Genomic DNA, 57,671 nt, shown 5'->3' with positions numbered 1-57,671 from the left:
ACAATTATTAGGATACACTTTCTCTATTGGTAATACGATTCATTTTAGTATTCGTTAATTGACAGCTCACCTGTCCATTCACTTTTGATCATGTTTCTTGCTTCGTCTTCTGATGTAACAATCGGAAATACTTTATCACATTGCGATATCGCAAATAAGTTGCGAATGAAATCATCAACAACGATAATGACAATTTTCTTCCCTTGCACTGATACTTTTTTCGCGAAATTGACAATCATCCCAAAGCCTGTACTATCAATATTTATCACCTTTTGCAAATCGATGACATAACCTAACCCTGTATGTAAAGGCAGGTTTTGTAGCTCTGCTTTTACGTCTTCAAGAATGCCATATTCTAAGCTTCCTGTTAAAGCAATGACATTATATTCTTTTTTTTCAGTAATGTTAACTGCAACCTTGTTTCGCTCCATTAAACTATACCTCACTTATTTTATCTTTTAGCGATCAATTATTTAAAATTGAAACTTATTCACCTCATTGCGCAGTTTATCAGCCACGTCTGCTAGTTCATCCGCATTTGATGTGATTTCTGCAACCGTCGCATATTGCTCCTCTGATGTCGCAGCAACCTCCTCTGTTGCAGCAGCTGATTCTTCAATAATGCTCGAAATTTCATGAATTGCATGTTGGACATTTTGTGAATTGGTATGCACATGTGAAAATGAATCTTTCATCTGCTCGACGCCTTCTTCCGTCACCATTACCTTTTCAACGATTTCCTCAAGTGCCTCGCCGCCTTTATTAATAATCATAACTTGCTCATTAACGGCCAGTAAGTTACTTTCCATCGTTCGAACAGTTACCGAAGTCTCTGCTTGAATATCGCTAATTAAGTTTGTAATCTGTCCAGATGCTAACTTGGATTGCTCAGCTAATTTACGTACCTCTGATGCTACAACCGCAAACCCTTTTCCTTGTTCCCCTGCACGCGCTGCCTCGATCGCTGCATTTAATGCAAGTAAATTCGTTTGTTCTGCAATCTCGCTAATTACTGTAATAATGCCACCAATCTCTTCTGAGCGCTTCCCGAGCTTTTGAATAGAATCCGTTGCGTATGATACGGTTTGCGTCACCGCGCCTAAATGTCTAATTGCCTCGTTAATTGCTTCCTCGCCTTTTTTCGCAATGTGCGTTGATGTAATGGCGTTGTGCAACGTTTCTTCTGCTCGCTCTATACTTCGTGCGACCTCTTCAATTGTTTGTTGCATCATGACGACGATGCGCTCAGACTGCTCGGCTTGCGTCGTTGTTCCTACAGCAAGATCATTCATCGTGAGGGCCACTTGATTCGCCGCCTCACTCGTTTGATGAGAGGAATCTGACAATTGATGCGAGGAAGTAGCAATTTGATTGGCACTACCTGCTACAATACCGATTGTCTCCTTCAATTGGTTTCTCATATCATTAAAGGAATTCGCTAAATCGGCAATCTCATCTTTTCCTTTTGGATTTAACAATTTAACATTTAAATTTAAGTTTGCTAGTTCCTTTGCATTTCCACTTAAAATATTGATTGGTGTAATTACTTGGCGCTTCATAAATACTGTAATACCTAAAATAATCAACAATGAAATAATGGATGAAATCAAAATATTTTTTTCAGCTGCGCTATTCGCTATCTCTAAATAAGGGGCAATCGGTAAGGCTGTAGCCCAAATGCCAATGACCTCTCCAGCGCTATTTAAAATCGGGTCATATGCTGCCTGATGTGGTTCTCCTAATACATCCGCCGAACCTAAATAGCGTTCATGTTGCTCTAAAACAGCCGCTTTTACTGGTTCTGAAACTTTTGTATGAATCGCACGATCACCATTCTCTATAATGTTCGTATTAATGCGCGTATCATATTGGAAAATCGAAAAGGCATTTCCATGAGTTAATTCCCCTACTTCGTCAATGATTTCGTAGTTTTCAACCATATTGACATCGCCTTTATAAAGCTCTCCATCAACAATTTGCCACTCACCTGGGATTTTTGCATCAATATAATTATATGAGACTTGAATGTCTGAAAATAACTTCGAATTTGCACTTTCTAACATACTTTCCTTTGTAATAAAGTAATTCGCTACCGCTAAAATGGCAATTAATAAAAAAATACAACTTAAAATAAGAACATTCATTTTTCTTCGAATTGACCACTTCATCAAAAAGCCCCCCTAAACTATGACTTGCTATACATTTATTTTTTTCTTTATGCCGACTAAAAATCGATTGTCAGACAGATGTTCAAACCAAATCTCATCTACCATATTTTTAATGAATAGAAAACCTCTTCCTCTATCCGAAAAATCGACGTCCTCAAAATTAGTAGCTAAAATGCGCTCGCACTTGTCCTTCGGTATTCCCCCAGATTTATCGGTAACGGTTACCTTCACTAAATCTTCGTCTTTTGTTACATGAATTTCTATTTTTTTTACGTTGGTAAATTGCACTTGTTGCATTGCCTCAACGGCATTAATGACCAGTTCATGTACGACAAAGCAAAGCTCCCTTTTAATTGGAACTCCATACATGTCAGCGAATGTGGTTATTTTTTGATCCACAAACTGGATTGCTTCCTGATTTGGTTCTACACTAAGCAAAAGTTCCATTCCGAGTCACCCACCTTCAAGCGTTATAGTAATGGATACCATTGAAATATCGTCTTTGTACGTATTTTCATATAAATTGTATTGCTCAGCAAATTTGTTAAGTGTATACGTATTATGCTGAGATGCATAGGAATGGAAAAATTCCGTGTCTAGCTTTTCATTTTGCTGCGTTAAAAGAAGACCATCCGTATATAAAATAATCCGACTCCAATCTGCTAAATAAATTTTCTTTTTATTTATTTTCATGTTCGGAAACAATCCTAAAATGGGTGCATTCGCTGTTAACTCCATCGTCTGTTTGTATTTTCCGATTTTTATACCTGCTGGATGAGCAGCATTCACATATTCGACCGTTTTATTTTTCGTATCAATGAGTAAGTAAATCGCCGTAACTAAAAAATGATCGATATCGCTAGCGCTATCAGTAAACATCGTATATATTTGACGATTCATTTCCTTCATAACGGTAACCGGATCAACTAAGCGTGTGATGAGCCCTCGTGTTAGCGAGCGAATAGACATCGTCACAAGTGAAGCCGCTATCCCGTGCCCCATCACATCATAAAGTAAAACAGCCGTTAAATGCTCGTCTATTTTAAACCAGCAGTACATATCTCCCCCTAGTATATTCGATGTCAAGTACAGTCCATCACACTCGACATGCTTGCGCACCAGACGGGGAGACAATGCGTTTTTCTGCACCTTTTTCGCAAATGTTAAATCATTGTACCGCTGCTCTTCTCGCCTTTTCCGCTGCTTGGATTCTTTGATAAACTTCAATGCAACGAGAATACGGGATTTAAAATGCAGAAAATTAAACGGCTTTAATATGAAATCAAAAATCCCTGCCTCAAATACTCGATCGATTGTTTCCTCCTTCTCATACGTTGTTGAAAGTAAAATAGGAACGTCAATCCATTTATACAGTAACTCTATTTTTTGACAAATTTCCTCACAGTTCTTCAGCGTCATTTTAACGTCTAAAATGACTAGCTCCACCGTTTCCTTTGTAGCATAGGGCATACATTCAATAGCTGACTCTACCGTTTGAAAGCTGTGTATTTCCGTTATATTCATTCGTTTAAAGTAAAGTTGTAGCTGCCATAAATCATTGCCCACTTCTCCAACAATTACTACTGACATCTCCTATTCTCACACCACCTTTACACCACAATGAAAAATAAAATTAAACGAATGCAATTACTTGTATTTAAAATAAAAAATATAAGCATGTTGATTTCCATAGGCATGACTTCACCTCATTACTTTCGGCTAATGCCAAAAGTAATGAACTGTCAGTTCATGCTTTTCATGCTAGAGTCAAGTTGCTTTCGTTCCATTCAACGAGCAAGCCAGTTGATTAATCATTCCACTTGTCATCTACTAATATTTAGATCATCAACATATTTAATATACTCTCTCTATTATACAAGATAATTATAAATTATTATATTTTTTTACAATTATTTCTTTGTGAATTTTTAATTTATTACTCCATATGGCTCTTCACAAAAATATGTACTTGACCGCACATGCAATAACGAATAGCCGCTTTTGAGGTATGACTTGAACCTTCATGTGTCCCGTCACTACATATGCTGTTCCTTTTAAAATAATTTATGTTTTAACTTATAATGAGTAAATTCACAAACATATATTACCATTTGCGTAACCGTTGCTTTCCGCTCCGGCACTCGCTTTCCACGGGCGAGATCAAGCCTCCTCGTCGCTCATCCTTCGCTCCTGCGGGGTCTTGATTGTCTCGCTTTTCCCGTAGGAGTCTCGTGCCTCCACTACAAGCAACTAGTGTTCAATAAAAATTAATGAAATATCCTCATTGATTATAGTAGAAGGTAGGCGATTATACGTACAAATGGAAAGAAAATGATTCATGAATAGAAAAGATAAATGATTTTTCTAGAATATCGAGAAGCATTCACTTTTTTTGCCGTAGCGCGCCATAGCCACAGGAGCCAAGATTTTCTTTGCGACGAAAGCGTAGCGTCAGGAGCAGGAACAGGAGATCCAAACAGGCCATGCCTGTTTTAGCTCCTGTGCAGGCTGTGGCAAAGCGCGGAGGCTACAATATCAATTTCTTTTAATATCTCTTACTATTTACTTGGTATTTTTAGGATGTATTTTTGCTCATTATGAATTTTAATTAATAGGTTTTAAAAAATATGGCCCACACATCTCTTCATGTGTATGCACATACGTCCAACTAAAACTATCATCGAAAATATATATATCCGATTGCGAATCGAAATCTTCTGAAGTGACATTCATCGCATTTTCGTAAACATATACAATCGGGAACCTTTCATACATCATATATAGATTGCCCTTTCGTTGTGCATCAAATGCTGTTCTTGCTTCTTCTTCTTTTAAACATGGGATCTTTTCGTAACTAAATAAATGCCACTTAAATTGCTCATAGTAAATTTTAGCCTTAACTTCCTCTTTTATTGATCCAGCAAAAGCCGCTTCCCAACGTTGAATTAACTTTTCTGAATCTGTATGGTATATATCTAAAGTTACACCTTTATTGATTAAATTTTGCTTATAATCATATTCCTGTTTAACACCTAGAACAGCCTGGTAGACATGTTCTAGCTCCTCCTCAGGTAGCTCATTTAAAATACAATCAATCTTTTTTCGAATCATCTTGTTCCCCCTGTATTTCATTTTATCGATTTAACTTACTACTTAGAATGAGCAAATCCTGAAACATATATTACCATTGTATTAACCGTTGATTTCCGCTCCATTCGGCTCGCTTTCCACGGGCATGGCCTCAGCCTCCTCGTCGCTCGTACCTCGCTGCTCCTGTCGCTGCGCTTTCGTCGCAAATAAATTTCCTGCGGGGTCTTTAGGCCAACATGAAGTTGGTCACGAAGGCGTTGTCACAGGACGTGACGGTTTTAGCCTTCGTTCCTTTATTGCGATTCCCGTAGGAGTCTCGCCGATTCCGCTTCAATCAACTGGTAAGTCATTTTTAATCACGTTTTGCTAAAAAACACGCTTCTATAAAGAAAATATTTTGTTAATCAACACACCTGGCTAAAAATAAAGAAAGATTCGCATTCATGACGGTAGAGGCTGGATAATTACACTTACAAATAGAAAGAAAATGATTTCTTTTAGATAAGAGAACTATTTTTCTAGCATATCGAGAAGCATTAACTTTTGCCGTAGCGCACCATAGCCACAGGAGCTATGATACAAACCTTTCACTATTTAAATGGTATTTTCAGGGTACATTTTTGCTCATTACGAGTTACTATATAAAATTTAATTAGGCTCTATCTAAAACACCCTAGCTACAAATAGCTAGGGTGCTTTTTATCTTATTCAAATACTAAACGTTTTTCTTCGTATGCTTTAATGTGATCTTCGTATTGGAATGTTAATGAAATCTCATCCCAACCGTTTAACAGCATTTTCTTATAATATGGATCGATATTGAATGTATACGTTTTACCGTAACTAGTCGTTACTGTTTGCGCTTCTAAATTTACTTCGATTTCTTGTGCTTGCTCTAAACCTTTTGCTAGTAACTCTTCACACTCAGCTTCTGTTAGCTTCACTGGTAAAATACCGTTTTTGAAACAGTTATTGTGGAAAATATCCGCAAATGATGGCGCAATGACTACGTTAAAGCCGTAGTCTAAAATAGCCCACGGTGCGTGTTCACGAGATGAACCACAGCCGAAGTTATCTTGTGCCACTAAAATTTGTGCACCTTTATAAGCTGGTTTGTTTAAGATGAAAGATGGAATTTCATTTCCTTCTGCATCAAAGCGCCAGTGATGGAATAAATACTGGCCAAAACCTGTACGCTCAATGCGCTTTAAAAACTCTTTAGAAATAATTTGGTCTGTATCGACATTTTTATGATCAAGTGGTGCATACACACTTTTTACGATATTAATTGGTTCCATGAATTTAACCTCCTGCTTATGCTTCTTGCTTAATTAGCGTACGAACATCGACGAAGCGACCGTGAATACCAGCTGCTGCTGCCATTGCTGGTGATACTAAATGCGTACGTGCACCTGCACCTTGACGTCCTTCGAAGTTACGGTTTGACGTTGATGCACAACGTTCGCCTGCTGGAATCACGTCCTCGTTCATACCTAAACAAGCAGAACAGCCTGACTCGCGCCATTCAAAGCCTGCATCTAAGAAGATTTGATCTAACCCTTCTTCTTCCGCTGCTTTTTTCGTAGACCAAGAGCCTGGTACGACAATGCCTTGCACACCTGGTGCTAGCTTATTGCCTTTTACAATATCCGCTGCTGCACGTAAATCTGATAAACGAGAGTTTGTACAAGAACCGATAAATACGTGTTGAATTTCGATATCTGTAATATTTTGCCCTTCTTGTAAATCCATATACTTTAATGCTTTGTCTAATGCATTGCGGTCGATGTCGTTATCGTAGTCCGCTTTTGTTGGGACTGTTTTCGTTACACCGATCCCCATAGATGGATTTGTACCCCATGTAACGATTGGTTCGATTTCAGATGCTTCAATCTCTAACACAACATCATATGTTGCATCTGCATCTGAAGCTAAACTCAGCCAGTAAGCAGCAGCTTCTTCAAACTGCTTTTGTGGTGCAAAACGACGACCACGTAAATATTCTACTGTTGTTTCATCAGGAGAAATAAGACCCGCTTTCGCTCCGGCTTCAATAGACATATTACAAATTGTCATACGTTCTTCCATTGAAAGGGCACGAATCGCTTCACCTGTGTACTCTACGATATGGCCCGTACCAATACCGATACCCCATTTTGCGATAATGGCTAAAATAATATCTTTTGCTGTACAACCAAATGGCAAATCACCATTTACGCGAATTTCCATTGTTGGTGGTTTTGTTTGCCATAACGTTTGTGTACTCATCACATGTTCTACTTCAGATGTACCAATACCAAATGCTAATGCACCAAATGCACCGTGTGTTGCTGTATGTGAGTCACCACATACGATTGTTTTACCTGGTTGCGTTAAACCAAGCTCTGGTCCGATTACGTGTACAATCCCTTGGTCAGGATGCCCGATATCTGCTAACTGTACACCAAACTCTTTTGCGTTGTCAGCAAGTGTTGTAATTTGCTTTTTCGCAATCGGATCATTAATTGTTGGTAAATTTTTTGTCGGTACGTTGTGATCCATTGTAGCGAAACAAAGATCTGTACGACGTACTTGACGACCCGCTAATCGTAGCCCCTCAAACGCTTGCGGACTTGTTACTTCATGAATTAAATGAAGATCAATATACAGTAAGTCTGGCTTGCCATCTTCACGATATACGACATGTTGCTCCCAAATTTTTTCGATAATGTTTTTTCCCATTGTCTTCACCAACCCTTAATTATATGAAATCATAATACTTTCAGAAACGAAGCTTGCATCAATCTCGTTTATGACTTTATCTGTCCATTCATCTGTCGTTAATACACGGTCTCCATCACGTGCTAAGTCTGCCGTGAAGTAGCCATCCTCAAATACCGCATTTACTGCGCGTTCGATTTCTGCTGCTTCTTCTTTTAAACCAAATGAGTATTGTAGCATCATCGCAACAGAAAGAATTGTCGCTGCTGGGTTTGCTACACCTTGACCTGCTAAATCTGGCGCTGAACCATGTACCGGCTCATAAAGGCCAAATTGATCGCCACGGATTGACGCAGATGGTAATACACCAAGTGAACCCGTAATAACAGATGCTTCATCCGATAAAATATCACCAAACATATTTTCCGTTACGACTACGTCATAATGACCTGGGTTTGTAATTAATTTCATCGCAACAGAGTCTACTAAATTATGTTCTACTTCTACATCTGGGTATTGTGCTTTTTTCTCTTCTACAATTTCACGCCATAAACGAGATGTATCTAATACATTTGCTTTATCAACAGAGCAAAGCTTCCCACCACGTAAGCGAGCTAGCTCAAATGCATTATCGATAATACGCTCAATTTCAGCACGAGAGTACACACATGTATCCACTGCCCCTTCATTCGTTTTCAAACGAGGTTCTCCGAAGTAAATACCGCCTGTTAATTCACGAACAATCATTAAATCCACGTTTTCTGCGACTTCACGCTTTAACGGAGAAGATGCGAGTAAGCTAGGAAACGCTTTTACAGGACGGAGGTTTGCGAATAAATCAAAATGCTTGCGGATTTTTAATAAGCCTTTTTCAGGACGCAACTCTGGCGGATTGTTATCCCATTTTGGACCACCAACTGCACCTAATAGAACAGCATCACTTTCTTCACACATAGCGATTGTTTCATCCGGTAATGGATTATTAAATTGATCAATTGCCGCGCCACCAATCGCTGCATAGCTAAGGTGGAATGTATGATTATATCGTTTACCAATCACTTGTAAAACTTTTACCGCTGAAGCAACTACTTCAGGTCCAATGCCGTCTCCAGGCAATACTGTAATTTTCTTTTCCATTAAAAACACCTTTCCTTCTATCGCAACTTACGCGAATGATTTATCCCGTATTAACGGGCCATAATGGATCTGTACCAAAAGTGAAATACCCGGTACGATTCTCATTTCCCCTACTTATTTAAAGTGTCACTTTATAGAAACGCCATCAAACTTACGCTTGATGGCGCTCGTATTAATGTATCGGCTGACGAGCACGAATACTTTCTTGGATTAACTGACGATTAATTGCGTTTAAATACGCTTTTGCAGAAGCTTCTAATACGTCCTGAGCTGCATCACGACCTGTTACTTGGAAGCCATTATAACTTAAGTTAATAACCGCTTCACCCAGTGCATCCTCACCCTTACCAACTGATTTTACGCGGTAGTCAAGAATGTTCACTTCGCCTGTTACAAGCTGTGCTAACGTATTAAAGATTGCTTCCACTGAACCAGAGCCTGTCGAAGCAAGTGTTTTCGTTTCGCCTTCTGGTGTAATGATCGAAGCCGTTGCAGTTGGAATATTTTCTGTTCCATACTGCACTTGCACGCTCTTTAATTCAAATAGTGGCACGTCTTCAACAGATACTTGTTGCTCTGTTAATAATGTCACTAAGTCTTCTTCTGTTACTTCTTTTTTGCGGTCAGCAAGCTTTTTGAACTCACCAAACGCTTTGTTTAATTTGTCATCTGATAAGTCAAAGCCCATTTTTTCTGCACGATCGCGGAATGCAGCACGCCCTGAATGTTTACCAAGCACTAATGGTACTTCCCCTTCACCAATTAAAGCTGGTGAAATAATTTCATATGTTTCAGGGTTTTTCAGTACGCCATCTTGGTGAATACCTGATTCATGCGCAAATGCGTTTTTACCAACAACCGCTTTATTTGGCTGAATGACAACACCTGTTAGGCGGCTCACTAATTGAGATGTACGCTTAATTTCTTTTAAGTTTAATCCCGTTTCGACGCCGTAATGATCTTTACGGATATGGAACGCGACACCGAGTTCTTCAAGCGCCGCATTCCCTGCACGCTCACCGATTCCGTTAATTGTACATTCCACTTGATCCGCACCATTTTGTACAGCGGCAATCGAGTTCGCTACCGCCATCCCAAGATCATCGTGGCAATGGGCAGAGAATTTGACGTTATCTGCACCTGTACAATTTTCACGTAAGAAACGGAATAACGCCCCGTATTCTTCAGGAGAAGCATACCCTACTGTATCCGGTACGTTGATTGTTGTTGCCCCTGCTTTAATCACTTCATTAATAATACGAACAAGGAAGTCCTGATCTGAACGGAAGCCGTCTTCACAAGAAAATTCAACTAATGAAAATTTGCTTTTTGCATATTTCACCGCTTCTACTGCTTGCTCAATGACTTGATCTGGTGTTTTTTTCAGCTTATATTCCATATGGATCGGGCTTGTGGCGATAAATGTATGTACATGTGGCTGTTCTGCGACTTTAATCGCTTCCCAAACCGCATCAATATCACCTTTTACCGCACGTGCCAGACCTGTTACAATCGAATTTTTTACTGTTTTTGCGATTAAGTTTACCGCTTCGAAGTCACCAGGACTTGAAGCAGGGAATCCTGCTTCAATAATGGTAACGCCTAGTCGTTCTAATTGTTTAGCAATTTCGATTTTTTCAGCTGTATTTAAGTTAATTCCCGCTGATTGCTCGCCATCGCGTAGTGTCGTATCAAAAATATCGATTTTACGCACTATTTCACCACTACCTTCTCTTTACCTTCATTAATGAATGGCATCATTGAACGAAGTTTGCGGCCCACTTCTTCGATTTGGTGGTTAGCGCCATCTTCTTTGTATTTTGTATAACGTGGACGACCTGTTTCATTTTCGTTGATCCAGTCTTTAGCGAATGTGCCGTCTTGAATGTCTTTTAATACTGCTTTCATGTTTGCTTTTACTTCATCTGTTACGATACGTGGACCTGTTACATAGTCGCCCCACTCAGCTGTATCTGATACTGAGTAACGCATTGTCTCCATACCGCCTTCGAACATTAAGTCAACGATTAATTTTAATTCGTGTAATGTTTCAAAGTATGCAAGCTCTGGTTGGTAACCTGCTTCTACTAATGTTTCGAAACCAGCTTTTACAAGTGCAGTTGCGCCACCGCAAAGTACTGCTTGCTCACCGAATAAGTCTGTCACTGTTTCTTCAGCAAATGTTGTTTCAAGTAAACCACCACGAGCTGAACCAATCCCTTTACCGTAAGCTAAAGCTAAGTCACGTGCTTGACCTGTTGCATCTTGGTGAATAGCGAATAAACCTGGTACGCCAGCACCTTCTTGGTATTGACGACGAACTAAGTGGCCAGGACCTTTTGGCGCTACTAAGAATACATCAACGTTTTCTGGTGGTGTAATTTGACCGAAGTGTACGTTGAAGCCGTGTGCGAACATTAACGCTTTTCCTTCAGTTAAATGTGGTAAAATTTCAGCCTCGTAAACTGCTTTTTGACGCTCGTCTGGAAGTAGAATTTGGATTACATCTGCTTCTGCTGCTGCTTCTGCTACTGATTTAACATCTACGCCATCTTCTTTTGCTTGGTCGAATGATTTACCTGGACGTACACCTACACGTACATCAAAGCCTGATTCTTTAAGGTTTAATGCATGCGCATGACCTTGTGAACCGTAACCGATAATTGCGATTTTTTTCCCTTTTAATACTTCATCATTGATTTGATTTTCATAATACATTTGTGCCATTTTAAAATGCCCCCTAAAATTTTTATATGCGTGGGGATGCGGTGTCACCGATCCCCAAGATTATATTGCAAACTATTCTGAAATTTTATTTTAGAATAGATAGCTGCGGTTGATCAGATTTTTGTGTTTCACGAACGGATGCTGTAGCACCTGTGCGTGTTAATTCTTTAATGCCATACGGACGAATTAGTTCAATAAATGCATCGATTTTCTCTGGATGTCCGACTACTTGATACGTCACAACATTTTTCGCTGTATCGATAATTTGTGGACGGAACGGCTCAACGATTGCATTCATCTCAAGTCGCAAGTTCGGCGGTGAAATCACTTTCACTAAAGCAAGCTCACGAATGACGATTGATTTATCCGTAATATCATTTACTTTTAGTACATCAATTTGTTTTGATAATTGCTTAATCAGCTGTTCAATTTTGCGCTCATCTTCAACATGAACAACGAATGTCATTTTTGAGAAGTTTGGCTGCTCTGTATGACCTACAGTAATTGATTCGATATTGAATTGACGCTTCATTAAAAGACCTGTTACGCGATTTAGTACACCGCTTTGATTGATTACAATAACAGTAATTACTCGTTTCACAGCTTTTTCACCCCGATCATTTCATGTAATCCTTTACCTGGTGCGACCATTGGGTAAACGCTTGACTGCTGTTTTACACGAAGGTCAATTAGCACTGGCTCATCAGAATTGATAGCTTCTATTAGTGTCGCTTCCATATCTTCTAATCTCTCAATTAAATATCCTTTAACGCCATATGCATCTGCTAATTTCACGAAATCAGGCTGAATTGGCATTAATGATTGAGAATAGCGCTCTTCATAGAACGTTTCTTGCCATTGGCGTACCATTCCTAAACAAGCATTATTTAAAATGACAATTTTCACTGGTAAGTTGAATTCTTTTAATAATGCAAGCTCTTGTGCCGTCATTTGGAATCCAGCGTCACCACAAATTGAAATAACTTTTTTCTCTGGCTTCGCAAACTGTGCTCCAATTGCTGCTGGGAAACCGAAGCCCATCGTACCAAGTCCACCAGACGTTACCCAGTCATGCGGGTTATTTAATTTATAGTACTGTGCTGCAAACATTTGATGTTGACCAACATCTGTTGTAACAATCGCATCACCGTTTGTAATTTTTTGAATGGCTTCCATCGCTTGTTGCGGCATAATTTCATTTGGATCTTCGTCATACCAAAGCGGGAACTCTTTGTCTTGTTCGTCAAGATATTGTAACCAAGCCGTTGTATTCGGTGCATCGAACTCTTTTTTCAGCAGCGCTTTTAAAGCTTCTTTTGCATCCGCTACAATCGGGATATCCGTTGGCACGTTTTTACCGATTTCCGCTGGATCGATATCGATATGAATAATCGTTGCATTTGGCGCAAATGTCGACAAGTTCCCCGTTAAACGGTCATCAAAACGAGCACCAATATTAATCAGTAAATCACATTGTGTAATCGCGTCGTTTGCTGTCACTGTTCCGTGCATACCTGCCATCCCGTAGAACAATTCATGCTGACCATGGATACTACCTAATCCTAACAGCGTATTAATAACTGGCAATTTGTACTTCTCTATAAATTCTGTCAATTCTTTACGTGCATCTGCGAATAACACGCCCGCCCCAGCAAGTACTAACGGTTTTTTCGCTAAGCTAATTGCTTGAATGGCTTTTTGAATTTGCAAGTAATTTGGTTTATATGTCGGTTGATAACCTGGTAAATAGATTTCCTCTGGTGTTTCTGGCATATCACCGTCTGTAAATAGCGTTTGCGATACGTTTTTCGGGAAGTCAATTAAAACCGGTCCTTTACGTCCTGTATTCGCAATATGGAAAGCCTCTTTGACGATGCGTGGGATATCACGCACATCCTGTACTTGGTAATTATGCTTTGTAATTGGTGTTGTAATGCCCATAATATCCGCTTCTTGGAATGCATCTGTACCAATCACAGATGTTGCTACTTGCCCAGTGAAAACTACTAGTGGAATCGAGTCAATCATTGCATCCGCAATACCCGTTACTAAGTTTGTTGCTCCTGGACCACTTGTCGCAATGACAACGCCTGGTTTATTTGTTACACGTGCATAACCTTCTGCTGCATGGATTGCACCTTGCTCATGACGTGTCAAAATATGACGAATTGGATTACGGTACATCGCATCATAAATTTGTAATACCGCTCCGCCTGGATAACCGAAAATTATATCAACGCCTTGATCATGTAATGCTTGCACTAAAATATCTGCACCATCACGCGGCTTTTTTACTTCTTCTGTCACTTCTTGCTTTTGCATTTCTTTTGCTGAAACATTAGACATTTCGTTTACTCCTCCCTACTCAAACTGATAAAGAAAAAGCCTTCTTCTCCGCACGCAAAAGAAAACCTTTGCGTAGGGATGAAAAAGACTTTTCATGGTACCACCCTTATTCACAACTTAATAAGCTGCCTCATAAATAGCTTGAACAGTCAATCTTCGCCGAATGTTAGAAAGTTTCAGATAATTCAGCGCACAACTAAGATTGACACACTATTCATTAATAACGAGCACTGTTCATGCCCGGAGCTATCTAATGGCAAAATCGCGTTTAATAGCTCACTCCGAGGGGATGTCGGATACAGTTGTATCGCCGGCTTCCAGCAACACCGGCTCTCTGGTAGATACAAGGCTCTGTAACCTTTAACCTCATCAACGTTTTCGTAAATATTATATTTTCATAATACCGCCTTGAGAAGCATTTGTCACTAGTTTTGAGTAACGTGCTAACCAACCGCGTTTAATTTTTGGCTCAAATGGTGTTAATTTTGTACGTCGTTCAGCTAAAACTTCATCTGAAACTTCTAGTTGAATCGTACGATTTGGTAGATCAATTATAATGACATCACCATTTTCAACTAAAGCGATTGGACCGCCTTCTGCTGCTTCCGGTGAAATATGCCCAATTGAAATACCACGAGATGCACCTGAGAATCGACCATCTGTGATTAAAGCTACTTTTGTCCCTAAACCACGCCCTTGGATGGCTGAAGTTGGTGCGAGCATTTCAGGCATCCCTGGTCCGCCTTTCGGACCTTCATAGCGGATGACAACGACATGTCCTTCACGTACGTCACCGTTATCAATAGCAGCCTGTGCCTCTTCTTGCGATTCAAACACAATCGCTTCGCCTGTAAATACTTGTATAGATGGGTCAACCGCACCAACCTTGATAACAGAACCTTCTGGTGCAATATTACCGAATAAAACTGATAAACCACCGACTGGCGAGTACGGATTATCTTTTGTACGAATTACTTCATCATTCGTAATCTGATAATCTTTCACCAGTTCACGCATTGTAACTCCCGCAATCGTCGGTCTATCTGGATGAATAGCTCCAGGAATTTTCGTTAACTCATTAATGATTGCTTGCACGCCACCTGCTTTTGCAATGTCATCCATCGAAATATCCGATGCCGGCATAATTTTTGCTAAATAAGGTACACGTTCAGCTACTTTATTAATATCTTCTATGTTGTACTCGATTTCTGCTTCATTTGCAATTGCCAATGTATGTAGAACGGTATTCGTTGATCCACCCATCGCCATATCTAACGCAAATGCATCATCGATTGCTTCTTTTGTAATAATATCGCGAGGTTTAATATCCTCTTTAATCATACGTACTAAATGTTTAGCTGCTTCTTTAATTAATTGGTGTCGCTCTTCACTTGTCGCAACAATTGTACCGTTACCTGGTAGAGCTACCCCTAACATTTCCATTAAGCAGTTCATTGAGTTCGCTGTGAACATCCCTGAGCATGAACCACATGTCGGACATGCATTGTTTTCAATATCTAATAACTCTTCAGCTGTCATTTTACCCGATTTATGAGCACCGACACCTTCAAATACGCTTGTTAATGAAAGTTGCTTCCCACTTGCAGAAGTACCTGCCTCCATCGGTCCACCTGATACAAAGACAGATGGTACGTTTGTGCGAACAGCTGCCATTAACATCCCTGGCGTAATTTTGTCACAGTTTGGAATGTAAAACACTCCATCAAACCAGTGTGCGTTAATTACTGTTTCTGCAGCATCTGCAATAATTTCACGCGATGGCAATGAATAACGCATCCCGATATGGCCCATTGCAATCCCATCATCAACACCGATTGTATTAAACTCGAATGGGATACCGCCTGCTTCAATAATCGCTTCTTTCACGACATCTGCAAACTGACGTAAATGCACATGCCCTGGAATAATATCGATATACGAGTTACACACACCGATAAAAGGCTTATCTAAGTCTCTCGCCTTTACTTTCCCCGTAGCGTATAAAAGACTACGGTGAGGAGCTCGGTCTACCCCCATTTTAATCATATCACTTCTCATTTAGAACGCCCCTCACGTCTACATATGTTAGTAGATGCTGAATTTTCAATCACCTATGTTTACATATCGATGTTCGCTTGAAACAACGAACGTATTAAATTGTTGCTATCATAGTACGAAAACCTTATGCTCGTCAACACTATTTTTGAATTTTTTAGACAATTAAAAACATTGAAAAATAAAGAAAGCGGTTTCTTTATGATTATTGCAATGTTTTTTCTCGTTTAACATTTTTTTTAATCTCTATGAAAATAAAAAAATATTTCGTCAAAACGTATCTTTCACCTTACATAGCTCACTCGTAATGAAGAAAACACAACTTTAAAATACCAAATAAAGGTAATATTTCAACCCGTTTATTTGGTATATGAACGATTACGCAGGATCAAATAACACAGATACTTCGAAAACAGTTATTTCTGTAAAATTACTATGCCTTGAACTGCCTTCATTAATTAAATTTTAATTAATAAAAAGTGTCGGATAATCTAATTCATTTCTGAATGGAATACGTTATTGACTACTTTTAGTAAGATGCCCTTTCACAATAAAAAAACCTAGCTTATACGCTAGGTGAGAAATAAAAATTCAACTGCGAGGTTTAGCCAAATCACCGTATGCAACGTTGCAAAAATAAAACCTTGTTTATCAAGCTTTTTCATTAATGCCTTATCCATGATGTTCACCTCTTAAACTAAGTTTATTTTTATTTTAATCAATTATTCTTATTTCCTTTAAACTTTTATAACGTTTAGACAACACTTTTCCCTTGATTACATGGCATAATAAAACATATATGTCAGAGGAGGAGAAAAAATTGAAAAAAGCTTTACTTGTGATTGACTATACGTATGATTTTGTAGCAGATGACGGAAAATTAACTTGTGGTAAACCGGGCCAAGCAATTGAACAAACAATTTCTTCTTTAATTGAAAAGTATGTAGCAGCTAATGAGCTTGTCATTTTTACAAATGATATTCATTACGAAAACGACGAATACCATCCAGAAACGAAACTGTTTCCACCACATAATCTTGCCGAAACAGCTGGCCGTGATTTATATGGAATGGTCAAAGACGCTTACGAAAAACATAAAAATGTCTGCATATCGTTAGATAAAACGAGATACTCTGCATTTGTAGGAACGAATTTACATCAACTATTACAAGAACGTGCCATCCGAGACATCGCCTTAGTTGGCGTTTGCACAGATATTTGTGTGCTCCACACGGCTGTGGATGCTTATAATTTGGGCTATCATGTTACGGTCTATAAAAATGGAGTGGCTAGCTTTAATAAGGCAGGTCATGATTGGGCATTGGAACATTTTACAAATACATTAGGCGCTGAAGTAATATAATTAAATTTTTATTAAATTTACGTCCAATTACGTTTAACTTGCTGTATCACAGGAAATAACTAAGTAGACGCTATCATAGATCACTAACAATTTTAAAGGAGTTGTACACAATTATGATTAGCTTTATTTGGTATTTAATCATCGGAGGTATTTTAGGATGGTTAGCAGGTGTTATCCTAGGTAAAGATGTCCCTGGTGGTGTGATTGGTAATATTGTTGCCGGTATTATCGGTTCTTGGATAGGAAGTATGTTACTTGGCAATTGGGGTTGGAGAGTGTCCGACTTTTACGTATTCCCGGCACTAATTGGCGCCGTCGTATTAATTTTCATCGTCAGCTTTATTTTAAGATCGATGCGTAAGGCCACTTAAAACATGTCATTTAAAAGGAATCGCTAGCTAGCGATTCCTTTTTTAGTTGCACTAGGAATTCACAGTAATTACTTCTGTTTCTAGACGTTCTTTATAAGTGTTATATAAATTGTAGTAATATAATATGTCTTCTACATACTCCTCACTGTGATTGTATTGAAAAATCGCTTTTTCTAAATTGCCATTTGCTGCACCAGCAATGGATAAAAAATTCGCTGCCGAGTAAATGGCATCTTCAATATGAAATGGATCTGCAATGCCATCACCGTCAGCATCTACCCCATAGCCACCATACAGCGCAATTATTTGTGGATCCAACTTCTCTTCATCTGTAATCTCCCCTTCACCAAGTCCAGAACATGTATTGTGTTTCCATCCAACCCAAGTGCATGGCATAAAGTAGAGTAAGAACCCAGCGCCTTGGCATATTTCTATGCTAGGTTTCCAAGAACTCCTCCCCGAACCGTACGTACACCTCTCAGCGTATACGGCTCTCCACCTATCAGTCTAATTTACCGTTGTGTAAATCTACGTGGCATTTTTTGCATAGTGCCATCGTTTTACGGTTTCTTTCAATCATACGCTTTTCCCATCGTTTTTTGCCTTGGAGGTCTTTTAACTTCTTGATATGATGAATTTCCAAGTCCACGTTTGTGGCATGACACCATTCACATTCCTTTGCCACAAGCCTTTCAATAAGACCTGTTCGGTTGTAAATAATGTTTCTCGTTTTAGAAATGACATCAACATCGGCATATGAAGATGGTAATAATTTCTTTTTGAACCCATCTTTGTAGAAGTATGCGATTTTACTGCCGTTGGCAGTTTCATATCTTACCGCAAAATCTCCGTTAATACTGTATTTTCTGTGGATTTTTCTTACACTGGATTTGTATTTGTTTGCGAAAGTTTTATACATGCTATATTCCATAATGAATTTAAATCCATCTAGTTTATAAACGTTGTTCGCTAACTTGTAATAATTATACAAACCTCTGATTTCTGCGTTGTAAATCATCAAAATTTCAAGGTCATCATTGTGCAATAAATGCGCTCGATGAGTCGATTTCCATTTTTGTGTTTTTTCGTCTATCTCTAACGCTTTGTATTCAATTAATTTGTTTCGCCATACTTCATGTGGTAAAAGAAGTTCACAACTCATTGTGCGTGTACGTTGTTTATGTCCACTGGCTGTGTATTTTGTCGTTTTATTATCATGACTAATTTTAATATCATATCCAAGAAATCTTGCCCTTTTACTAGAATGTGTAATGAGCGTTTTTTCTTGTGATAATTCAATTTTCAATTCTTCACTTAAATAAGTGCTGATATCATGTTTTATTTGCTGACAATCTTCTTTGCTACCGATAACACCAATTATGAAATCATCGGCATATCGCACATATTGTATCCGTTTGTAGTTTTCATCCATAGGGTCTTTATAAGGCAATTCCATCATGTGATTTTTCAACTCGTCCAAGTGTTGAAGTGCTCGTTCTTTTTCTTCCTCATTCATTTCTTCCCATTTTTCCTTATATCTTGCTTTCGCTCGATGTAATCTGGATTCTCTTGTACGATATTCCTTTAGGCGCTTTCTCCCTTTCCCTTTATCAAATTTTTCTTTGTAGGCTAATACAAAGTTATCTAATTCATTTAGATAAATATTTGAAAGGATAGGGCTGATGATTCCGCCTTGTGGTGTACCACTGTATGTTTTGTGATATTGCCAATCCTCTAGGAAGCCTGCTTTAAGAAATTTCCAAATTAAGTCGATGAATTTTTCATCGTTGATTCTTCTTTTTAAGATTTCTATTAGCTTGTGGTGATCAATGTTATCAAAGAACCCTTTAATATCACCTTCCACAAACCATTTAGCGCCAGTAAATCTGTCTTTTATTTGCATTAATGCGGTGTGACAGCTCTTTTCTGGTCTGAAACCATGGGAATGTATCGAGAAAGTTTTTTCGTACATGGCTTCAAGTAGCGTTCTTACTACTTCTTGAACTAATTTATCTTCGAAAGATGGTATACCTAGTGGTCTTTTACCACCATTCTTTTTTGGAATATAAACCCTTTTGGACGGTTTTGGTTGATAACTACAATCTTTTAGGCTTTCAATTAATTTTTCAATACGTTCTAGACTCATGCCATCTATGGTTTGCCCATCGACACCTTGTGTCATATTGCCTTCTTTCGCATAAATCTTTGCGTAAGCCATTAAGTAGAATTCCACGTTATACAGATTTCGATAGATTCGTTCGAATTTGTAATCTTCGCGTGTTGATTGTTTCACTAGACTGTCTAACACAGTGTTTGGACTTCTCATAGAGCCTCACGCTCCTTTCCAATTTTAGTTAGACTTGATAAGCTGTTCCCCTTCGCCATGTAGTGGGCTTTCCCCACCTCGGACTACTACGAGAACTCCGTTACCATATCAGATATTCAGATACATTTTATCATAGCTTTTTTTCAAAGCATTCTGACGTAGGTAATCACCATTTAGTACATATAAGAACTAGCACGATGTAATGTCGGATATGACGTTCGCCCTTTACTATTTATTATAGTTGGTCAGCGATAGACTACTCACTTTTGACACACAATTAATCAAAGTGTATTCAGAGAAGGCTTCCAATTAACCATTCTGTTTCGCTGTATGACGTATATAATCATCTTCCGTCATAGGTGGGCCAATAACCCCCTCGGACTGTCATTCAGGCAGTTTAGCTTTTATCCTCGTTTACATCTTTTCATTTTGCTATTCAGTCGTATCGTGATGATTCGATAACTTATAGCTTTCCCAACATGCTACACTCCCCGATATTTGGTTTCCCTCACGGATAAGTTGAGTAATGATAGGCTTTGTAGTCTTGCCTACTCCTTGCTAAAGGAGATTTCTTATATGACCTTATGGTCGCACTTGTAAATGCCCCTCTGCTCCGACTGGTGAGACAAGTGTTTGCATCGTAGAAAAGCGCGTCTCAATTCGATGATGTGCTGCAAGTAATGTCCACGGAATATTATATTTTTCCCCGGCCTCCATATAAATCGGGATGTACTCAACAGGGATTTCAAGATCGAAATTGGCTTGAATCTTTGCCATTTCACTAGGCTCCACAAATTCTCTAATAAACGGTAGACCTTTAAATTCCTCCCAAGCAAAATAAACCCCTACATAAATCGCTACCGTAACAGGTAGCATTAGAACAATTAAACATACTTTATATAGTGGAGAAAGCAACGGCTTTTTATTCTTTTTCTTCTTTTTATTTTTTGACATAATACCACCAAGCCTTTAAATAAATAGTTAAATCACATCACATTTATGTAACATACAAGGAATTAAAGTTGAGTTTTAATCGAAAAACTATTAGAATGAATATCTCTTAATTATACCAGTATACATCAAATGAAGGAGCGGTAATCCATATGTGGAAAGAATTTAAAGAGTTTATTATGCGGGGGAATGTACTAGATCTTGCGATTGCAGTTGTCATAGGTGCTGCTTTTAATGCCATTGTAACATCTTTAGTACAAAATATTATTACCCCACTCATCGGTATACTAGCTGGCGGAATCGATTTCACAGATGATTTTGTATGGAAAGTTGGCAAGGAATCCGTCATGTTCGGATCATTTATCCAATCTGTCATCGATTTCTTAATTATCGCCTTCTCCATTTTCATGGCTTTAAAATTTATCAATAAATACATTTTACGCAAGAAACAAGAAGTTACTGAAGAGCCTGCTCCACCTGTAGTTGATACAAAAGAAGAGCTATTAAAAGAAATCCGCGACTTACTCAAAAAACAGCAAGCTTAATCTCCAACAAGTCTATACACGATGCCTATAATTTTCAACGTCTATCCGAAAACATAGGCGTTTTTTTATTTCTTAGGTTGTCCAGTACCCTTTTACATGGTAAATTGGTGTAATAATCGATTCATTCGAAATGTTTCGCAAATTAATGTTAGTAGAGAGAGTGATTTGTATGACTGAACGTAAAATGGAAACGAAACTTGTACAACTTGGTAATTTAAGTGATGCAAAAACGGGTGCTATTAACCCCCCTATTTATTTATCAACAGCCTATAAACATGCAGGTATTGGTGAATCGACAGGGTATGACTACACACGTACTAAAAATCCGACTAGAACGATTTTAGAAGAAGGAATTGCCAACCTTGAAGGCGGTGACCAAGGTTTTGCCTGTAGCTCCGGTATGGCAGCAATCCAACTTATTTTATCTTTATTTGCCCCTGGCGATGAATTAATCGTTCCTGAAGATTTATACGGCGGGACATACCGTTTATTTAAAGTATACGGTGATACTTACAATATTAAGCCTGTTTATTCACCATTCACATCTATAGAGACTGTTGAAAGCTTAATTAATGACAATACAAAAGCTTTATTTATTGAAACACCAACGAATCCATTAATGCAAGAAATTGATTTAGTTGCTTATAACGAGTTAGCTAAGAAGCACAATTTATTATTAATCGTTGACAATACATTTTATACACCCTATTTCCAACGTCCAATTGAATTAGGGGCTGATATTGTTGTCCATAGTGCAACAAAATACATTGGCGGACATAATGACGTGTTAGCTGGTTTAGTCGTTGCCAAAGGTGTTGAACTTTGTGAACGTCTTGCCTATATCCACAACGGGGCAGGTGCTGTCCTTTCCCCAATGGATGCTTGGTTAGTTATTCGTGGTCTTAAAACGTTGCATTTACGCTTAAAACAACATGATGCGAATGCCAAACAAGTAGCTGAATATTTACAATCGGAAGAGCTTGTAACAGATGTGCTCTATACAGGAAAAGGTGGCATGCTATCATTCCGCTTAAAAGAGGCAAACATGGTAGATCCATTCTTACGCAATATGAAACTCATTACATTTGCGGAAAGTTTAGGTGGTGTAGAGAGCTTTATCACATACCCTGCAACACAAACACACGCAGATATGCCGTATGAAGAACGTGTAGCACGTGGTGTATGTGACCGTCTACTTCGCTTCTCTGTAGGTGTAGAAGAAGCAGAGGATCTTATTGCCGATTTAAAACAAGTATTTGATACGTTACGTAAAGGAGTGTAGAGGATGAGTCGAATCGAAACAGCTTTAGTGCATGGTGCCGTTCGTGAAGGCTATGCAGATAAAAAAGGGGCCGTCAATGTACCGATGTATTTATCTTCTACATTCCACCAAGAATCGATGGATGAATTTGGCGAATACGATTATGCCCGCTCAGGAAACCCAACTCGTGCTGCATTAGAGCGTGCCATTGCCGAGTTAGAAGGTGGCGATCGTGGCTTCGCCTTTGCAACAGGTATGGCCGCTGTATCGGCTTGCTTCATGCTACTATCTAAAGGCGACCATATCGTCATTACAGAGGATGTATACGGTGGAACGTATCGTTTTGTGACAAAAGTATTGCCGCGCTTTGGCATTACACATACATTTGTCGATTTTACAAATGTTGAAGCCGTTCGCGCTGCCATCACACCTGAAACAAAGCTACTGTATATTGAAACACCATCAAATCCTACTTTAGGAATTACGGATATCGCAAGTATTGTAGCAATCGCCCGCGAAGTTGGGGCACTCACATTTTTAGATAATACATTTATGACACCCATTCATCAGCGCCCACTTGATTTAGGCGTAGATGTTGTTATTCACTCAGCAACAAAGTTTTTATCAGGTCACTCAGATATCCTAGCAGGTCTTGTCGTAACGAAAGACCCTGCTGTAAGTGAGCAAGTGTATTTTATCCAAAACTCCTTCGGTTCATGTTTAGGGGTACAAGATGCCTACACACTCATTCAAAATATGAAAACAACAGCGGTTCGCTTTAACGAATCTACACGTGTTGCCGGTCTATTAGCTACATACTTAAATCAGCATCCACTTGTCGAAAAAGTATACTACCCTGGCTTAGCAAATCATCCAGGTGCAGCGATTCATGCTCGCCAATCAACATCAGCTGGGGCCGTATTATCATTTAGCCTCCCTTCGTATGAAGTGGCAAAAACGTTTGTAGAGGCGATGCAAATTCCGGTGTTCGCGGTTAGTTTAGGTGGCGTGGAGTCGATTTTATCGTACCCCGCTAAAATGAGCCATGCCGCGATGGAGCCGGAAGAACGAGCAAAACGCGGCATTACAGATGGATTACTTCGCTTCTCTGTAGGATTAGAAAATGAGCAAGATTTACTAGAAGACTTTGCACAAGCATTAGAAAAGGCTTCACTCGTGAAGTGTTAATCGTCGCGACCATCCTTTTGCGGGTGGTCGTTTTTTAATGCATATTGCACAACTTGTAATAGGGTATCTGCGAATTCTTGCTTTTGTCTATAAAAAAAAGCCGCCACCACAGTGACGACTTTCGCTTTATTGTTGTAAACGTTCTTCAATTAATGTTTCCATATCAATCGCGATTGTATCATATGATACGCCATCTTCTTGTTCAGAATAGCCTGTGTAGTTTTTTACGGCAATTCCCTTCTCATCTATTAAATAGAATGTATTCGCATGTAGTACTTGGTCCGAGTTCTCTGGCATTTTTACAAGCGATTTAAATGAATTAAGCGCAAATTGCTCGATAAACTTCTGATCATACCCCGTTACTAAATGCCATTTCGACTCATCTGGCACATCATAGCGGCTTAAATAATCGGCTAACACTTCCGGTGAATCCGTTGCCGGGTCCACTGAAAACGCCACAATATTATAATCCTCTACCCCACGTTCAATTAACTGATTTTGTATTTCTGTCATATTGTACGTCATTGGTGAACAAATCGTTGTACAGTTTGTAAAAATAAACATGGCTAGCCAAGGTTTGCCTTTGAAGCTTTCAAGGGATACTTCTTCCCCACGATGATTCGTTACAGTGAACGGTTGCACTTCATATTCTGTAGCAGCTTTAAACTTATAGTTGCTACATGCACTTATAAGAACTGAAACAATAAGCAACATGACTAATAGGGTATATTTCTTTTTCATCTATCTCTCTCCACTTCTTCCTACGTTGTTTTCATCTTAACGAATTGTAGGTAAGAATACAATAGTTCCATTCGTGAAGGCTTTTAGACAAATTCGTGAAACTATATTTCACAATTACTGCCTCATGCTAAGCAGTGCTGTATGAATTGCTTCAAGCTTCGTTTCAATTCTATACAGTAAATAAAACGATATAAAAATAGGAAAACTAATTTCTTGAATGAGTGCTAGCCACTGCTCCATCTCTTTCACCTACCTTTAAAAAGCCAGTGAGACGTCTCCCACCGGCTTTCATTTGTTAGTTAGTTCATTTCAAACTCTGTCACAGCACGTTCCACAATACGTGCAGACTTTTTCGCTACAATAGCTTGTCCATCACGTACAAATACATTGGTTGAAATAATCGATTGCATCGCATGATTGACGTCTACATCCGTTAAGCTTGATTTCGGGTTTTGCACCGAAATCGTTAGTGCCTTTCCATCTGCTAGTTCAAAAATTAATTCTAACACTTGTGTCATACACTCACCTCCTCACCGTTTTTTATCACCATTACATGACGTACTGCTTTTCTGTTTTTTCAACATCTACAAGCTCAAAATCGGTTAAGCTTGCAATCGCTGTAGCCACATTGTTTAACTGATCCGCTGTCACCGTTTCTACGATGTTACGATACGTTACTTTTTTGTACACTGACTCGCCTTCCTCATTGTGCCCTGTTAAAAACTTTAATGTGAATGTTGCATTTTGAAATTGAAACACTGCCATCTCTCATCCCCCCTTTCACTAACTAATATCGAAATTCGTCACATATAAAGGGACATACCTAATGAAAAAAATTGCAAAAACTTTTATAATAGCAATGTAGAGAGAGTAAAGAGGTGAAGACAGTGTTAAATGGCTGGTTTTTATGGTTTATTTTATTTTGGGTAGTCGTACTCATCACTTTAATGAGTATTGGCGGCTTCTTTATGTTTAGAAAGTTCTTAAAAGCGTTACCAAAAGCTGATGGTAAATCGGATTTAGATTGGCAAAATTATTACTTAGATAAAACAATCCACTTATGGAGTGAGGATTCTAAAGCATTATTAGCTGAGTTAACATCACCCGTCCCAGAACTTTTCCGCCAAGTAGCAAAAGAAAAAATTGCAGGGAAAATCGGTGAAATTGCTTTAGAAGAAAAATCCTCTACCATTACGCAAGATTTAATTATTCGGGGCTATATTCAAGCAACACCTAAACGAGACCATAAGTTTTTACGTAAAAAGTTAGACCAAATGCAAATTGACGTCTCCCCATACGAGCATTTATTTGAATAAAAAAATCCTTACGAGTACTAGCCTCGTAAGGATTTTTTTAACTTACTATTGTTTTTTTCAATTTTTTAAACTGCACTAACATAGCAAGGCGCCATGGAATAATCATCGCCCATGCTAAAATAAAGAACATACCACCTAGCTCCCCAACATCTAAGCTATTGGAGAATAGAAGCTTTAATATAATACGTAATACTAATAGCCCTACTAAAATTAAAACAAATGCCTTTGAACGTTTTAAATAAATAGCGCCATCACGCGCTTCAAACTTCGATGTAGCTATGAGTACCGTTGAAAATAAAATGCCAATCGCAGTCGCCTCTAAAATTTGAAGGGGCGCTACACGAAATTCTTCAAATAAAAACATCAATGCCCCAGTAGACATCGCAATCGGTGGTATAATAATTTTTTTCTCATTGACAGGATTTTTTTGCGACCGTAATCTTACAAACATCACAAAGATTGCCATCATTACGGCTCCTACAGATGTAATGAGAAATAAAAGTTGAGAAGGTATTGCATCAAACACACGAATCCCTCCCCTTGTCGCTTGACCTTCTTATGCTCCTAATACATTATGGATGACTAACTTTAACTTATCAGGTGTGAATGGCTTTGTAATAAAGTCTTTCGCACCATGTTCAATCGCTTCTACAATTAATCGCTGATGCCCTAACGCAGTAATCATAATAATTTTTGCTTTTGGAAATTCGGCGATAATCCTCTTTACCGCATCGATCCCTGACATGACAGGCATCGTTACATCCATTGTTACGATATCTGGCTGCAGCTTCCGATACTGTTCAACCGCTTGCTTACCATTTGCTGCCTCCCCGACAACTTCAAATCCCCATTCTTTTAACATATTGCTGATGGCGACACGCATAAACATCGCATCATCTACAATTAATACAGTTGACATTCTAAAACCCCTTCACAATAAATACCACTAAAATACATAGTTTGCTTCATTGTATCAAATTAGAACCCAGTAAATCCACCAAAAATCGGGGAAAGAATGCGAATTATATAATCTAAACCGTCAAAGAATAATAGTATTCCGACCGCAATCATAATCCAACCACCAACTTTGATGATTTTTTGACTGTTGCGACGAATCCATCCCATACGTGAAATAAAGAAGCTTAATACGAAAAATGGAATCGCAAAACCGAAATAATACGCCAGCATGTACCACAAACCTGCATCAGGATTTGTACCTGCAAGTGCGATAATTGACATTAAAATGGGTCCGGTACATGGCGTCCACCCTGCCGCAAATGCAAGTCCAATCAGCGTTGAACCAATATAACCGCTCGGACGATTTTTAAATTGAAATTTTCGGTCTTTCATCAAGAAGTCTACTTGTAGTAACCCAACAATCATTAGTCCAAATATAACGATTAAAATAGCCCCTACTTGACGCAGTAAATCCTGATATTGAATAAAGAAATCTTTCGCCAATGATGCACTAAATCCAATCGCAATAAAAATAATTGAAAACCCTAGAAGGAAAAATAGCGTATGTAAAATTGCTCGCTTTTGTAGCATCCCTTTTTCTGATTTTAGCTCATCTAATGTCATCCCTGTAATATAAGATAAAAACGCAGGGTATAACGGCAATGTACACGGTGAAATAAAGCTCAGGAAACCTGCACCGAACGCTAAAAATACATTAATATCCGTAGCCATAACATTTCGTTCCTTTCTTTGTAGTGCTTCCATCGTACCAAATTTTTGTGTAAAAATCGCTTATTTGGACTGTGAAAATTTCATGGCAGAGACGTGTGATAAATGTGAAATGCGGCAAGCGAGCAAAACTTCATATTAGCGAACTAAAATCAATGATTAACGCAAGAAATCAATGATAAGGAATAAGGAATAAATAATGCATAGATAGATAACTACAATCGAAAATGCCATTGCTTGAAAGCGAATTAACCATCCCATTACACTTTCTTCCGTTCGGCGATCACGCCATCTTTTCGCTGCAGTAAAGCTAATAAACCAACAATGAAATGTAACGATAATCGAAGGAAAGATACAAAGAAAAATAATGCATACAATTTTCAATGGGAGGGTTGGTTCATAATCACCGTAATTTACAATATAAAATGGCAATACAAACCAAAATACAGATGTCATTATAAGGAACATAGCGTAAATCACATGCAACCATAAATATTGGCGATGCACGTCCTTGTAAAAACGAAAGGCTTCTCTCATCATCACCCATCCTTTTTACAGTCTATTACCTTAAATAACACTTTTAAAACAAAAAACACACAAAACTTTAACGAAAATAAAATATTTCTAATGCATATCTAGGTTATTATAAAAATATGGACTTGACTTACCGGTCCCCATACAATTTATTTCATCACCTGCCAGCGATAAAAAAAGAATCCGCTTTCTTCTATAAAGAAGATGAGCGAATTCTTTTTCATTATTTAAAGGTTTTTACCAAAATATGCACTTTAGCTGTAGGTACGTTCAAGAACACATTTGGCATGGTACCTCTCCACCTAGATTGTTCGACAATTTGCTACGAACGCAAAAATCCGCTTACTTCCTTGCCCGCTCGTAAATTCCAAGTCGGTTCAAAGCGTCGGATAATCGCGTTTTTAAGTTGATTCATTTCTTTTGTATCTTTCATCGGACAAATAGAAAAGTGAATTTTCCCCTTGTCAAAAGCCTCTGTTAACCGGGCATTAATATGACAATGCGTAGCCGTCCCATCACGATAACAGCCTTTCGCTGAAATATTGCCAATATGCTGGTTAAACCGTTCTTTGAAAGCCCTTGCACATACACCTGAAAAAACGAGCTCATTATTTACAATAATATTGTAAACACCATTTTTTTGTAAAAGCTCGTCATTCCCTTTTACAACAAAGCGTGAAAAAGGCAAATCCCCATAATTATTTAAAAACTGCTTGTAATACGGATTCCCCATGAATTTTAGCTCAAGTAATGCTTCCCCAGCTGGTCGATCGAGTAACCAGTCACATTTTTTTCCTGCCTCGAGCTTTAAATGTTCATACTTCTTTTGCTCCAACAATTGCTTCAATGTCATTTTGTCGAACTTTGCGAATGTGTTTTCAATCCCCATCTCCAACACATCTAGCCCGACTTTATGAAAATCAAAGCGTTTATCCCCTATTGTTACGTACATCCAAATTACCCCCTTTTGCTTGTACAATTGGATGTATTCGACATAATTAGAGAAATTCCTTCAAAAAAAGAAAATAAGTTGCCCATCTGATGATGCAGCAACTTATTTCGGGTAATCGAAAAGTAGTGTGGACAGCCCCACAGTATTTATCATATAAATCCTAATATTTTATATATTTACTGATACTTTTTAGCAACCAAAAATTCAACAAAAGGTAATGTTATCATCGCTAAACCCAATATTCCTAATAGAAAGACATTAATTGTACCATTTATGAAGTTATCGGCTGTCACAGCTACCAAAATAAACAATAATAGAATGAAGTAACTGATTTTCGAGCTTTTTTCCGTAATTCGTTGTCCTAGCTCTTCTTCCTGTAATATACCGTCTTTTTCTTTCTTATTTCCCCATGTCATTGCGGAGAAAAACATCATCAATAATATGCCCATCCCCACAACTTCATTGAATCCAACTTCTTTTCCTGTGAAAATTTTAAAAATTGAATAGCTTATCACAATTAAAGTAGCAGTTCCAAATATAATTGCACCTATTTTTCGAGTATTCATCTTCTATCTCTCCTCATTCAAAAATAAATTTTCAACTTTAACACCTAAAGTCTCCGCAAGATCAAAAGCTAATTGTAAACTTGGGTCATATTTATTATTTTCAATTGCATTAATAGTTTGCCTACTTACATTACATAAATCAGCTAACTGACCTTGTGAAATACCTTTCTTTTCTCGGTATTCTTTTATTCTATTTTGCATATGAACAGCACCTTCAAATTCAAATTGATGTAAAACATGTTTTACATCATCGTTATAAAATAAGACAAATAGGCTGTCAAATATATTTTACATCCCATTCACCTTTTTAATATGCTATTTTCTACAATAAAAAAATTTTTTATGGAATATGAAGAAGTATTCACTTTTACTGTAAATTTTCACTATTTTTTATTGGTTCAATATCAAAATATGTCCTTGGTTAAAAATGTAAAATTCTAAAGCACATGGAGTGAAGGGTGGCGACTCCAGCGGGAAAAGCGAGAAAGTCGAGACCCCGCAGGAGCGAAGCATGAGCGACGAGGAGGCTCGACCTCGCCCGCGGAAAGCGTCCACCCGTAACGGAATGTGCGGTTACAGTGATGAGCCAAAATATTAGTAAATGTTATACAGAATTTTTTCTGAAATGATAACTAAAAAAGTTCATTTTAATTTTCCAACAGAGCTGTTTGATTTTTAAAATCAACCTATACATGAAGAGCGAATCAGCCCATTTTGCTTGTATTTTAGCTAAAAACGGCATGTTTTGATGCAAAAAAGACCATACCATAACTCGCTACTGTGATAAAAAAGAGAGAAATCTATTACAAAGAACGCTGGAGCAGAGGGAGAATAAAGGGCGGTTTAGAATAAAAAATGAACAAAATGACGCGGTTTTCGCAAAAAATGTGTTATTATCTAGAATGATTAATATATGTCTTTATGTAGTGCTAATGGATTCAAAACAATAAAATCCTGTAGATCGTCATAAGAAAAGATGATGTTGTACAATTTTTCACTAAAAAAATTAGACATCAATTTAAAAAAACGACCAAATTGCAATTGGTCGTTTTTGATATACAACTTAATCATAAATAAGTGCCATTTAGGTAAATAGACCCTTTTTGACACTTATTTAAAATTAAGTTGTATGTGGATTTCGCTAAGTGACACAATCAGGACATTAAAATAATCGCTTTCAAATAAGTAGCGCCCCCTTTTTCCAAGCACTCTTGAACAAGAAAGAGCCAATCCATCAACAAACCTGTTTTTCTACTATGTTATTTTAAGGATAGCGCATGACGCTTTCTCGCTTCATGGATAGAAGAGTAAGAGAAAATCATAATCGCTGTCCAAATACAACTAAAGGCAAAAAGCTCTACGTGTGTAAATGGCTCTTTATATAAAAATACACCTAGTAAAAAGGTAATTGTCGGTGAAACATATTGAATAAAGCCCATTAAATAAAGCGGAATTTTTTGCGCGCCTTTCGCAAATAAAATGAGTGGAATCGCTGTAATAATACCGCTAATCATCATCAAAATATCCGTTTGCCAACTTACATGTAAAAATTGCATCGCGTCATTACTATATAAATATACATAATACATGAGTGCAAGTGGCAAAATGAATAGTGTTTCAATCGCAAGACCCCGTGTCGCTTCCAACACAATACGCTTCTTTAATACACCATACGTCGCAAATGACAACGCAAGTAATAACGATACCCATGGTACTTGACCGTAATTCACCGTCATTACAAGCACGCCTAACAATGCAACACTTAACGCAGCGATTGTCGCACGTGATAGCCTTTCTTTAAAAATAAGCATACCAAACAACACTGAAATAATCGGGTTAATATAATACCCCATGGAAGACTCTAAAACCCGATCATGTGTCACGGCCCAAATATAAATATACCAGTTAATCGATATAAAAAAGGAAGCGGCCATCAAGGAAAAAAATTGCGGTTTATGTTGCCATAAATAGTGTAAATCTTCTACTAACTGTTTTCGCTTCCCTATCAATAAAATAAATAACGTCGTAAATACAAACGACCAAATGATACGTCCAAGTAATATTTCGATGCTGTTCACATGCTCAAGTAACTTCCAAAACAGCGGAAATACGCCCCAAATGGCATAGGATAAGAACGCAAATAGCATGCCTTTATGTTGCTCTGTCATAAATAAAACTCCCCTATATGTAAAGTAATCACATTATAGAGGTCAGCTTATAAAAAGTAAACGTACTTTTTTCGTGTTTAGAAATAATATGTGAATCTAGTTGAAATTTTTCATCAATAGAGCAAATTAACAAAAGCATCCTGTTTTAATCTTTTATCGGATAGCCTAAATAAGGAATAACGGACTCCTGATCTGTCATTTCGGTTCTATAAAAATAATAACTTGGTCCTTTGCGCTGTTGCTTTACATAACCGCGCCCCATCAAATAATGCACGTACGTAACAACTTGAATAAGAGATGCTCCGCGCAACTTCGGAGGCTTATGTGCATATACTTGATCGGTAATATCGCTTACGGTCGCTCCTTCTACAGGAATAGCATTTAAAATTTGCTGACATTTATCTATATAATGCAACATTAATTGTGACACGCGTTCATGAAAATTTTTAATCGCTGGTCCATGCCCTGGTAAAGCATGATGCATTTTTAGCTGACGTAACTGTTTGAATGTCTCTAAATATACGCCAAGCGGATTTTGTAAGCGGGTAGAAGGCATCACAATCGGATTAATAATTTCTAACAAATGATCCCCTAAAAATAACACGCCTGCTTCTTTTTCGTAAAAACAATAATGGTCGGGCGCATGACCTGGTGTCCAAAGTGGCTGTAATGTAAATGTGTCTCCTTCAATCACTTGATGCTCAGAAAACACGACGTCTACATGCACTTGAAAAGGCTCAGAACGGTTATACACCGCTGACTCATCGCTATCTACCTTCATCTCATAAACACCCATAAACGATAAGTTATCATCTTCATACAGACCTTTTTCAAACCGCGCTCGCCTTCTCGTTAATTCCTCGTAGCTTCGCTCAGACATCCAAATGGTTGCGTTATACTCATCCTGAAACCATCTCGCCAGCCCAAAATGGTCAATATGTAGATGTGTAATGAGCACACGGTTTATACGGCGTTGACCTATTACCTTTCGCCATATCTCCTTCGCCTCGTCTGATTCATCACCCGTATCAATAATTGTGAGACCAGATGGCTCCTCAATGACATAACTGTTCATGCTACGTAAATCATAAGGAATAGGCAATGTGACAAGTTGCCAATTTAATATTTTTTGATTTTGCATAGTGAGCACCTCATTTATTATTCAATTATTCTGTCTTTTTGTGATAAGATAGTGGCACTTTCTAAAGAAGGAGGGAACCTATCTTATGTTACAAAAAGTCGATACACTTATTTATAATGCCATCATCTTAACGCAATCCATGTCTATGCCGGTTGCGTCAAGCATGGCCATTCATAATGGAAAAATTATTGCTGTATTTCAGCACGAAGACCACTCCCCCTATCAAGCGAAAAATAAGATTAATGCAAAACAACATGTAATCATACCAGGCTTGATTGATGCCCACTGTCACTTACAAGCGATGATTAGTGAGCAGTTTAGTATTCACCTACCAAAATCATTACAAACAAAAGAAGCTCTTTTAGCATATATCCGTGAGCAAATTGCTTCCATTCCTGCTGGTGAGTGGGTGCGTATTACTGGTTATCATCCTTTTCATTTTAACCATATAGAGACACTGACGATGAACGTATTAGATGAAATCTCTACCAATCATCCGATTCGTGTACGTTACGTGACACGCCATACTTCAGCGTTAAATAGTCGAGGCTGGCACCATTTTCAACAAGCACTTCAGCAGCATTCACAAGACGGCATTCATATAGAGTTGGATGCATGTGGACAACCAACAGGTATCATTCACGGAGCAGATGCTTTACTAAATGAATGCGTCCTGCCTAAAATTGCCAAAGAACAGTGGCTAGCAGGCATGCAAGCTTTACAGTCGAAGCTTCTATCTGTCGGTATTACGACGATATGTGATGCGTCACCTACGACTTCATCACCCCAACTTGCATTATGGGAAAAAGCGGCACAGCATTTCTGGAAAATTCCAGTCCAATGGATGACGAATGCTACTCACTTTGATGAACTACCTAATGCTTTATACCATGTACCGATATTTAAACGCGGCGCTTTAAAAATTGTGCTAGAAACAATGCCTGAAATTTATCCGACAAAAGAATCGATTGTGCAAATGATCCAGCAAGCTTTCCTAGCTAATAGCCCGGTTGCCATTCATGTCGTAACGCCTGAAATGGTGTGGCATGCACTCGATGCTTTACAAACGGTACGCGCACAACTACCTGAAGTAAATGGCGTTTGTCGCTTTGAACACCTTAGCCTATGTCCGGAAGCTTTTTTCGACATGATCCAAGAGCAAAAAATCCAAGTTGTGACGAATCCACCGTTTATATACACTCACGGAGATCGGTACCTACAGCAAGTAGACGAAGATGAACATCTTTGGCTGTATCCAGTGCACTCTTTACTGCAAAAAGGCATCACGGTCGCAGCTGGTGCTGATTCACCTGTCGCCCCCATCTCGCCATGGCTCGGTATATATGCCGCCTGTACAAGAAAAACGCAGAATGGTGCTCATGTAAATAGTGATGAGGCTGTTTCAAGAGAAGATGCGCTTCACCTTTATACGACCAATGCTGCCCTTGTTATGGGCGAGCAGCACCAAATAGGACAGCTGGCACCCGGCTTTGATGCTAATTTTGTCGTTCTTTCACATCATCCAATGCACTGCTCTCTTGCTCAGCTTCAACATATGCATGTATTAGAAACATGGATTCATGGTGAGCGAGTTTATCATTCATCATAACAATTGTTGTGTTTTAATCTATTTATATATATAATTTGAAATTAATTCCTATATTCGCAATACAAACTAGAAGAGGTGCACGTTATGGAACATTCAAAAACTGTCCATCGTTTAAGTACGGTAGATAATGCGATTTCTTTACTGACATTATTCTTAAAATATCAATCACTAGGACTAGTCGATATTGAGCGCGAGTTACAAATTAGTAAAACCGCGGCATTTCGACTAGCGGCTACATTAACGGATCGTGGGATGTTATTAAAAAATAACGAAAGTAAAACCTATGAGCCAGGACCTATTCTTTTCCAAATCGTGAACCGATTCCAAGCACCGGATATTGTCTCAATCGCCCGTCCATACATGGAGGAATTAGCGGCGATTACAAAGGAATCTGTTTACTTATCAATCCGTTCAGGTAATAAATTTATCTTTTTATCGGGTATTGAAAGTGAGCAGGGTTTAAAGGTCACTGCTCCATTAGGTGAAGAGTACGACCTATACTACGGTGCTGTTGGTAAATTACATATGTCGTATATGTCACCTAAAGACTTACAAACTTATTTTAATCGCACCGCCTATATCCAACATACCGAAACAACGCTTCATATAGAACGTCTGAAACAACAGCTCTCCACGATCAAGCAGGATGGCTATGCTTGGAGCATTGGTGAACGGGCAGATGGTATGCTTGGTGTCGCCGCGCCGATTTGGGGTAAAGGTGACGAGCCGGTCGCTGCACTGACGATTCTCTTGCCTCTTTCTCGTTTCAAAAATGACAACAAAGAACAAATGGAAGCACTACTGAAACAATATACAGCGAAAATTTCACAAGACTTTCTTGAAAAGTAGAGCTAGCCATTCCATATAAAACGTTGCTTATAATTTTCCTTTACGAGGGTTTGTTCAAAAGCAAGCCCTTGCTCTAAAGATCGATCGAGCCCAAAAGAAATTAAACGTTTAATTTGCTGTGCCGCTTTAGGATAGGCTGTGACACGCTTCATAAAACGGAGCACCTCATCAAATAAATGTGCTTCTTCAAAAATGTCTGTTATAATTTGACGCGCTTTCGCTTCCTCTGCAGACAAATAATACCCTTTCATTGCAAAATCTATTGCCCACCCGTGACGCATTAAACGAGGCAAGCTTTGGGTTCCACCTGCTGCTGGTAACATCCCAAGGGCACATTCTGGCAAAGAAATTTTTGTTTTTGGTGCAGCAAATCGAAAATCACAAATCATCGCCATCTCGATGCCTGAGCCAACTGCAAAACCATGTAAAATAGCAGCGATTGGTTTTGGACAACGACGGAACTCCTCCCAAATATCATGCTGAATACGAATTTTACGTTTTTCAATGACGGAAGGTACTGTACCAAACTCCTTTAAGTCGGCGCCCGCACAAAATCCTTTTCCATTCCCTCGTAAAATAATGCCATCTATTGTAGGGTCCAACTGTACAGCAACGATTTGCTCATACAAGGCATCACGCATCGCCACGCTAACAGCATTTAATTTTTCAGGATCATTTAGTGTAATGATTGCTATATTTTCTTCTCTTTCTAATAATACGATTCGTTCCATCTCATCTCCTCCTACTCCCCAATGAAATGTGGCTTCCGCTTTTGTAAAAAGGCCTCGACCCCTTCCATCCGGTCACGTGTCGTTTGTAACAATAAATACACATCTAACTCTAGACGTAATCCTTGATCAAATGGGAGCTCGCTGCCGCGATACAAGCATTCCTTCGTATATTGTAAAGATAAAATAGACAGTTCACTTAAGCGCTGTGCCTCTTCACACGCTTGATCCCACAGTTCCTCACGTGTTGTTTTTGTCGTTGCCAAGCCTAGTGCCATCGCATCCTCCGCTGTTACAGTAGATTGCCCAAGTAAGATAGCCATCGCTGCACCTTTGCCAATTATTCTCGGTAACCGCTGTGTAATGCCCCCTGCTGGCACTAACCCGTGTGCCAATTCAGGAACTGCAAATTGCACATCATCTGCAATGATTCGAATATCTGCAATGCAAACAAAGCTAAACGCAAGTGATGTACATTGCCCATGAATCGCCATAATAATTGGATACGGTAGCTTTGCCCATTGCTCAATGGCTTCTGTAGCAAGTGCGACTGTTTGATACTGTTCTGGTACGTCCCCATCATGAATGGTAGGTAAGCTACTACCAATGGAAAACTCCTTTGCACTCGAACCAACTACTACTACTTTCACATCGATTGCATCGCGCAAATAAATCGCAATGTCTCGTAATTCTTGAATAAAAGGCGCACGCCACTCATTTTGCGTGACGTGATCTGTCAACTGTACATAGGCAATTCCTGCTCGTTGCGTAATGTTAAAAAATTGATACTTCATGTGCATTCCCTCATTTCATCGCGGTATTTTGCTTTATAAAAAGCGGTATGTTCATCAAAATAAGGCGCTCGTTCTATTCGGATTGCATAGTCATCTCTTTGCCACCAATTTGGCTTTTCTTCTATTAAATGGTACTCATCTTCACATAATGCTTTGACACATGATGTATTCACTATATACTCGTAAGGAACCCACGCTAACATCGTGGCGACCTCATATTGTGAGACATCAATCGTATAAGCAGCTTTCGTTGTCATTTGCTCATATAAGGCAAGAACAATTGAGAACGCCCCCACAATCCCGGCCATCATATCACTGATCGAAAACAGTGGTAAAACAGGGGTCATACGGTCCACTGTTTGCGCTACAATCCCCCCCATCGCCTCTAGTGTTGAGCCATACCCAACATAATCTCGATAAGGACCTGTTTGACCAAATGCTGATAACGATGCATTAATAATGGATGGATTATGTAGCTGTAGTACATCATCTGTCAAACCAAAATTCTCCATTACACGCGGGCTAAAATTATTCACGACGATGTGGCTGTCTTTAATAAGCTTCAATAGCAACTCTTTATCTTTCTCTTCATACAAATCTAAAACGATGGATTTTTTGTTGCGATTTAGCTCTTCAAAAAAGGGCGTTGTACCAGACTGCCCGCGAATCCCATCCGGTCGATGTGGTGCCTCGATTTTAATGACCGTAGCACCTAAATCCGCAAATAATCTTGTACAATACGGTCCAGCCCACATGGCAGTCAAATCCACAATTCGTAGCTCCTGAAAATTTGTAAAAGAAAAGGGCTGCTTTGTTGCCAGCCCTTTCGACATGATCCATGGAGAACGAATCATGTAATGTTGTTCAATAAAACCTCGACTTTTATGATGAGGACATTCCGCAATTTCCTGATGTGATTGCACACTTGCAAATGGCAAACGAAATGTCTGTCCAAGTACCATCAGCTCTTGGCGTAATTGCCTTGCGCTCCATTTCCTTAATGCCTCTTCGACATTCCTTTTTTGTAGCCTTCGTTCTGACTGTGTCGTACAATGTGGCAAATCAATTTCTGCCCAACGTGTTAAAAATGCCCACTGTTCATCACTCGGTGCACCAATGAACATATGACCGTCTAAAGCCGGCGCGATCATCATCGGTACAATTCCTTGCTCCTCTGAAGTAAACAAGCGACCTTTTACGGCACTCGTTAAAATTTCTGCTACATGGACCGTCACTGTAGATCCACGTCTTCCTTCAAGTAGCTGACATACTACGAGAAAGGCAATATGCGCGGCCACTAACATAGAAGCAGGATAACCACCAATCGTTTGTGATTCGTTCCCTCTCCCATTTAGCCAGCCTGCTTTTGCTTGCAGTTCACGCTCTTCACCGGTTTGAAACGGTTGAAAGTCAATGTATATTGTCAACGCTGTCCCAAAATACGGTGATAGCCACACCGTATGATCAATTAATACGATATCCCAATCATGAGTTGAGGAGATCGATGGTACGAGCACTTTCTCTGCGTCACAAAAGAAAGGATGGGGAGTCCATCGCTTTTCAACGTAAGCTCCTTGCTGCCGTAATAATTCCGCAGCATAACTCGTTGCAAGTGTTGTTGAAATTTCTAGTACTCTACAGCCTTGAAGTGTTTGCTGCTTCATTATACGACCTCCTTTACTTAGTCTGCTGTTGGTAATGCAACTGGTTTTTTCACCTGCATATTTTCATTGCAACATTGCACAGTACCATCACCAGATTTAATGCACATTACTTCACTGCCACATTTCAAACATTCTAAGCGTTTGCCTAATTGATTAGTCATGGCATATCACTCCTTACTTTTTCTCACTAAGTACTTGCCCGCAGCATGTGAATTTTCCTTCTCCGATCTTCATGATAATGAATTCACTTTGACATTTCGGGCATGTAAACTTTGTACCGATTTTAATCGTCATTTACGATTCCTCCCTTTTAGCTAAGCATTTTATCGCCGATAATTTGCTTTTCTAGTAGGCTATTGTATTCTTCGTTAGAAAGTTGCAATAGTTCCTTAAATACATATTCATTATCTTGCCCTAGCGTTGGTGCCGGTGCTTGATGCAAAATGCGCTCATTGTTCCACTTTATAGGCCAGGATGGATACAAATGTGTCCCTACGTATTCACGTGTCACCTCTTGATACACATTTTTCAAAAATGGATCTTGCTCCATTTCGTGCACCTCCAATACAGGTCCTGCTGGCACACTCGCCTCCTGCAAACGTGAAGCAACCGCATAATGCGTATGTTGCGCTGTCCATGTTGAAATGATCGCATCTAGCTCATCATGTGCCGCAATGCGTCCTGCCACCGTCTTGAAACGTTCATCCTCTAACAGTGACTGCTGATTCATCACTTCGCATAAGCTTTGCCATTCTTCATCCGTCGTAACTGAAATCGCTACCCAGCTATCTTTCCCTTGTGTACGATAAACACCTTGCGGGGCAATCCCTGGGTGGCGATTGCCTACACGCCCCCAGTTTTCACCATTCAGTATAAAGTCAGCAATTGGCGCACCCATATAATTCAAGCAACCTTCATTTTGTGCAAGCTCAATTTCCTGTCCTTCACCTGTTTGATCGCGATGCTCGAGTGCAATTAATAAGGCAGCTGCGGCATGGAAGCCTGCAATGACATCTGCTACACCGAGTACAGTCATCGGTTTTCCGTCCTGATAGCCGTTCAATTGTGCGATACCTGACAGCATTTCAAATGTATAAGCAAATCCAGGTTGATTACGATAAGGTCCTGTTTTCCCGTAAGCTGGCATCGATAGCATAATTAAGTCCTTCTTATACTGCGATAGCACATCATACGTTAAATGAAAGTTCTCCATCACACGTGGTGTAAAATTTTCAATGACAATATCACATTTTTCTACGAGCTTTTTGAAATACGTTTTTCCCTCTTCATCATTTAAATTAAGTGTGGCCCCTAATTTATTATGATTTGCTGCGTTAAATTGTGGCCCAAGCTCCCACCAATTTTCCCCTGGGGATGTTAACATAAAACGGAAGCCATCCGGCGATTGAATCGATTCCAGCTTAATGATTTCAGCGCCAAGTGCACCGAGATAAGACGTACACATTGGCCCAGACCACCACATCGTCAAATCTAAAATTCGTATTCCTTTTAACGGTTGATTCACAATGTTTCACCCTTTCTAGGTTTGTGTACTTTTATCATAAAGTGCTTTTAATGTGATTTCGTTATGCTCACCAAGTGTTGGTGCACTCGTACGAATCGACCAAGGCGTTTCCGCCATCCGGAATGGTGCACCAGGCTGTGTTATTTTACCGAGCTCTGGATGTGTGACCTCAACGAAAAATTGGCGCTCTACGTACTGATCTAACGAAAGCAACTCTTCAAATGTCGGTACAAGTGTGACAGGTACACGCCATTCATTGCCGAGCGCTAGTACCTCCTCCGTCGTATGCTCCATTAAAAACGCATCGAGACGTTCTTGGAAAATGTCCTTATGAATTAAACGCTGTGGTAACGTTGTAAATCGCTCATCATCTACCCACTCATACGCGCCAATCATAAAGCAGAAACTTTGCCAATGCTGACCTGTTAGAACACTAATACCTACATGACCATCCTTACATTTCTCAATGCCTGGCAGCATAATATATCGTGCCACATGCTTAAATGGACTTGTCGGATAAGAGTTTTGAACGGTTGGATAGGAACGCTGTAATAAGCCTGTTGCCGTAATAGAAATATCTAAATGGGCGCCTATACCTGATACACGCGCACCGCGTAATGCGGCAAGGGTAGAAGATGCTGCAAATGTACCCGTTACATACTCCAACATACGTAATTGCCCTGCTGCACGTACTGGCTCAAGGTGTGGATCACCGACTGAAGATAAGAACCCACTCATCGCCTGCGCCACAATTTCCGTTGCCTTATAATGGGCAAATTCCCCTTCTTGACCAAAATTCGTAATCGACACCATGACAAGCTTTGGATTAATCGCTTTTAATGTATCGTAATCTAATCCAAGGCGCTTCATCACACCTGGTGCAAAATTTTCAACAAGAACATCGACCTCTTTGACTAATCGTTTCACTATATCGATACCTTGCACTGATTTTAAATCGAGCGTGACACTTTGCTTATTATTATTTAAATAAGCAAATAAGCCGCTCGCATTTACATTTTGTTCATTATTTTTAAAGGGGCCTTCCGAACGTGAAGGGTCACCGGTGCCAGGGCGTTCTACTTTAATGACTTCAGCGCCGTAGTCTGCCAAGATTTTTGTACAATACGGGCCTGCAATATGCCAAGATAAGTCCAGTACTTTTACATGTGATAACGCTAATTTTGTCATCTATTCCCCCCCTTACATACTCGTTACTTTGGACGGTTCTTCTGGCTTTGTCGCCAACCACTGACCTAGGTTTTGCAGATGCATTTCCGGTGTACCAAATTCTAATTGTTGCCCTTTGAAGCGACGGAAACAAAACTGTAATGGATAATCATAATCGATGCCCATCCCGCCGTGTAATTGGTGTGCACCTGTTACTACTTTTTGTCCTTCTTGACTGAGCCAAGCCTTTGCAATCGCTACCTCTTTTTTCGCATCTTTGCCCTCTACTAATCTAGAAAAGGCATGAAAGGCTGCTAAGCGACCACCTTCAACGATTGTGAACATATCAGCTAGACGATGTTGCACCGATTGGAACGAGCCAATGGGTACGTTGAATTGGTGACGCTCCTTCACATAATCGGCTGTAATATCGACCGTTCGACTAAGTACACCTGTCATTTCAATACATTTCAATGCTGTTGCAAATGTCAGCATGTCGCTTGCCACATCGAATCCATCTCCCACGTTGCCGACTATTTGTGCAGCGGATACTTTCACTTCATGGAAGCGTACTTCACATAAACCGTCTGCACTAATCGTTGGAATCTCCTTCACTTCTATTCCTTGTGTAGCTGTATTAACAAGGAACACCGTCAGCCCTTCCTTCGTACCAATCGCTTTTTGATCTGTACGGGCGATAACAAATAATTTATCCACTGACTTGGCAAAAGGAACGAATAGCTTCGTACCATTTAATACGTAGTGATCTCCAGTAGATGATGCACCTAGAGACAGGTGCTCTAACTTATAATGTGCTTGTGGTTCTGCAATTGCATAACTTGCCTTTGATGTACCGTCTGCAAATGCTGGTAGCAAGTTTGATTTTTGCGTATCTGTGCCGTATGTTACTAGCGGCCTCACACCACTCACAATCGTCGATAAAAATGGGCCCTGGAACAAGGACCAGCCCGCTTCCTCTATGACAAGTGCTAAGTCTAAAAACTCTCCACCGAATCCACCATATTGCTCAGGCACAACAAGCCCTACAAAACCTAGCTCTACAAGTTCTTGATATAGCTTTTCTGAATAATGATGTGGGTTCCCCTCAAATGCACGTAATTCCTCTAGTCCACACTTCTCTTTAAAAAACTTACGTGCTGTTTGCTTAAATTCTTTTTGTATATCATTTAAATGAAAATCCATTGCGAAACCTCCTCACCCTTTTTTAAATTTAATAAGAGAGATATCTTCAAACACTTGATCGTCTACTACGACTTCAACCGGCATACCGATTTCAATTTCATGTGGGGAAGCATCGAGCATATTGCCTACAATTCGGGCGCCGTTTTCCAATTCGACTAACACTACTTCATAAGGGGTCTGGAAACCTGGGTGCACAGACCGATGATACACGACATAAGAATAGACCGTTCCTTTTGTCGGTGCTTCTACCCATTCCAACTCAAAACTGCGACAATTATGGCAAGCAGGGCGCGGCGGATGTAATACCGTCCCACACTTACTGCATTGTTGAAAATGTAGCTTTTTCGTTTCGCGTAGCTTTTGCCAAAATACCTTAGTATCTTCATTCATGTTTGGCCTCGGTGTGCCAATTCCTGTATATTGCACCATATTTGTTTACTCCTTTCTTAAAATGAGCCCACTCGTTGGTACACCTAAACCACCTGTAACGAGCACATTTTCCACATGATCAATTTGTGTTGTGGACGTACCACGAATTTGACGGACGCCCTCTGTAATTAAATTCATACCATGTAAATATCCTTCTGACATTAAGCCACCTGCTGTATTAATCGGTAACTCACCGTAACGATTAATTCGCGTACCCCCTTCACAGAAGGCTACCCCTTCGCCTCGACCAACAAAGCCAAGTGCTTCTAACTGCATCGGAATTAACGGGCTAAATGCATCATAAAACTGTGCTACATCAATATCTTGCGGTGTAATTCCAGCTTGTTTGAATAATTTTTTACCGTATTCTTCTACCTCATGTAAAAAAGTAATTTCATCGCGGTAATAGCTCGTCATCACTTCCCCATTCGTTGACATCCCTTGACTCACCCCGGCAATAATAGCCGGTGTTTGTTTTAGTGCCCTTGCACGTTCTGGTGTCGTTACAATAACAGCAACCGCACCATCCGTACTTAAACAGCAATCATGCCGACGAAGTGGCTCGACATTGATCGGTGATGCCATATACTCTTCCATTGTCATCGTACGATTATAAAAAATAGCTTTCGGATTGCGGTTCGCATTTTCACGATTGACTAATGGTGCCCATGCTAACTGTCCATCCTTAATGCCGTATTCATGAATATAACGATTAGCAAACATCGCTACCCACGAAACAGGTGTCAGTAAGCCGTATGGATGATACATCCCCATGTATACATCTCCGCTTACCCTCGTTGGCTCAAAATCACCGTAACGCATCGGACCAGAAGCATCCCGAATTGAACGAACACAAACGACGTAATTGGCTAAACCAGATGCTACAGCCGCAGCTGCACTTGCAACCGTTCCACAACTCGCCCCCCCACCATAGGGCACTTGATTGAAGTAGCTTAAGTTTGGAATGCCGAGTGCGCGTACAATATCAATTTGAGTAGCACTATCTAGTGTATAATTCACCATTCCATCGATATCTTTAATATCTAGTCCGGCATCCTCTACTGCATTTAAAATCGCTTCGAGCGCCATTTTCAGTTCAGTTCTTCCACAATTTTGACTAAACTCTGTTTGACCAATCCCTACAATTGCTGTTTTTCCTTGAATCGTTTCCACATGTTTACCCCCTTGGTAAGGCTACTACGCCTGCTCCTAATGCGTGATAACCTAAGTTATTTTTACCTGCAAACTCCACTTCTACTAGACACTCATCGTTTTCTTCATATTTTTTTGTGACCCGTCCACTAAAGACAATCGTGTCATTCGGATAGTTAGGTACGGCTAGTTTGAGCGAAATTTTCTTCAAAGTGCCTTCTGGTCCTGTCCAATCGGTTAAATATTTCCCAACAAGACCATTTGTCGTTAAAATATTCATAAACACATCCTCAGCTCCTGCCGCCTTTGCAGCCCTATGATCGTGATGGACGATTTCGTAATCATGTGTGGCTGAAATGGCACCGCCAACAACGAGCGCTGCTGTTACCTCTCTAGTAGCAGTTGGCAACTCCATTCCGACTTCGACTGCATTCCACGTCGTACTTGCATACATTGTCGCTTTCATTTCACATTCCTCCTATTCTTGTACTTGCGCCTTATACGATAAAATTGTGAAGGACTGCTTACATACAACCTCATTACGCTGATTTGTAAATTTATATAAAAATGTAGAGAAGTAACCAGGGCCTCGTGCTGTTTGCTTCAACGGTGAGATTTCTTTTACTGAAATCGTGTAACTAATTGCATCTCCCACTTTCATTGGTTCAAAATATTCTTGTACTTGTTCTGTCGCAACGATGGAAGAATAGCCATGCTCCTTGAGTAGCTCGACTAAATGCTCCATTGTATTTTTTTCACGTTTTACTTTTGGCCATAGTGGATTCATTGTATACACTTGCACTTGCGTTGGCGGTGCGATAATGCCCCCGTACCGTGTTTCCTTCGCATACTCTTCATCATGATAGAGTGGATTTGCGTCCTCCATCACTTCACAATAATGGCGAATCATGGGGCGGCATACTTCATCCGCCCCTTTTGTCACCTCGGATTCAATCCCAACTAACGCTTGCAGCATTTCATTTGTTAATGACATGATTCTCTCCTCCTTTGTATTAGGCGCGTGGTAAGGCCAAACCGAAGCGGGCTACTAAATCACGCTGTACATCATTGGCACCACCACCAAATAAAAACACTAGTCGTTTCTTCGCATAGTTCTCTGCATCACCATTTGCGATTGCCCACTCTGAGCCGTCTTGTACTTGCCCGAAAAGCCCCATAATATGCATGCACGAATCAAAGACACGTTGATTTATTTCAGCTGCAAATACTTTATTCATCGACGGTCTAAATGGAGCGACTCTTTCGTTTTCATGTCCCCATGCAGCACGGTAATTGAGTAAACGTAATACGTCTAAATTCATCTTCATTTGTGCAAAATGCTCCTGCACCCAAGGGCGATCGATGACACGCTCTCCATCCATAACGGTTTCCTGAGCAAAAGCCAATGTATCTTCCACCATGCGCTCCATCCGTGCATATGTTGAAAGCATTAGGCGTTCTAGTGATAATTGTGAAGTAATGTATTCCCAGCCTTTATTTTCTTCCCCAACAAGCGCCGAAACAGGTACGCGAACATTTTCATAGTACGTAACATTTGTTTCCTCGCCCATTAATGCCATTGGTGTGACAGAAAAGCCTGGGTCCGTCGTCGGTACTAAAAAAATTGAAATCCCTTTATGCTTTGATACAGTCGTATCTGTCCGTGCTGCAAGCCAAATATAATCTGCAATATGTGCGTTCGTTGTAAAAATCTTCTGTCCGTTGATGACATACTCATCACCATCACGTACAGCTGTTGTTTCTAAAGCAGCTAAATCGGTCCCTGCCTGTGGCTCAGAATAGCCAATCGCAATCTCCACTTCCCCTTTTAAAATTTTAGGTAAGAAGTAATTTTTTTGTTCCTCGGTCCCGACCTTCATTAACATCGGACCAACAGTTTCTAGTGTAATGAACGGAATATTGACACCTGTACGATCAATTTCCTCGATGAAAATGTATTGCTCTAGCGGTGTCAGACCTTGCCCCCCATATTCCTTTGGCCAACCGACGCCTAACCAGCCATCTTCCCCGAGCTTTTGAATGTAAGCCTTCCAAATCGGGCCGCCCTCTGGTGTTACTTTCAGCTCTTCAATTAACTCCTCTGTAATTTGCTCCTCTAAGTAAGCACGAATTTTTTGGCGGAGTGATTCTTGCTCTGCTGTTAACTCAAAATTCATTTACTTCATCACCTTTCTTTTTTTATTCCACTAGATTAGTAGTATATTGTTCACGTAAATCACGTTTTAATAACTTACCTGATGATGTACGTGGTAAATCCGTTGCAAACTCGATACACTTTGGACATTTGAAGCTCGCTAGTCGCTCTCTACAATAGGCTGTAATTTCTTCTACAGAAGGTGGGTCTTGCAAATTATTCGGAATGATGACAGCTAAAATCTCTTCTCCCCATTCCATACTTGGGATACCAATAACTGCTGCATCTGAAATTTCTGGATGACCAATAAGCACATTTTCGATTTCCTGCGGCGCAATATTTTCACCACCACGAATAATCATGTCGGAGTTACGGCCTTTCAAAAACAAATAACCGTCCTCGTCTAAATACCCCATATCCTTTGTATTAATCCAACCATCAATCATCGTTTCTTTTGAATCATCCGGACGATTCCAGTACCCTTTCATCGCCTTAGCTGTTTTAATGTAAACGTTACCAATTTGGTTGATCGGTAACTCATTCTTTTCGTCATCAAGGATTTTAATCTCCACATTCGGTAACGGCTTCCCAACCGAATGCAAGCGTAAAATCTTTCGTTCAATTTCTTCCGGTGTGCCAACAAGTTTATGATCATCTGGTCCTAACACTGCTACCGTAGATGTCGTTTCTGTCATGCCGAAAGCATTGGCAAAATCAACAGATAACGGGAACATCTCTATTGCCTGACGAATTATTGGAAACGGCATCGGTGCAGCACCGTACGATAAGCTTTGTAAACTTGAAAAATCCGTTTGTTTAAAACGTGGATGATCGATAATACGTTTTAACATCGTCGGTACTAAAAATGCGTGCGTTACTTGCTCCTTCTCTAATGCGTCGAGCCATGTATCCGCATCAAACTGACGAATTAAGACGATACGGCGTCCCCCATAAATACAATTGCAAATGCTCGTTGCGCCAGCCACATGATAGTTAGGCACGCACGTTAACGATGCGCCATTTGGCAAACCAGTTGCTGCTTCAGTATGCCCCATCACATAATTTGTCAGCTGCGTATACGTCAGCATGACACCTTTTGGTAAGCTTGTTGTCCCACTCGTATAAAGCAAAATCGCAAGATCATCTTCCTCAATATCGGCAAATTCAATCATCGGCTCACTGCTTGCAATATAGGATTCATACAATTCATACCCTTGCGCATCGTCTCCAATGACAATGGTTTTTTCCACTTTGCACGAAGGGTCTTGTAAAAAGGGTTCAATTGACTTCACATAGCGACTTTCAATGAGCAACACTTTAATCTCACTATCTCGTAACATATACGCCAATTCTTCCGGCTTTGCCCGGTAGTTAATCGGTACGATTGTTGCGCCTATTTGAAATGCTGCAAAAAAACCTTCCACCACTTCGGGACTATTTGTTGAAATAATACCGACCCGATCTCCATGTCCTACACCATCACCTGCTAATTGAGTAGCGAGTGCCCCTACACGCTGCAAAAGTTGCGCGTAGCTTTGACGTTTATTAAAAAACGTCAAAATTTCTTGCTCCGGTGCAATACTCGCGGCAATGGACAATAGCAAATATGCATTCATTTCACCACACCCTATCCCTGAATATTCAGAAAATTGTTTTTATTGCGATTATCATAATATATAATTCCGAATATAGCAATAATAGTTTGAAATTTTTTTAATTAGAACTAAAAAATAACAAATAGTGGGGTGTTTTGATGCAAATAAAAAAAGACCGCCGTGCACAGCAGTCTCGTCGTTTAATCAAGCAAACTTATATTTCGCTCATAAGGGAGAAAGGCACTGTCGTGATACCTATTACAGAAATTGTGGCACGCTGTAATATTAATCGTTCTACGTTTTACATGCATTTTCAAACGAAGGAGGATTTACAAAACCAAATTACATCAGAGTTTATCGAGGATCTTTGTGCACTTATCCAGCAATATGCACGTTCATCTCCTAGATCTTTTTTTGATCATCATGTACAACTAACGATTTTCAAATATGTCGATCAGCATTCTTATTACTTCCATACATTACTAACCTACACAGATTCTTTTTTGAAGAAGCTTTCTCATGCACTGTATAACGTATTTTTACTTTCGGTACGAAATCAGATTGCGTCACCTCAAATTGTTGCCACTTATTATGCGTCCGTGATTACAGGGATGATCTATCATTGGAGTATTGAAACCAACTACGAATACAACGCCCAGTATATGGCTCAAGAAACGACAAAGCTTTTTGAATCGAATATGCTTTGTCAGGAGCTAAGCAAGTAAAAAGGGAGAATAATGTCGAACCCTAAGTTAAATACCATCAAAAGGGACGGGAGTGTTGGATATACGACATTTCTGTGTATTTTGTGGATTGAAAACAAAATATCTACTCTTTTATAATGGGGCTTAATAAATATGGTGAAAGGAGATTTTTCACATTGTAAGCGCTTCAATTATTTATAAGGGAGATGATAAGGATTGAATAACTTCGTAAACAAGCACGAAAGTGAGAAGGTCACGAAAAAACAGTGGGTTCAATTTTTGGCTTTAGTATTTGGGGCATTTGTCGCAATTGAAGCAATGGCATTTCAAGCACCTGCTATTCCTGTTATTTCACAGCACTTTGAACTACCAACATATTTAGCCGGTTTAATCTTACTAACTTTTTATATTGCTTCTGCAACACTGTATCCGATTGTAGGACGTTTAGCAGATCAGTATGGACGCAAAAAGATGTTGGTCATCGGGATGATTATTTTCACTGTTTCTGAAGTAGCCGCTGCCATTGCTACGGATTTCACGATTTTCCTCATCGCTCGGGTATTCCAAGGGGTGGCAGTTGGCTTTATATTACCGGTTGCCATTGCCTATATCGGTGTTATTTTCCCACCTGAAAAGCGTGGGATGGCTTCAGGCATTTTTTCATCCGTGCAAGCGATTGCAGCGATGTCAGGGGCTGCCATTGCCGGCTACTTAATTTTACAATACGGCTGGCCCATCATTTATTGGGTAAGTGCCGCCTTAGCTTTTCTTGGTTTAGTCGTTGTCCTTTTATTCGTAGAGGAATCGAAAGGAGAAAAGCAATCATCCTTTGACTTTATCGGTATGCTCCTGATCTTTGTAACATCAGCAACGTTACTATCCGTTTCAACAATCGGTAAAATGTTCGGCTTCTTTTCGCCTTATACAATTATAACGGGCATTGTAGGAATCGTCGCAGTTGCCCTCTTATGGATTTGTGAGAATCGCATTAAAAACCCTTTAGTCGAGTTATCCTTATTGAAAATTAGATTATTTAGTATGGCAGTCGGCATTAACTTACTCATCGTAGCAACCTTTATGCTATTCATCTATTGCATGAATTTCTTCACAGCATCACGACCAGGCGGAGATGCATCCCAGACAGGATTATTTTACATGTTTCTATACGGGGCATCATCTATTGGGGGCTTATTCGTAGGTCGCTTAGCAGATAAATTCAACGGTCGATCCATTCTCATTAGCATTTTCTTTATCCCTATTATCATTATGTTTATATTTACGACGATTAGCGCTACAACTTCTTTTAATATTATTGCTGCATTAGCGGTATGTCTTGGTTTTGTATCCGGAGCGAATACGCCAATCTTAATGAAATTTGCTTTAAACCAAGTACCGAAGGAAAAGTTAGCGGCAGGCGCAGGCTTATTCTCCTTCATCCGTGATTTTGGGACACCATTAGGCTCGGTATCAGGCATTGTGCTCTTCTCAACTTTTAAAGATTCTGCATTCAAAGAGTCCTTACTCGCTTCTGCAAGTAAAGCAGGGGTTTCTAGCGAGCATTCAGCAGCATTACTAGCAGCCGGCCAAACTGGTACAGTAGACAATAGTGCCTTAGCCGAGCAGCTTTCTACACTAGGCGTATCATTTGAGTCCATGTATTCGGTAGCGCATGTAACGAGTCTTACATCGACTGTTCATACGATTGCTTATATTGCGATGGCACTATTCGCAATCATTCTCTTCTTATGCTTCTTAATTCCAAAAGAGAAAAAAGCACCTGCCCCAGCCGTTGCACCAAATATGCAAATAGCTGAAGAAACAATGTCATAGGCTGTTGTACTTTACAAACTAGGCGATCCTAAAAGTGAGTCACTATCGACTTTTAGGGTCGCTTCATTGTTGCACTAAAAGGATACGGTATTTTCCAACCATACCTAAAAGCCGGCTAAATTATTTATTTAACCAGCTTCTGCTCATTCTACTATGCCATTTTGTAGTAAATACATTTTATGATAAAGTCCTTTTTGCGCAAGCAATGCCTGATGTGTGCCGCGCTCGATAATTTCCCCTTGATGTAACACTAAAATTTGCTCTGCCTCTTGAATCGTTGATAAACGGTGTGCAATCGCAATCGTTGTGCGCCCTTTACGCATTTTATCCAGTGACGCCTGAATCGCTACTTCTGTTTCTGTATCAATCGATGCCGTCGCTTCATCCAACACAAGAATTTTCGGGTTTGTTGCGATTGTTCGTGCAAACGCTATTAATTGACGCTGCCCACTTGAATACGTGGAACCGCGCTCTGTGACATGCTCATTTAACTTCTCTGGCAACTCCTCAATAAAATCCGCTTGCACAAATTTTGCTGCCGCCTCTACTTCTGCATCCAACATATCCCCATACAAACGGATATTACTCCCAACTGTCCCGTAAAATAAAAACGGATCTTGCAGCACAAGACCGAGCTTGTGACGTATTTCCTGCTGACTATATTGTTTAATCGATATTCCATCAATGAAAATATCTCCCTGCTCAAATTCATAAAAACGCATTAGTAAATTGATAATGGAGCTTTTACCAGAGCCCGTATGCCCTACAAGTGCGACTGTTTCACCAGGACATACTGTAAACGAAATATTTTTTAGTACATCTGTTTTGCCGTCGTAGCTAAACGTAACATCACGAAATTCAATCCGACCATCCGTAATTTTCGCTTCAACCGGATATTGCTTAGGCTCCTCGTCTGTTTCATCTAATACTTCAAATACACGCTTTGCTGCTACAACCGCTTGCTGGAAGATGGCAAGTTGCTCCATCATCTGATTAATGGGCTCAAAGAAGCGGCTAATATATGTGACAAACACATACACTACACCCACTTCCACAGCTGTATTAAATGAAGCCATGCCAAAATACGTAAGTAACACGATAATCGCGGCAAAATAGACAAGGTCGATAATTGGACGAAGCAATAGGCTATTCAACTTTGTATTCCGCATCATCGCATCATAGTGCGCTTCATTAATCGTATCGAACTCCTCGTGTAAACGCCCCTCTTGACGAAATGCCTGCACAATGCTCATCCCTGATAATGACTCAGCTAATTTCGCATTGAGCTCACTTAGCTTTTCACGCATCGCCATATACACGACGGCGCTTAACTTCCGATAAATATAAATAATGTACACAATGATTGGTAAAACCATCAGCACATATAACGCAAGTACAGGATTTAATAAAAACATTGCTACGTATACACCGACAATTAAAAAAGCGGCTTGAATAACGCTGATTAATACATTTACAAATAAATCTTTAATCGCTTCGGTATCATTTGTTGCGCGCGAAACGATTGCTCCTGCTGGCACTTTGTCAAAATACCGCATCCCGAGTCGGTGTATTTTACTAAATACATCGATTCTTAGTTGCTGAACGACCTTTAAGGCAATGACTTGAAATTTATAGTGTTGATAATAGCGGAATATAACATTTAATACCTCGATCCCAATAAAAGCGCTCGCTAATAAAATAAGCGGTCCCGTTTCAAAATAACGAGGTATAATATGATGATCGATAAATATTTTAATTAAATATGGTGTAATAACTTCCCCAGTGACCGACAGTACTAACACAACAAGCGCAAACGTAAGCGCCTTTTTATGTGGGTGTAAGTATGTAAAGAGACGCTTTAAAATCACAGCTTGCTCCTTGCGACTAATTGTCTGCTTACTCATGCTGACCCACCTCGTTCCACTAATTGCTCTAGTTGTTGTAGCTCATACATTTCATAATACCGCCCCTTTAATGCCATCAGCTCATCATGTGTCCCTTTTTCTATAACCGTTCCACTTTCCATAAACAGAATGAGCTGTGCATGCGAAATAGCACTTAAACGGTGCGAAGTAATAATGGTTGTTGCATTAGTACGTTCCTCTTTTAATGACTGCAAAATAGCTTCCTCTGTTTTCGCATCGACAGCTGATAGCGAATCATCTAAAATAAGTAAATTCGGCTGCATGAGTAACGCACGTGCGATGGAAATCCGTTGCTTTTGTCCACCAGACAGCGCTACTCCACGCTCGCCTACAACGGTGTCATACCCTTTAGAGAAGCGCAAAATGTCTTCATGAATATGCGCTAACTTCGCTGCTTGCTCTACTTGTTTATATGATGCCTGTTCATTCGCAAAAGCGATATTGTGAAATACACTTGTGGAAAAAAGAAAGTGATCTTGCGGCACATAGCCAATCGCTTCTCGAAGTCGCTCTTTTTTATACTCTTCGATCGCTATACCGCCGTACATAATTTCCCCTTCATATTGATCAAATTGTCGGAGAAGTAACTTTAAAATAGTAGTTTTCCCTGCCCCTGTTTTACCAACAATACCTAACGTTTCACCTTCTTTTAGCTCAAAGAAAATATTCTTTACTGTTGGATGAGCGTCTCCTGGAAATGTAAATGAACGAACATTAAAGGTGATTGCACCACTTGGCACCTGATTAATTGCACCCTCTATATCTTCCATCTCTACTGGTACACTAAGCAATGATTCAATGCGGTCATAGGATGCACTTCCCCGTTCTACAATATTAAAGAGCATACCAACAGCTAACATCGGCCAAATGAGGAGACCTAAATACGTCGTGAATGCTACTAAATCACCGACCGTCATTGCTTCTTCTACGATAAACTTAGCCCCAAACGCTATACTTAAAAAATAACTAATGGCCACGACTAAACTAATTGTTGGGTCAAATAAAGCATCAATTTTCGCAACGCGCACATTTTTCTCTACAACCTCACTTGATAATCGACGGAAATCTTCAATATCTGCCGCTTGATAACCAAAGGATTTAATGACCTTTACACCAGATATAGACTCCTGTGTTTTATCATTTAAGTCGGAAAATGCTTGTTGTGCGGTACGGAATCGTTGATGCAATAACTTGCCGTAATAACTTGTGGATAAAGCCATTAACGGCATCGGAAGGAGTGCAATTACTGTAAGGCGCCAATCAATCGTAAATGCCATCGCTAAAATGACAAACCCACCTGTTGTAACGGAGTCAAAAAGTGTTAACACCCCACCTCCAGCCGTTTGTTGTACAGCCGCAATATCGTTTGTCGCATGTGCCATTAAATCACCGATACGACGTTGTTGATAAAATGACGGGCTCATTTTTGTCAAATGATGAAATAACTTTTCGCGCAACGCTTTTGCTAAATAATTAGAAGAACCGAAAATTTTCTTCCGCCAGTAGTATCTTAAAATATACATCGTAATGGCCACACTAACAATGATGGTAAGCCATTTTAATAGGGATGTGGCAGTCAATGTCCCGGCCCCTATTTCATCTAACGTCATGCCAATTATTTTTGGCGGGATGAGTTGTAATAATGCCACTAGTACAAGCATTGAAATACCTAGAATATATTCTTGCTTTCGCTCCTTAAAAAACCACCTTAGCTTGATAAATATTTTCATGAAATCCCTCCATCAGATTCGTCTATTTTACCAAATTTTCAGAAAAATTAGAATGGTTTTTAGCGGAAGTGTTTCGATTATTGAAATAAAAAATCCCCTCCAAGTAAGCACTTAGAGGGAATCAGATTATGTTGTGACTTTAAATACAGTTTTAATTTTTTGGATGACGCCGCCTGTTGAGTATGTTAATACGCTTCGTTTATAGAATGATAGACTGAGGAAGTAAACAGCAGCCACTGTCAACCCTAATACGGCTAATGAAATAATTGGTTCTATCATGCCCATATCGGTACCACCAATGCGCATTGGCATCACCATTCCCGCTGTAAACGGAATATAAGAGAATACTTTAATGAGCATTGTATCAGGATTATTCATGCCCGCGATCATGACATAGAACGCGAGGATAATGACAATCATCGCTGGCATCATCACTTGATTCCCTTCTTCTACTTTGGAAACAAGTGAGCCAAATAGTGCCCCAATAATTAAATATAGTAAAATCGTTAACACTAAGAAGAGGATAACAAAAATATAATAGGAAACTGATAGTTCACCTAGAAAACTTGTCACCATATCCCATTTTGCGCCATCATCTGTAAAGCGCAATAAACTGAATAATACTGCCAAAATGATAGTAAATTGTGTCACCGCGATTAAGAACACACCAAATACTTTCGAGCGGAAATGTGTCTCGGGCTTTACGCTGACAAGTAACATTTCAAGTGCTCGGGAGCCTTTCTCACTTGCTACATCTGTCGTAATAATGGATAAAAATGAAATGACTATGATATAAATAATAATACCTGCTGCATAGGAACCGAGCATCCCTGCCATCTTTTCTTCTGTCGATTTCCCTTCATTCTCTACCACATTCACTGTTGTCATACCAATTAGTGGTGTTGTATCAAGAAGAAGCGCCGCCTGTTCATCCGTTAAATTTAACTGACCAATTGAAAATAGCTGGGCAGCTGTTTCAATATCATCTGTTAACTGCTGCTGTATGGAAAACGTTAGTGGATCATACGAATAAATTTGGGCAGCTAGTTTTCCTTCTGTTTCTGAAAGCTCAATTGCAGCTACGTACTCCCCGTCCTCAAGTGATTGATCCATCGTTTGCATATCCGGAATCGTTTCATATACTAGATCACTTGAATCATGAAAGTGCTCTGTCACATTGGATTCTGTATGATTATACAATGCAACAATATCCGCTGGACGATCTTCGTCAGTAAATATCCCTTTAATTTCCGGCCAAAACGTCACACCAACAATGATTAATAAGTAAAAGGCCGTCGAAAAAATAAATGTTTTTGATTTAATTTTTTGCTTATAGAGCTGCTTGAGTAATACGCTGAATTTAGACATGTGTGCCACCTACTTGATCTTTAAAGATTTCATCGAGTGATAAATAATCGAGGCTAAATTTTTCAATATATTGCCCGTTGGAAACGACCTTAAATATCTCTTCAGCAAATCGCTCATCTCCGAGTGTAAGCACATATTCATCCTTTACGTATTGACATTCTTTCACACCTGGCAACGTCATATCACGCAGAGACAAATCCGTTCGAATCGTCAATTTTGTTTTTCCGTACTGTTTCTTTAAATCAATTAATGAGCCTGAAAATAGAGATATACCGCGCTTTAATAAACATAAATGATCACAAAGCTCCTCAACGTTATCCATCTGATGACTAGAAAATAAAATCGTCATCCCTTGATCACGGAGATGTAAAATGGCATTTTTGAGTAAATCTTTGTTGACCGGGTCAAGCCCGCTGAATGGCTCATCTAAAATGAGAAATTTGGGCTTATGGATGAAGCTAGCAATAAGTTGCACCTTTTGTTGATTCCCTTTAGATAATGTTTCTGCCTTATCTTTCCTCTTTTCCTCTAGCTCAAAGCGCTCAATCCAAAAGTCGATTTCGCGCTTCAGCTCGTCTCGTTTCATCCCACGTAGCTCGCCAAAAAAGTACAGTTGTTCTTCTACTTTCATTTGTGGAAAAATCCCACGTTCTTCCGGTAAGTACCCTAAAATATCACGATTGACTTTATTCATCGGGGTACCTTCCCACGTAATTTTCCCTTCCGTCGTTTCCTGTAAATCTAAAATCATTCGGAACGTTGTCGTCTTCCCTGCACCGTTTTGTCCGATAAGCCCAAAAATTTCACCCTTGTCGATTGTAAAATTCAAATCTTGCACAGCGGTAAAATCTTTGTACCGTTTCGTCACATGTTCAAGTTTTAAACCCATGCCCATACTCCCTTCTCTTTCTACCTACAATCTATATACGGATAAGATTTTCATAAAGTTTCAAAAATTGGTTTATCTTTAAAAATCAAGATGAAAATTTTGAAGATTATTTATGAACTCTAAATGAGCAAAAATTCATCCTAAAAATACCATTTAAATAGTGAAAGGTTTATATCATAGCCTCCGCGCTTTGCCACAGCCTACACAGGAGCTAAAACAGGCGTGGCCTGTTTGGATCTCCTGTTACGGCTCCTGTGGCTATGGCGCGCTACGGTAAAAGTGAATACTTCTCGATATGCTAGAAAAATATTTCTCTTATCTATATAGAAGGCATTTGTTTTTTAGAGTCAGAAAGAGTATTTGAAATAGGTGAATGCACTACCTTTGTTAAATTAGCCTACTTTTTTAACTCTAAATTTTAAAAACCGACTATATAAAAGAAATCATTTTCTTTCGATTTGCAAGTGTAATTACCCAGTCTCTACCGTCATGAATGAGCATCTTTCTTTATTTTTAGCCAGGTGTGTTGATTAACAAAATATTCCTTTATAGAAGCTTATTTTTTAGCAAAACGTAATCAAAAATGACTTGCCAGTTGATTGAAGCGGAATGGGCGAGACTCCTACGGGAAAAGCATGAGCGGAAGACCCCGCAGGAGCGAGGGACGAGCGACGAGGAGGCTGAGGCCACATACGTGTAAACTTAAGAAAAATTTCATGCAAAAAGGATTAATCCTCTCCAACTTTAGGGATAGATAGAAGTAACATCAATCGACAGGAGAGGATTTTCCATGTTACAGAAAGCATCTATTACCTTACTACAACAGGTGTTTCAAGCAATCGGACCGAAAAAAGTCATCCAACTCGCGACCGAAAGTGGGTTCATTCAACGTAATCGTTCACTCCATCCATTTGCCTTCCTGATGGTCCTTTTTGAATGTAAAGGCGATTTCATCAACCCCAGTTTATTTAAATTATGTGCCCTGTTTATGAAACAAAACGTCTTTTTAAGCCGAGCTGGTCT

General features: G+C 39.6%; 57 protein-coding genes. 11 read left to right on the top strand and 46 right to left on the bottom strand.

Annotated elements, in window-relative coordinates:
• Positions 1-44: 44 nt before the first annotated feature.
• The 13 genes from AC3II9_RS17100 to ilvD all read right to left on the bottom strand — a co-directional run bounded on the left by AC3II9_RS17100 (position 45) and on the right by ilvD (position 16,226).
• Positions 45-431, bottom strand: a complete 387-nt coding sequence (locus tag AC3II9_RS17100) for an STAS domain-containing protein (RefSeq protein ID WP_489157378.1) — start codon at positions 429-431, stop codon at positions 45-47.
• A 42-nt stretch (positions 432-473) separates the two neighbouring features.
• Entirely contained in the window at positions 474-2,168 is a 1,695-nt protein-coding gene (locus AC3II9_RS17095) for a methyl-accepting chemotaxis protein (RefSeq protein ID WP_489157376.1), read from the bottom strand.
• 27 nt (positions 2,169-2,195) lie between these two features.
• Positions 2,196-2,615 (bottom strand): ATP-binding protein, encoded by a 420-nt coding sequence (locus AC3II9_RS17090; RefSeq protein WP_489157374.1) that lies wholly within the window; start codon positions 2,613-2,615, stop codon positions 2,196-2,198.
• 6 nt (positions 2,616-2,621) lie between these two features.
• Positions 2,622-3,758, bottom strand: coding sequence for a SpoIIE family protein phosphatase (locus AC3II9_RS17085; RefSeq protein ID WP_489157372.1), 1,137 nt, complete (start codon positions 3,756-3,758; stop codon positions 2,622-2,624).
• A gap of 1,014 nt (positions 3,759-4,772) precedes the next feature.
• Positions 4,773-5,279 (bottom strand): DUF4275 family protein, encoded by a 507-nt coding sequence (locus AC3II9_RS17080; protein ID WP_489157370.1) that lies wholly within the window; start codon positions 5,277-5,279, stop codon positions 4,773-4,775.
• A 683-nt stretch (positions 5,280-5,962) separates the two neighbouring features.
• Positions 5,963-6,556 (bottom strand): 3-isopropylmalate dehydratase small subunit, encoded by a 594-nt coding sequence (gene leuD / locus AC3II9_RS17075; RefSeq protein WP_489157369.1) that lies wholly within the window; start codon positions 6,554-6,556, stop codon positions 5,963-5,965.
• 16 nt (positions 6,557-6,572) lie between these two features.
• On the bottom strand, positions 6,573-7,979 hold the full coding sequence (leuC, locus tag AC3II9_RS17070; RefSeq protein WP_489157367.1) for a 3-isopropylmalate dehydratase large subunit: 1,407 nt from the start codon (positions 7,977-7,979) through the stop codon (positions 6,573-6,575).
• Positions 7,980-7,994: 15 nt separating this feature from the next.
• Positions 7,995-9,095, bottom strand: a complete 1,101-nt coding sequence (gene leuB, locus AC3II9_RS17065; RefSeq protein WP_489157365.1) for a 3-isopropylmalate dehydrogenase — start codon at positions 9,093-9,095, stop codon at positions 7,995-7,997.
• Positions 9,096-9,267: 172 nt separating this feature from the next.
• A complete protein-coding gene (locus tag AC3II9_RS17060) occupies positions 9,268-10,809 on the bottom strand; it encodes a 2-isopropylmalate synthase (protein ID WP_489157363.1) in 1,542 nt (513 codons plus the stop codon).
• Positions 10,809-11,822 (bottom strand): ketol-acid reductoisomerase, encoded by a 1,014-nt coding sequence (gene ilvC / locus AC3II9_RS17055; protein WP_489157361.1) that lies wholly within the window; start codon positions 11,820-11,822, stop codon positions 10,809-10,811. Before ilvC ends, AC3II9_RS17060 begins: the two co-directional genes overlap by 1 nt.
• 85 nt (positions 11,823-11,907) lie before the next feature.
• Positions 11,908-12,423, bottom strand: coding sequence for an acetolactate synthase small subunit (gene ilvN / locus AC3II9_RS17050; RefSeq protein ID WP_489157359.1), 516 nt, complete (start codon positions 12,421-12,423; stop codon positions 11,908-11,910).
• Positions 12,420-14,144: a biosynthetic-type acetolactate synthase large subunit gene (gene ilvB, locus AC3II9_RS17045; protein ID WP_489157387.1), complete on the bottom strand. Its 1,725-nt coding sequence runs from the start codon at positions 14,142-14,144 to the stop codon at positions 12,420-12,422. The genes ilvN and ilvB overlap by 4 nt, the downstream gene beginning before the upstream one ends.
• A 411-nt stretch (positions 14,145-14,555) precedes the next feature.
• On the bottom strand, positions 14,556-16,226 hold the full coding sequence (ilvD, locus tag AC3II9_RS17040; protein ID WP_489157357.1) for a dihydroxy-acid dehydratase: 1,671 nt from the start codon (positions 16,224-16,226) through the stop codon (positions 14,556-14,558).
• An 817-nt stretch (positions 16,227-17,043) separates the two neighbouring features.
• Here ilvD and AC3II9_RS17035 point away from each other — a divergent pair.
• Both AC3II9_RS17035 and AC3II9_RS17030 read left to right on the top strand, forming a co-directional pair.
• Entirely contained in the window at positions 17,044-17,586 is a 543-nt protein-coding gene (locus AC3II9_RS17035) for a cysteine hydrolase family protein (RefSeq protein ID WP_489157355.1), read from the top strand.
• Between the two features lie 113 nt (positions 17,587-17,699).
• A complete protein-coding gene (locus AC3II9_RS17030) occupies positions 17,700-17,957 on the top strand; it encodes a GlsB/YeaQ/YmgE family stress response membrane protein (protein ID WP_489157353.1) in 258 nt (85 codons plus the stop codon).
• Positions 17,958-18,008: 51 nt separating this feature from the next.
• Here AC3II9_RS17030 and AC3II9_RS17025 read toward each other — a convergent pair whose 3' ends face one another.
• The 3 genes from AC3II9_RS17025 to AC3II9_RS17015 form a co-directional block, all read right to left on the bottom strand.
• Complete coding sequence (locus AC3II9_RS17025; protein WP_489157351.1) at positions 18,009-18,353, bottom strand: lytic murein transglycosylase; 345 nt, start codon at positions 18,351-18,353, stop codon at positions 18,009-18,011.
• Between the two features lie 106 nt (positions 18,354-18,459).
• Positions 18,460-20,283 (bottom strand): reverse transcriptase domain-containing protein, encoded by a 1,824-nt coding sequence (locus AC3II9_RS17020; RefSeq protein WP_489157349.1) that lies wholly within the window; start codon positions 20,281-20,283, stop codon positions 18,460-18,462.
• Between the two features lie 582 nt (positions 20,284-20,865).
• Positions 20,866-21,237 carry a hypothetical protein gene (locus tag AC3II9_RS17015; protein ID WP_489157347.1) on the bottom strand — a complete coding sequence of 124 codons (372 nt, stop codon included), beginning with the start codon at positions 21,235-21,237 and terminating at the stop codon, positions 20,866-20,868.
• 149 nt (positions 21,238-21,386) lie between these two features.
• Between AC3II9_RS17015 and mscL the strand changes: the two genes are divergently transcribed.
• The 3 genes from mscL (at position 21,387) to AC3II9_RS17000 (ending at position 24,228) form a co-directional block, all read left to right on the top strand.
• Positions 21,387-21,779 carry a large conductance mechanosensitive channel protein MscL gene (gene mscL / locus AC3II9_RS17010; protein WP_489157346.1) on the top strand — a complete coding sequence of 131 codons (393 nt, stop codon included), beginning with the start codon at positions 21,387-21,389 and terminating at the stop codon, positions 21,777-21,779.
• A 169-nt stretch (positions 21,780-21,948) separates the two neighbouring features.
• Positions 21,949-23,061: a methionine biosynthesis PLP-dependent protein gene (locus AC3II9_RS17005; protein ID WP_489157344.1), complete on the top strand. Its 1,113-nt coding sequence runs from the start codon at positions 21,949-21,951 to the stop codon at positions 23,059-23,061.
• Between the two features lie 3 nt (positions 23,062-23,064).
• Positions 23,065-24,228 carry an aminotransferase class I/II-fold pyridoxal phosphate-dependent enzyme gene (locus tag AC3II9_RS17000; RefSeq protein WP_489157343.1) on the top strand — a complete coding sequence of 388 codons (1,164 nt, stop codon included), beginning with the start codon at positions 23,065-23,067 and terminating at the stop codon, positions 24,226-24,228.
• A gap of 126 nt (positions 24,229-24,354) precedes the next feature.
• Here AC3II9_RS17000 and AC3II9_RS16995 read toward each other — a convergent pair whose 3' ends face one another.
• From AC3II9_RS16995 to AC3II9_RS16980, 4 genes are all read right to left on the bottom strand, one after another.
• The gene (locus tag AC3II9_RS16995) at positions 24,355-24,969 is read right to left on the bottom strand and encodes an SCO family protein (protein ID WP_489157342.1); all 615 of its coding nucleotides are present in this window, start codon (positions 24,967-24,969) and stop codon (positions 24,355-24,357) included.
• 114 nt (positions 24,970-25,083) lie between these two features.
• Positions 25,084-25,209, bottom strand: coding sequence for a YvrJ family protein (locus AC3II9_RS16990; protein ID WP_391369549.1), 126 nt, complete (start codon positions 25,207-25,209; stop codon positions 25,084-25,086).
• A gap of 59 nt (positions 25,210-25,268) precedes the next feature.
• Positions 25,269-25,487, bottom strand: a complete 219-nt coding sequence (locus AC3II9_RS16985; RefSeq protein ID WP_489157341.1) for a DUF2922 domain-containing protein — start codon at positions 25,485-25,487, stop codon at positions 25,269-25,271.
• 31 nt (positions 25,488-25,518) lie between these two features.
• A complete protein-coding gene (locus tag AC3II9_RS16980; protein ID WP_489157339.1) occupies positions 25,519-25,734 on the bottom strand; it encodes a DUF1659 domain-containing protein in 216 nt (71 codons plus the stop codon).
• 122 nt (positions 25,735-25,856) lie between these two features.
• Between AC3II9_RS16980 and AC3II9_RS16975 the strand changes: the two genes are divergently transcribed.
• Entirely contained in the window at positions 25,857-26,285 is a 429-nt protein-coding gene (locus AC3II9_RS16975) for a DUF2621 domain-containing protein (protein WP_489157386.1), read from the top strand.
• A 37-nt stretch (positions 26,286-26,322) separates the two neighbouring features.
• Here AC3II9_RS16975 and AC3II9_RS16970 read toward each other — a convergent pair whose 3' ends face one another.
• The 9 genes from AC3II9_RS16970 to AC3II9_RS16930 all read right to left on the bottom strand — a co-directional run bounded on the left by AC3II9_RS16970 (position 26,323) and on the right by AC3II9_RS16930 (position 33,332).
• Complete coding sequence (locus AC3II9_RS16970; protein ID WP_489157337.1) at positions 26,323-26,811, bottom strand: CcdC family protein; 489 nt, start codon at positions 26,809-26,811, stop codon at positions 26,323-26,325.
• Between the two features lie 30 nt (positions 26,812-26,841).
• A complete protein-coding gene (locus tag AC3II9_RS16965; protein WP_489157335.1) occupies positions 26,842-27,204 on the bottom strand; it encodes a response regulator in 363 nt (120 codons plus the stop codon).
• Positions 27,205-27,263: 59 nt separating this feature from the next.
• On the bottom strand, positions 27,264-27,974 hold the full coding sequence (locus AC3II9_RS16960) for a cytochrome c biogenesis CcdA family protein (protein WP_489157333.1): 711 nt from the start codon (positions 27,972-27,974) through the stop codon (positions 27,264-27,266).
• A 156-nt stretch (positions 27,975-28,130) separates the two neighbouring features.
• Complete coding sequence (locus AC3II9_RS16955; RefSeq protein WP_489157331.1) at positions 28,131-28,508, bottom strand: hypothetical protein; 378 nt, start codon at positions 28,506-28,508, stop codon at positions 28,131-28,133.
• 319 nt (positions 28,509-28,827) lie between these two features.
• Positions 28,828-29,457, bottom strand: coding sequence for a GIY-YIG nuclease family protein (locus AC3II9_RS16950; RefSeq protein WP_489157329.1), 630 nt, complete (start codon positions 29,455-29,457; stop codon positions 28,828-28,830).
• Positions 29,458-29,633: 176 nt separating this feature from the next.
• Positions 29,634-30,023, bottom strand: a complete 390-nt coding sequence (locus tag AC3II9_RS16945) for a hypothetical protein (protein ID WP_489157327.1) — start codon at positions 30,021-30,023, stop codon at positions 29,634-29,636.
• 3 nt (positions 30,024-30,026) lie between these two features.
• Positions 30,027-30,308 carry a helix-turn-helix transcriptional regulator gene (locus AC3II9_RS16940; RefSeq protein ID WP_489157385.1) on the bottom strand — a complete coding sequence of 94 codons (282 nt, stop codon included), beginning with the start codon at positions 30,306-30,308 and terminating at the stop codon, positions 30,027-30,029.
• A 974-nt stretch (positions 30,309-31,282) separates the two neighbouring features.
• Positions 31,283-32,191 (bottom strand): EamA family transporter RarD, encoded by a 909-nt coding sequence (gene rarD, locus AC3II9_RS16935; protein ID WP_489157325.1) that lies wholly within the window; start codon positions 32,189-32,191, stop codon positions 31,283-31,285.
• A gap of 145 nt (positions 32,192-32,336) precedes the next feature.
• Entirely contained in the window at positions 32,337-33,332 is a 996-nt protein-coding gene (locus AC3II9_RS16930) for an MBL fold metallo-hydrolase (protein WP_489157323.1), read from the bottom strand.
• 85 nt (positions 33,333-33,417) lie between these two features.
• Between AC3II9_RS16930 and AC3II9_RS16925 the strand changes: the two genes are divergently transcribed.
• Positions 33,418-34,941, top strand: coding sequence for an amidohydrolase (locus tag AC3II9_RS16925; RefSeq protein ID WP_489157321.1), 1,524 nt, complete (start codon positions 33,418-33,420; stop codon positions 34,939-34,941).
• Between the two features lie 84 nt (positions 34,942-35,025).
• Positions 35,026-35,790, top strand: coding sequence for an IclR family transcriptional regulator (locus AC3II9_RS16920; protein ID WP_489157319.1), 765 nt, complete (start codon positions 35,026-35,028; stop codon positions 35,788-35,790).
• A 2-nt stretch (positions 35,791-35,792) separates the two neighbouring features.
• Here the strand turns inward: AC3II9_RS16920 and AC3II9_RS16915 are convergent, their stop codons facing one another.
• The 13 genes from AC3II9_RS16915 to AC3II9_RS16855 all read right to left on the bottom strand — a co-directional run bounded on the left by AC3II9_RS16915 (position 35,793) and on the right by AC3II9_RS16855 (position 48,223).
• The gene (locus AC3II9_RS16915; RefSeq protein ID WP_489157317.1) at positions 35,793-36,521 is read right to left on the bottom strand and encodes an enoyl-CoA hydratase/isomerase family protein; all 729 of its coding nucleotides are present in this window, start codon (positions 36,519-36,521) and stop codon (positions 35,793-35,795) included.
• A gap of 11 nt (positions 36,522-36,532) precedes the next feature.
• The gene (locus AC3II9_RS16910) at positions 36,533-37,312 is read right to left on the bottom strand and encodes an enoyl-CoA hydratase/isomerase family protein (RefSeq protein WP_489157315.1); all 780 of its coding nucleotides are present in this window, start codon (positions 37,310-37,312) and stop codon (positions 36,533-36,535) included.
• Positions 37,309-38,976 (bottom strand): CaiB/BaiF CoA transferase family protein, encoded by a 1,668-nt coding sequence (locus tag AC3II9_RS16905; protein ID WP_489157314.1) that lies wholly within the window; start codon positions 38,974-38,976, stop codon positions 37,309-37,311. Before AC3II9_RS16905 ends, AC3II9_RS16910 begins: the two co-directional genes overlap by 4 nt.
• Positions 38,977-38,993: 17 nt before the next feature.
• Positions 38,994-39,137 carry a hypothetical protein gene (locus AC3II9_RS16900; protein ID WP_391369591.1) on the bottom strand — a complete coding sequence of 48 codons (144 nt, stop codon included), beginning with the start codon at positions 39,135-39,137 and terminating at the stop codon, positions 38,994-38,996.
• Between the two features lie 149 nt (positions 39,138-39,286).
• Positions 39,287-40,501 carry a CaiB/BaiF CoA transferase family protein gene (locus AC3II9_RS16895; RefSeq protein ID WP_489157313.1) on the bottom strand — a complete coding sequence of 405 codons (1,215 nt, stop codon included), beginning with the start codon at positions 40,499-40,501 and terminating at the stop codon, positions 39,287-39,289.
• A 15-nt stretch (positions 40,502-40,516) separates the two neighbouring features.
• Positions 40,517-41,689 (bottom strand): CaiB/BaiF CoA transferase family protein, encoded by a 1,173-nt coding sequence (locus AC3II9_RS16890; protein ID WP_489157311.1) that lies wholly within the window; start codon positions 41,687-41,689, stop codon positions 40,517-40,519.
• Positions 41,690-41,701: 12 nt separating this feature from the next.
• Positions 41,702-42,871 (bottom strand): acyl-CoA dehydrogenase family protein, encoded by a 1,170-nt coding sequence (locus tag AC3II9_RS16885; protein WP_489157310.1) that lies wholly within the window; start codon positions 42,869-42,871, stop codon positions 41,702-41,704.
• Positions 42,872-42,883: 12 nt separating this feature from the next.
• Entirely contained in the window at positions 42,884-43,300 is a 417-nt protein-coding gene (locus tag AC3II9_RS16880; protein ID WP_489157308.1) for a Zn-ribbon domain-containing OB-fold protein, read from the bottom strand.
• 6 nt (positions 43,301-43,306) lie between these two features.
• On the bottom strand, positions 43,307-44,473 hold the full coding sequence (locus AC3II9_RS16875; RefSeq protein ID WP_391369604.1) for a thiolase C-terminal domain-containing protein: 1,167 nt from the start codon (positions 44,471-44,473) through the stop codon (positions 43,307-43,309).
• A 4-nt stretch (positions 44,474-44,477) separates the two neighbouring features.
• Positions 44,478-44,918 (bottom strand): hotdog family protein, encoded by a 441-nt coding sequence (locus AC3II9_RS16870; protein ID WP_489157307.1) that lies wholly within the window; start codon positions 44,916-44,918, stop codon positions 44,478-44,480.
• Positions 44,919-44,930: 12 nt separating this feature from the next.
• Positions 44,931-45,446 (bottom strand): FAS1-like dehydratase domain-containing protein, encoded by a 516-nt coding sequence (locus tag AC3II9_RS16865; protein ID WP_489157305.1) that lies wholly within the window; start codon positions 45,444-45,446, stop codon positions 44,931-44,933.
• A gap of 19 nt (positions 45,447-45,465) precedes the next feature.
• Positions 45,466-46,629, bottom strand: a complete 1,164-nt coding sequence (locus tag AC3II9_RS16860; protein ID WP_489157303.1) for an acyl-CoA dehydrogenase family protein — start codon at positions 46,627-46,629, stop codon at positions 45,466-45,468.
• Between the two features lie 22 nt (positions 46,630-46,651).
• Complete coding sequence (locus tag AC3II9_RS16855) at positions 46,652-48,223, bottom strand: class I adenylate-forming enzyme family protein (protein ID WP_489157302.1); 1,572 nt, start codon at positions 48,221-48,223, stop codon at positions 46,652-46,654.
• A 137-nt stretch (positions 48,224-48,360) separates the two neighbouring features.
• Here AC3II9_RS16855 and AC3II9_RS16850 point away from each other — a divergent pair, with 137 nt between their 5' ends.
• Both AC3II9_RS16850 and AC3II9_RS16845 read left to right on the top strand, forming a co-directional pair.
• Positions 48,361-48,927 carry a TetR/AcrR family transcriptional regulator gene (locus tag AC3II9_RS16850; protein ID WP_489157300.1) on the top strand — a complete coding sequence of 189 codons (567 nt, stop codon included), beginning with the start codon at positions 48,361-48,363 and terminating at the stop codon, positions 48,925-48,927.
• 195 nt (positions 48,928-49,122) lie between these two features.
• Complete coding sequence (locus AC3II9_RS16845; protein ID WP_489157298.1) at positions 49,123-50,736, top strand: MFS transporter; 1,614 nt, start codon at positions 49,123-49,125, stop codon at positions 50,734-50,736.
• A 143-nt stretch (positions 50,737-50,879) separates the two neighbouring features.
• Here the strand turns inward: AC3II9_RS16845 and AC3II9_RS16840 are convergent, their stop codons facing one another.
• The 4 genes from AC3II9_RS16840 to AC3II9_RS16825 all read right to left on the bottom strand — a co-directional run bounded on the left by AC3II9_RS16840 (position 50,880) and on the right by AC3II9_RS16825 (position 56,648).
• On the bottom strand, positions 50,880-52,640 hold the full coding sequence (locus AC3II9_RS16840) for an ABC transporter ATP-binding protein (RefSeq protein ID WP_489157296.1): 1,761 nt from the start codon (positions 52,638-52,640) through the stop codon (positions 50,880-50,882).
• Positions 52,637-54,391 (bottom strand): ABC transporter transmembrane domain-containing protein, encoded by a 1,755-nt coding sequence (locus AC3II9_RS16835; RefSeq protein ID WP_489157295.1) that lies wholly within the window; start codon positions 54,389-54,391, stop codon positions 52,637-52,639. The genes AC3II9_RS16840 and AC3II9_RS16835 overlap by 4 nt, the downstream gene beginning before the upstream one ends.
• A gap of 126 nt (positions 54,392-54,517) precedes the next feature.
• Entirely contained in the window at positions 54,518-55,759 is a 1,242-nt protein-coding gene (locus AC3II9_RS16830) for an ABC transporter permease (protein ID WP_489157293.1), read from the bottom strand.
• Positions 55,752-56,648, bottom strand: coding sequence for an ABC transporter ATP-binding protein (locus AC3II9_RS16825; protein ID WP_489157291.1), 897 nt, complete (start codon positions 56,646-56,648; stop codon positions 55,752-55,754). Before AC3II9_RS16825 ends, AC3II9_RS16830 begins: the two co-directional genes overlap by 8 nt.
• A 790-nt stretch (positions 56,649-57,438) precedes the next feature.
• Here AC3II9_RS16825 and AC3II9_RS16820 point away from each other — a divergent pair.
• On the top strand, positions 57,439-57,671 hold a 233-nt coding region (locus AC3II9_RS16820; RefSeq protein WP_489157290.1), incomplete at its 3' end, for a hypothetical protein.

This window comes from Lysinibacillus sp. RU7, from assembly GCF_057837305.1.
The sequence above is the reverse complement of the archived record's forward strand: the minus strand, read 5'-3'. Positions and strand labels throughout refer to the sequence as shown.

What these genes read in the sequence shown, in the direction of transcription:
- AC3II9_RS16945 (WP_489157327.1), bottom strand. Translation starts at nt 30,023, where the DNA reads ATGAATACTCGAAAAATAGGTGCAATTATATTTGGAACTGCTACTTTA.
- AC3II9_RS16910 (WP_489157315.1), bottom strand. Translation starts at nt 37,312, where the DNA reads ATGAAGTATCAATTTTTTAACATTACGCAACGAGCAGGAATTGCCTAT.
- AC3II9_RS16830 (WP_489157293.1), bottom strand. Translation starts at nt 55,759, where the DNA reads ATGTCTAAATTCAGCGTATTACTCAAGCAGCTCTATAAGCAAAAAATT.
- leuB (WP_489157365.1), bottom strand. Translation starts at nt 9,095, where the DNA reads ATGGAAAAGAAAATTACAGTATTGCCTGGAGACGGCATTGGACCTGAA.
- AC3II9_RS17020 (WP_489157349.1), bottom strand. Translation starts at nt 20,283, where the DNA reads ATGAGAAGTCCAAACACTGTGTTAGACAGTCTAGTGAAACAATCAACA.
- AC3II9_RS17090 (WP_489157374.1), bottom strand. Translation starts at nt 2,615, where the DNA reads ATGGAACTTTTGCTTAGTGTAGAACCAAATCAGGAAGCAATCCAGTTT.
- ilvC (WP_489157361.1), bottom strand. Translation starts at nt 11,822, where the DNA reads ATGGCACAAATGTATTATGAAAATCAAATCAATGATGAAGTATTAAAA.
- AC3II9_RS16885 (WP_489157310.1), bottom strand. Translation starts at nt 42,871, where the DNA reads ATGGATTTTCATTTAAATGATATACAAAAAGAATTTAAGCAAACAGCA.
- AC3II9_RS16825 (WP_489157291.1), bottom strand. Translation starts at nt 56,648, where the DNA reads ATGGGTTTAAAACTTGAACATGTGACGAAACGGTACAAAGATTTTACC.
- AC3II9_RS16920 (WP_489157319.1), top strand. Translation starts at nt 35,026, where the DNA reads ATGGAACATTCAAAAACTGTCCATCGTTTAAGTACGGTAGATAATGCG.
- AC3II9_RS16965 (WP_489157335.1), bottom strand. Translation starts at nt 27,204, where the DNA reads ATGTCAACTGTATTAATTGTAGATGATGCGATGTTTATGCGTGTCGCC.
- AC3II9_RS16955 (WP_489157331.1), bottom strand. Translation starts at nt 28,508, where the DNA reads ATGAGAGAAGCCTTTCGTTTTTACAAGGACGTGCATCGCCAATATTTA.
- AC3II9_RS16835 (WP_489157295.1), bottom strand. Translation starts at nt 54,391, where the DNA reads ATGAAAATATTTATCAAGCTAAGGTGGTTTTTTAAGGAGCGAAAGCAA.
- AC3II9_RS16865 (WP_489157305.1), bottom strand. Translation starts at nt 45,446, where the DNA reads ATGTCATTAACAAATGAAATGCTGCAAGCGTTAGTTGGGATTGAATCC.
- mscL (WP_489157346.1), top strand. Translation starts at nt 21,387, where the DNA reads ATGTGGAAAGAATTTAAAGAGTTTATTATGCGGGGGAATGTACTAGAT.
- AC3II9_RS16905 (WP_489157314.1), bottom strand. Translation starts at nt 38,976, where the DNA reads ATGAAGCAGCAAACACTTCAAGGCTGTAGAGTACTAGAAATTTCAACA.
- AC3II9_RS16880 (WP_489157308.1), bottom strand. Translation starts at nt 43,300, where the DNA reads ATGGTGCAATATACAGGAATTGGCACACCGAGGCCAAACATGAATGAA.
- AC3II9_RS17025 (WP_489157351.1), bottom strand. Translation starts at nt 18,353, where the DNA reads ATGCCATGCACTTGGGTTGGATGGAAACACAATACATGTTCTGGACTT.
- AC3II9_RS17085 (WP_489157372.1), bottom strand. Translation starts at nt 3,758, where the DNA reads ATGTCAGTAGTAATTGTTGGAGAAGTGGGCAATGATTTATGGCAGCTA.
- AC3II9_RS17000 (WP_489157343.1), top strand. Translation starts at nt 23,065, where the DNA reads ATGAGTCGAATCGAAACAGCTTTAGTGCATGGTGCCGTTCGTGAAGGC.
- AC3II9_RS16980 (WP_489157339.1), bottom strand. Translation starts at nt 25,734, where the DNA reads ATGGCAGTGTTTCAATTTCAAAATGCAACATTCACATTAAAGTTTTTA.
- AC3II9_RS16930 (WP_489157323.1), bottom strand. Translation starts at nt 33,332, where the DNA reads ATGCAAAATCAAAAAATATTAAATTGGCAACTTGTCACATTGCCTATT.
- ilvD (WP_489157357.1), bottom strand. Translation starts at nt 16,226, where the DNA reads ATGAGAAGTGATATGATTAAAATGGGGGTAGACCGAGCTCCTCACCGT.
- leuC (WP_489157367.1), bottom strand. Translation starts at nt 7,979, where the DNA reads ATGGGAAAAAACATTATCGAAAAAATTTGGGAGCAACATGTCGTATAT.
- AC3II9_RS17030 (WP_489157353.1), top strand. Translation starts at nt 17,700, where the DNA reads ATGATTAGCTTTATTTGGTATTTAATCATCGGAGGTATTTTAGGATGG.
- AC3II9_RS16890 (WP_489157311.1), bottom strand. Translation starts at nt 41,689, where the DNA reads ATGACAAAATTAGCGTTATCACATGTAAAAGTACTGGACTTATCTTGG.
- leuD (WP_489157369.1), bottom strand. Translation starts at nt 6,556, where the DNA reads ATGGAACCAATTAATATCGTAAAAAGTGTGTATGCACCACTTGATCAT.
- AC3II9_RS16925 (WP_489157321.1), top strand. Translation starts at nt 33,418, where the DNA reads ATGTTACAAAAAGTCGATACACTTATTTATAATGCCATCATCTTAACG.
- AC3II9_RS16840 (WP_489157296.1), bottom strand. Translation starts at nt 52,640, where the DNA reads ATGAGTAAGCAGACAATTAGTCGCAAGGAGCAAGCTGTGATTTTAAAG.
- AC3II9_RS16960 (WP_489157333.1), bottom strand. Translation starts at nt 27,974, where the DNA reads ATGGCTACGGATATTAATGTATTTTTAGCGTTCGGTGCAGGTTTCCTG.
- ilvB (WP_489157387.1), bottom strand. Translation starts at nt 14,144, where the DNA reads ATGCAAAAGCAAGAAGTGACAGAAGAAGTAAAAAAGCCGCGTGATGGT.
- AC3II9_RS16860 (WP_489157303.1), bottom strand. Translation starts at nt 46,629, where the DNA reads ATGAATTTTGAGTTAACAGCAGAGCAAGAATCACTCCGCCAAAAAATT.
- AC3II9_RS16870 (WP_489157307.1), bottom strand. Translation starts at nt 44,918, where the DNA reads ATGAAAGCGACAATGTATGCAAGTACGACGTGGAATGCAGTCGAAGTC.
- rarD (WP_489157325.1), bottom strand. Translation starts at nt 32,191, where the DNA reads ATGACAGAGCAACATAAAGGCATGCTATTTGCGTTCTTATCCTATGCC.
- AC3II9_RS16915 (WP_489157317.1), bottom strand. Translation starts at nt 36,521, where the DNA reads ATGGAACGAATCGTATTATTAGAAAGAGAAGAAAATATAGCAATCATT.
- AC3II9_RS17095 (WP_489157376.1), bottom strand. Translation starts at nt 2,168, where the DNA reads ATGAAGTGGTCAATTCGAAGAAAAATGAATGTTCTTATTTTAAGTTGT.
- AC3II9_RS16850 (WP_489157300.1), top strand. Translation starts at nt 48,361, where the DNA reads ATGCAAATAAAAAAAGACCGCCGTGCACAGCAGTCTCGTCGTTTAATC.
- AC3II9_RS17015 (WP_489157347.1), bottom strand. Translation starts at nt 21,237, where the DNA reads ATGTCAAAAAATAAAAAGAAGAAAAAGAATAAAAAGCCGTTGCTTTCT.
- AC3II9_RS16985 (WP_489157341.1), bottom strand. Translation starts at nt 25,487, where the DNA reads ATGACACAAGTGTTAGAATTAATTTTTGAACTAGCAGATGGAAAGGCA.
- AC3II9_RS16855 (WP_489157302.1), bottom strand. Translation starts at nt 48,223, where the DNA reads ATGAATGCATATTTGCTATTGTCCATTGCCGCGAGTATTGCACCGGAG.
- AC3II9_RS16990 (WP_391369549.1), bottom strand. Translation starts at nt 25,209, where the DNA reads ATGGAGCAGTGGCTAGCACTCATTCAAGAAATTAGTTTTCCTATTTTT.
- AC3II9_RS16950 (WP_489157329.1), bottom strand. Translation starts at nt 29,457, where the DNA reads ATGTACGTAACAATAGGGGATAAACGCTTTGATTTTCATAAAGTCGGG.
- AC3II9_RS17100 (WP_489157378.1), bottom strand. Translation starts at nt 431, where the DNA reads ATGGAGCGAAACAAGGTTGCAGTTAACATTACTGAAAAAAAAGAATAT.
- AC3II9_RS16900 (WP_391369591.1), bottom strand. Translation starts at nt 39,137, where the DNA reads ATGACTAATCAATTAGGCAAACGCTTAGAATGTTTGAAATGTGGCAGT.
- AC3II9_RS17005 (WP_489157344.1), top strand. Translation starts at nt 21,949, where the DNA reads ATGACTGAACGTAAAATGGAAACGAAACTTGTACAACTTGGTAATTTA.
- AC3II9_RS17080 (WP_489157370.1), bottom strand. Translation starts at nt 5,279, where the DNA reads ATGATTCGAAAAAAGATTGATTGTATTTTAAATGAGCTACCTGAGGAG.
- AC3II9_RS16995 (WP_489157342.1), bottom strand. Translation starts at nt 24,969, where the DNA reads ATGAAAAAGAAATATACCCTATTAGTCATGTTGCTTATTGTTTCAGTT.